At 58.8% G+C, this 57671-nt stretch carries 47 protein-coding genes and 1 pseudogene (2 of these 48 only partly in view); 33 read left to right on the top strand and 15 right to left on the bottom strand.

The window, feature by feature from the left end; translation table 11 throughout:
• From rnc to HBA49_RS04255, 6 genes are all read left to right on the top strand, one after another.
• A protein-coding gene (rnc, locus tag HBA49_RS04230; protein WP_005526586.1) for a ribonuclease III crosses the window boundary here: on the top strand, window positions 1-403 show its 3' portion. 377 nt of this gene lie to the left of the window's left edge; the window shows 403 of its 780 coding nt (coding positions 378-780); its start codon lies off the left edge, out of view; its stop codon occupies window positions 401-403.
• On the top strand, window positions 382-1320 hold the full coding sequence (gene mutM, locus HBA49_RS04235; protein WP_005525676.1) for a bifunctional DNA-formamidopyrimidine glycosylase/DNA-(apurinic or apyrimidinic site) lyase: 939 nt from the start codon (window positions 382-384) through the stop codon (window positions 1318-1320). Before rnc ends, mutM begins: the two co-directional genes overlap by 22 nt.
• Window positions 1321-1480: 160 nt before the next feature.
• A complete protein-coding gene (locus HBA49_RS04240; protein ID WP_040432049.1) occupies window positions 1481-2947 on the top strand; it encodes an alanine/glycine:cation symporter family protein in 1467 nt (488 codons plus the stop codon).
• Window positions 2948-2973: 26 nt separating this feature from the next.
• Window positions 2974-3270: an acylphosphatase gene (locus tag HBA49_RS04245; protein WP_005521904.1), complete on the top strand. Its 297-nt coding sequence runs from the start codon at window positions 2974-2976 to the stop codon at window positions 3268-3270.
• 161 nt (window positions 3271-3431) lie between these two features.
• The gene (locus HBA49_RS04250; protein WP_040431885.1) at window positions 3432-4052 is read left to right on the top strand and encodes a DUF1269 domain-containing protein; all 621 of its coding nucleotides are present in this window, start codon (window positions 3432-3434) and stop codon (window positions 4050-4052) included.
• A 247-nt stretch (window positions 4053-4299) separates the two neighbouring features.
• Window positions 4300-4713 carry a hypothetical protein gene (locus HBA49_RS04255; RefSeq protein ID WP_005526493.1) on the top strand — a complete coding sequence of 138 codons (414 nt, stop codon included), beginning with the start codon at window positions 4300-4302 and terminating at the stop codon, window positions 4711-4713.
• Here the strand turns inward: HBA49_RS04255 and HBA49_RS04260 are convergent.
• Window positions 4710-5093 (bottom strand): winged helix-turn-helix transcriptional regulator, encoded by a 384-nt coding sequence (locus tag HBA49_RS04260; RefSeq protein ID WP_005526369.1) that lies wholly within the window; start codon window positions 5091-5093, stop codon window positions 4710-4712. The two genes, HBA49_RS04255 and HBA49_RS04260, sit on opposite strands and share 4 nt — an antisense overlap.
• Window positions 5094-5233: 140 nt before the next feature.
• Between HBA49_RS04260 and HBA49_RS04265 the strand changes: the two genes are divergently transcribed.
• From HBA49_RS04265 to HBA49_RS04275, 3 genes are read left to right on the top strand one after another with little or no spacing between them, the layout of a single operon-like run.
• A complete protein-coding gene (locus HBA49_RS04265; protein WP_005525871.1) occupies window positions 5234-5995 on the top strand; it encodes a nuclear transport factor 2 family protein in 762 nt (253 codons plus the stop codon).
• A 45-nt stretch (window positions 5996-6040) separates the two neighbouring features.
• Window positions 6041-6865, top strand: coding sequence for a protein-ADP-ribose hydrolase (locus HBA49_RS04270; RefSeq protein WP_005525986.1), 825 nt, complete (start codon window positions 6041-6043; stop codon window positions 6863-6865).
• Window positions 6813-7670, top strand: coding sequence for an SIR2 family NAD-dependent protein deacylase (locus HBA49_RS04275; RefSeq protein ID WP_040431883.1), 858 nt, complete (start codon window positions 6813-6815; stop codon window positions 7668-7670). The genes HBA49_RS04270 and HBA49_RS04275 overlap by 53 nt, the downstream gene beginning before the upstream one ends.
• Here HBA49_RS04275 and HBA49_RS04280 read toward each other — a convergent pair.
• Together HBA49_RS04280 and HBA49_RS04285 are read right to left on the bottom strand one after the other, a co-directional pair.
• Window positions 7653-9143 (bottom strand): N-6 DNA methylase, encoded by a 1491-nt coding sequence (locus HBA49_RS04280; RefSeq protein WP_225866010.1) that lies wholly within the window; start codon window positions 9141-9143, stop codon window positions 7653-7655. The genes HBA49_RS04275 and HBA49_RS04280 overlap by 18 nt on opposite strands.
• Complete coding sequence (locus HBA49_RS04285; protein WP_005526499.1) at window positions 9068-9895, bottom strand: PIN domain-containing protein; 828 nt, start codon at window positions 9893-9895, stop codon at window positions 9068-9070. Before HBA49_RS04285 ends, HBA49_RS04280 begins: the two co-directional genes overlap by 76 nt.
• A gap of 313 nt (window positions 9896-10208) precedes the next feature.
• Between HBA49_RS04285 and smc the strand changes: the two genes are divergently transcribed.
• The 5 genes from smc (at window position 10209) to HBA49_RS04310 (ending at window position 20715) form a co-directional block, all read left to right on the top strand.
• Window positions 10209-13742 carry a chromosome segregation protein SMC gene (gene smc / locus HBA49_RS04290; RefSeq protein ID WP_040431880.1) on the top strand — a complete coding sequence of 1178 codons (3534 nt, stop codon included), beginning with the start codon at window positions 10209-10211 and terminating at the stop codon, window positions 13740-13742.
• A gap of 51 nt (window positions 13743-13793) precedes the next feature.
• The gene (locus tag HBA49_RS04295) at window positions 13794-17264 is read left to right on the top strand and encodes a hypothetical protein (RefSeq protein WP_005525728.1); all 3471 of its coding nucleotides are present in this window, start codon (window positions 13794-13796) and stop codon (window positions 17262-17264) included.
• Between the two features lie 78 nt (window positions 17265-17342).
• Window positions 17343-18329: an acyl-CoA thioester hydrolase/BAAT C-terminal domain-containing protein gene (locus tag HBA49_RS04300; RefSeq protein WP_005525990.1), complete on the top strand. Its 987-nt coding sequence runs from the start codon at window positions 17343-17345 to the stop codon at window positions 18327-18329.
• 350 nt (window positions 18330-18679) lie between these two features.
• Entirely contained in the window at window positions 18680-19507 is an 828-nt protein-coding gene (locus tag HBA49_RS04305; protein ID WP_225866011.1) for an acyl-CoA thioester hydrolase/BAAT C-terminal domain-containing protein, read from the top strand.
• 305 nt (window positions 19508-19812) lie between these two features.
• Window positions 19813-20715 (top strand): alpha/beta fold hydrolase, encoded by a 903-nt coding sequence (locus HBA49_RS04310; protein WP_112767165.1) that lies wholly within the window; start codon window positions 19813-19815, stop codon window positions 20713-20715.
• A 28-nt stretch (window positions 20716-20743) separates the two neighbouring features.
• Here the strand turns inward: HBA49_RS04310 and HBA49_RS04315 are convergent, their stop codons facing one another.
• Complete coding sequence (locus tag HBA49_RS04315) at window positions 20744-20956, bottom strand: hypothetical protein (protein WP_005521925.1); 213 nt, start codon at window positions 20954-20956, stop codon at window positions 20744-20746.
• A gap of 1404 nt (window positions 20957-22360) precedes the next feature.
• Here HBA49_RS04315 and ftsY point away from each other — a divergent pair.
• From ftsY to rpsP, 7 genes are all read left to right on the top strand, one after another.
• Entirely contained in the window at window positions 22361-23911 is a 1551-nt protein-coding gene (gene ftsY, locus HBA49_RS04320; RefSeq protein WP_338080830.1) for a signal recognition particle-docking protein FtsY, read from the top strand.
• Window positions 23912-24074: 163 nt separating this feature from the next.
• A complete protein-coding gene (locus HBA49_RS04325; RefSeq protein WP_034995695.1) occupies window positions 24075-24413 on the top strand; it encodes a P-II family nitrogen regulator in 339 nt (112 codons plus the stop codon).
• Window positions 24414-24488: 75 nt separating this feature from the next.
• On the top strand, window positions 24489-25412 hold the full coding sequence (gene rnz / locus HBA49_RS04330; protein ID WP_005526305.1) for a ribonuclease Z: 924 nt from the start codon (window positions 24489-24491) through the stop codon (window positions 25410-25412).
• A gap of 3 nt (window positions 25413-25415) precedes the next feature.
• Window positions 25416-27557, top strand: a complete 2142-nt coding sequence (locus HBA49_RS04335) for a [protein-PII] uridylyltransferase (RefSeq protein WP_005525957.1) — start codon at window positions 25416-25418, stop codon at window positions 27555-27557.
• Window positions 27558-27603: 46 nt separating this feature from the next.
• A complete protein-coding gene (ffh, locus tag HBA49_RS04340) occupies window positions 27604-29220 on the top strand; it encodes a signal recognition particle protein (RefSeq protein WP_005521934.1) in 1617 nt (538 codons plus the stop codon).
• Window positions 29221-29281: 61 nt separating this feature from the next.
• Window positions 29282-32041: a cation-translocating P-type ATPase gene (locus HBA49_RS04345; protein ID WP_005525587.1), complete on the top strand. Its 2760-nt coding sequence runs from the start codon at window positions 29282-29284 to the stop codon at window positions 32039-32041.
• A 169-nt stretch (window positions 32042-32210) separates the two neighbouring features.
• On the top strand, window positions 32211-32660 hold the full coding sequence (gene rpsP / locus HBA49_RS04350; RefSeq protein WP_005521943.1) for a 30S ribosomal protein S16: 450 nt from the start codon (window positions 32211-32213) through the stop codon (window positions 32658-32660).
• An 87-nt stretch (window positions 32661-32747) separates the two neighbouring features.
• Here the strand turns inward: rpsP and HBA49_RS04355 are convergent, their stop codons facing one another.
• Together HBA49_RS04355 and HBA49_RS04360 are read right to left on the bottom strand one after the other, a co-directional pair.
• The gene (locus tag HBA49_RS04355; RefSeq protein ID WP_040431874.1) at window positions 32748-33161 is read right to left on the bottom strand and encodes a nuclear transport factor 2 family protein; all 414 of its coding nucleotides are present in this window, start codon (window positions 33159-33161) and stop codon (window positions 32748-32750) included.
• 7 nt (window positions 33162-33168) lie between these two features.
• A complete protein-coding gene (locus HBA49_RS04360; RefSeq protein ID WP_005526206.1) occupies window positions 33169-33567 on the bottom strand; it encodes a cupin domain-containing protein in 399 nt (132 codons plus the stop codon).
• Window positions 33568-33631: 64 nt separating this feature from the next.
• On the opposite strand from HBA49_RS04360, the gene rimM reads away from it, so the two are divergent.
• Window positions 33632-34141: a ribosome maturation factor RimM gene (gene rimM, locus HBA49_RS04365; protein WP_005526483.1), complete on the top strand. Its 510-nt coding sequence runs from the start codon at window positions 33632-33634 to the stop codon at window positions 34139-34141.
• A gap of 4 nt (window positions 34142-34145) precedes the next feature.
• Window positions 34146-35309 carry a tRNA (guanosine(37)-N1)-methyltransferase TrmD gene (trmD, locus tag HBA49_RS04370; RefSeq protein WP_005525765.1) on the top strand — a complete coding sequence of 388 codons (1164 nt, stop codon included), beginning with the start codon at window positions 34146-34148 and terminating at the stop codon, window positions 35307-35309.
• Window positions 35310-35368: 59 nt separating this feature from the next.
• Here the strand turns inward: trmD and HBA49_RS04375 are convergent, their stop codons facing one another.
• From HBA49_RS04375 to HBA49_RS04410, 8 genes are all read right to left on the bottom strand, one after another.
• Window positions 35369-35869, bottom strand: a complete 501-nt coding sequence (locus tag HBA49_RS04375; protein ID WP_005525625.1) for a hypothetical protein — start codon at window positions 35867-35869, stop codon at window positions 35369-35371.
• Window positions 35870-36124: 255 nt separating this feature from the next.
• Window positions 36125-36451, bottom strand: a complete 327-nt coding sequence (locus HBA49_RS04380) for a hypothetical protein (protein WP_005526008.1) — start codon at window positions 36449-36451, stop codon at window positions 36125-36127.
• A gap of 202 nt (window positions 36452-36653) precedes the next feature.
• Window positions 36654-37484, bottom strand: a complete 831-nt coding sequence (locus tag HBA49_RS04385) for a hypothetical protein (protein WP_040431873.1) — start codon at window positions 37482-37484, stop codon at window positions 36654-36656.
• A gap of 166 nt (window positions 37485-37650) precedes the next feature.
• Complete coding sequence (locus HBA49_RS12860; protein ID WP_005526249.1) at window positions 37651-38511, bottom strand: hypothetical protein; 861 nt, start codon at window positions 38509-38511, stop codon at window positions 37651-37653.
• Between the two features lie 297 nt (window positions 38512-38808).
• Window positions 38809-39393, bottom strand: coding sequence for a sugar O-acetyltransferase (locus HBA49_RS04395; protein ID WP_005526572.1), 585 nt, complete (start codon window positions 39391-39393; stop codon window positions 38809-38811).
• Window positions 39394-39436: 43 nt separating this feature from the next.
• Window positions 39437-42802, bottom strand: a complete 3366-nt coding sequence (locus HBA49_RS04400; protein ID WP_005526360.1) for an ATP-binding protein — start codon at window positions 42800-42802, stop codon at window positions 39437-39439.
• The gene (locus HBA49_RS04405) at window positions 42799-44952 is read right to left on the bottom strand and encodes a DUF4194 domain-containing protein (RefSeq protein WP_005526580.1); all 2154 of its coding nucleotides are present in this window, start codon (window positions 44950-44952) and stop codon (window positions 42799-42801) included. The genes HBA49_RS04400 and HBA49_RS04405 overlap by 4 nt, the downstream gene beginning before the upstream one ends.
• Window positions 44953-45047: 95 nt before the next feature.
• The gene (locus HBA49_RS04410) at window positions 45048-46505 is read right to left on the bottom strand and encodes a DUF3375 domain-containing protein (RefSeq protein WP_005520677.1); all 1458 of its coding nucleotides are present in this window, start codon (window positions 46503-46505) and stop codon (window positions 45048-45050) included.
• A 221-nt stretch (window positions 46506-46726) separates the two neighbouring features.
• Between HBA49_RS04410 and HBA49_RS04415 the strand changes: the two genes are divergently transcribed.
• The 3 genes from HBA49_RS04415 to rplS all read left to right on the top strand — a co-directional run bounded on the left by HBA49_RS04415 (window position 46727) and on the right by rplS (window position 50435).
• Complete coding sequence (locus HBA49_RS04415; protein ID WP_005525744.1) at window positions 46727-49057, top strand: Tex family protein; 2331 nt, start codon at window positions 46727-46729, stop codon at window positions 49055-49057.
• Window positions 49058-49100: 43 nt separating this feature from the next.
• Entirely contained in the window at window positions 49101-49913 is an 813-nt protein-coding gene (locus HBA49_RS04420) for a YwiC-like family protein (RefSeq protein WP_005526094.1), read from the top strand.
• 180 nt (window positions 49914-50093) lie between these two features.
• Complete coding sequence (gene rplS, locus HBA49_RS04425) at window positions 50094-50435, top strand: 50S ribosomal protein L19 (RefSeq protein ID WP_005520681.1); 342 nt, start codon at window positions 50094-50096, stop codon at window positions 50433-50435.
• Between the two features lie 61 nt (window positions 50436-50496).
• Here the strand turns inward: rplS and HBA49_RS04430 are convergent, their stop codons facing one another.
• Window positions 50497-50979: a GyrI-like domain-containing protein gene (locus HBA49_RS04430; protein ID WP_005520682.1), complete on the bottom strand. Its 483-nt coding sequence runs from the start codon at window positions 50977-50979 to the stop codon at window positions 50497-50499.
• 266 nt (window positions 50980-51245) lie between these two features.
• On the opposite strand from HBA49_RS04430, the pseudogene lepB reads away from it, so the two are divergent.
• The 7 genes and pseudogenes from lepB to HBA49_RS04465 all read left to right on the top strand — a co-directional run.
• A pseudogene (lepB, locus tag HBA49_RS04435) lies at window positions 51246-52039 on the top strand (signal peptidase I).
• A 58-nt stretch (window positions 52040-52097) separates the two neighbouring features.
• Window positions 52098-52808 carry a ribonuclease HII gene (locus HBA49_RS04440; protein WP_005525524.1) on the top strand — a complete coding sequence of 237 codons (711 nt, stop codon included), beginning with the start codon at window positions 52098-52100 and terminating at the stop codon, window positions 52806-52808.
• Between the two features lie 23 nt (window positions 52809-52831).
• Entirely contained in the window at window positions 52832-53137 is a 306-nt protein-coding gene (locus tag HBA49_RS04445) for a DUF2469 domain-containing protein (RefSeq protein WP_005520690.1), read from the top strand.
• 170 nt (window positions 53138-53307) lie between these two features.
• Window positions 53308-53778, top strand: coding sequence for a YraN family protein (locus tag HBA49_RS04450; protein WP_005525699.1), 471 nt, complete (start codon window positions 53308-53310; stop codon window positions 53776-53778).
• Window positions 53765-55288 carry a YifB family Mg chelatase-like AAA ATPase gene (locus HBA49_RS04455; protein ID WP_005525689.1) on the top strand — a complete coding sequence of 508 codons (1524 nt, stop codon included), beginning with the start codon at window positions 53765-53767 and terminating at the stop codon, window positions 55286-55288. Before HBA49_RS04450 ends, HBA49_RS04455 begins: the two co-directional genes overlap by 14 nt.
• On the top strand, window positions 55285-56502 hold the full coding sequence (gene dprA, locus HBA49_RS04460; RefSeq protein ID WP_005526202.1) for a DNA-processing protein DprA: 1218 nt from the start codon (window positions 55285-55287) through the stop codon (window positions 56500-56502). Before HBA49_RS04455 ends, dprA begins: the two co-directional genes overlap by 4 nt.
• Window positions 56503-56821: 319 nt before the next feature.
• Window positions 56822-57671: the 5' portion of a tyrosine recombinase XerC gene (locus HBA49_RS04465; RefSeq protein WP_005526468.1), read on the top strand. It continues 146 nt past the right edge of the window; the window shows 850 of its 996 coding nt (coding positions 1-850); the start codon lies at window positions 56822-56824; its stop codon lies beyond the right edge, outside the window.

Here is a 57671-nt window from a genome sequence, read left to right on the forward strand (position 1 = left end):
GCGCAATAAGGACTCCATCCTGGCCGACACCACCGAAGCCCTCCTCGGCGCCATCTATCGAATTCACGGCTTCGACATTGCCCGCGATGTTGTGCTCCGGCTGTTCGCCCATAAGATCAGCCATGCGCAGGCCACCGCCCTGCATCAGGATTGGAAAACCAGTTTGCAGGAGCGGCTGGCCGAATACAAGCTACCCATGCCCGTCTACGAGGCGACATCGGTTGGTCCCGAACACGAGCAGGTGTTTACCGCATCGGTGAATGTTTTGGGCAGGATCATAGGCGAAGGTACTGGTACTAACAAGAAACTTGCGGAACAGGCCGGGGCCCATCAGGCCCTGGAACTCCTCAACGACCCGAAGGCTCGCGCCGAACTCATCCAATGCCAGAACTCCCAGAAGTAGAAACCATTCGCCGCGGCCTTGCCGAACACGTGTGCGGTCGCACCATCACCGATGTGGCGGTGCACCATCCGCGTGCGATCCGCCATGTTCTGGGTGGGGAGGGGGAATTCCGGTCCGAGATTCTCGGTCGCACCATTATTGGGTTGGGGCGTCGCGGAAAATTCCTCTGGTTAAACCTGGCAGATCCAGCTGCCGCGACGGCTTCCGCATCGTCGGTGCCCACGTCACAACCTACACCCCAGGCCACACCCCAGGCGGGCGATCAGGTCGTGGTGGTACACCTCGGAATGAGCGGCCAAATGCTCATCAAGGATTCGAACGCAAACTCGGATGACCCCAAATTTAAGCACTGCCGCATCCAGGTCCGGTTCGATGACGACACCCAACTATGGTTCGTGGATCAACGCACCTTCGGTTACTGGCTGCCCACCCAGCTCGTCGATGCCGGTCTGGGCCTCGTCCCAGAAACCGCCGACCATATTGCCCGGGATCTCCTCGACCCGGAGCTGAAATTATCGGAGGTGGCGGCGACGATGCATTCGAAAACCCTGGCGGTAAAAAAGCTCTTGCTCAATCAGGAAATCATTGCCGGCATTGGCAATATTTACGCCGACGAAATGCTGTGGTTTGCCGCAATCAACCCGAACCAGCCGGCCAATACCCTTGATCCTGCCGCCTTGAAAAACCTATTGATGGCCGGTCGCACTGTGATGCGGGCTGCCGTGGCCCGGGGCGGCACCAGTTTTGACGACCTCTATGTGAACGTGAACGGGGAATCCGGATATTTCGATGTGGAGCTTCACGCCTATGGTCAGGATGGCCGGCCATGCGATCGGTGCGGCACAATTCTGGTGAAAGAAAAATTTACCAACCGGTCGAGCCACTACTGCCCTCACTGCCAGCCATTGGTTCCGTAATGCCACCAATGGTCAGGGGGAGTTATCAGCCTAAAGGAATATTATTACCAGAACGGGGGTGGTAATAATTGGTTAAATCATGGGTCTATGAGTTTGGTAATAAGTTAGGCGGGGGTGAAGCAGACACGGTAATATGACCCCCATGGAAAATGATTCCCCTATGGCTGTGTTAGAGGATTTTGTCACTAACACGATCAATAATAATATTTGGACGGTTATTCCGTGGCTGCTCATTGCCGCTGGCCTTTATTTTGCGGTCAGAACCATTGTGGTGCAGGTGCGCATGCTGCCGGAAATGTTCCGAGCGGTGATGGAACGCCCGGCAACACAAGAAGAAAACGACGCCGAGGGAATATCTTCCTTCAAAGCATTCACAATTTCCGCAGCCTCCCGGGTGGGGACCGGAAACGTGGCCGGGGTTGCCGTGGCGATTACCACAGGCGGCCCCGGCGCAGTGTTTTGGATGTGGATTGTGGCCATATTGGGTGGCGCCACTGCGTTTGTGGAGGCCACGCTGGCGCAATTGTGGAAGGTGCGGGATGAAGACGCTGATGCCTACCGGGGTGGCCCGGCCTACTACTTGACCAAGGGGCTGAATGCTCCCAAGTTAGCGTCGATCTTTGCAGTGGCCATCACAATCACATTCGGGTTTGTGTATAACGCAATTCAAGCAAACTCCATTGCCGAGTCGTTTGCCACCTCGGTGGGTAATGACACATTCCTGTTCAAGTTTATGGTGGGCGTGGTCTTGGTGATTATTACCGCGCTGATTATTTTCGGCGGCGTACAGCGCATCGCTAATGTTACCCAGTATCTGGTGCCGTTCATGGCGGTGTTGTACCTGGTTGTGGGCCTGTTTGTGGTGCTGATCAACCTCAATAAGGTGCCGGAAATGTTTGAGACGATTATTACCCATGCGCTAGGGGTGAAAGAGGTTGCGGGGGCGACCATGGGTATGGCGTTCATGAATGGTATGCGCCGGGGCCTGTTCTCCAATGAGGCCGGTGAGGGGTCCGCCCCGAATGCGGCGGCGGTCGCTACGGTGTCGCACCCGGTGAAGCAGGGGTTGGTGCAAACCTTGGGCGTGTATTTCGATACGTTGTTGGTGTGCTCGATCACGGCGTTCATTATTCTGTTGGGCGATCCGACCGTCGGCGAGGGGGTGAGCGGGGCGTCGATGACGCAGACCGCGTTGGCCAGCCAGGTGGGCGATTGGGGCATTCACTTCGTTACCATTATTTTGTTCTTCCTGGCGTTTAGTTCGGTGATTGGTAATTATTATCTTGCGCAGGCGAATATTGAGTATTTCAGCCAGAACAAGTTGGTGTTGTTGGGCTTCCGGGTCATCGTGTTGCTCTTCGTTCTCGGCGGTAGCGTCGGTTCGATCGGGTTGGTGTGGTCGCTGGGTGACACGTTCGCGGCGATCATGGTGTTTATTAACCTGATTGGTATTGTGCCGCTGGGTGGGATTGCGGTGAAGTTGCTGGCCAACTATGAGCGGCAAAAGGCGAAGGGCCTTGACCCGATTTTCCACCGCGATATGCTGCCCGAGGCGAAAAACGTTGAGGTGTGGGATGGCTCGGATGCGGTGTGCCGTCGTCACGGCGAGATCGTGCGTGAGGTATAGCAGGCAGGTGTGGCTAGACTGGAGGCATGAGCGGTGACGTGGTGCGGTTGACGGCGTGGGTGCATGGCTATGTGCAGGGGGTCGGGTTTCGGTGGTGGGTGTATGGCCAGGCCAACGAGCTGGGGCTGTCCGGCAGCGCCACGAACCTGAATGACGGTCGGGTGTGCGTCATCGCCGAGGGACCGCGGGATGCCTGCGAAACCCTGCTGCACCGGTTGAAGATTCCCGATGCGGTGCGGTCGTATCGCCGGCCGGGGAGTGTGCGGTCGGTGATTGATCGGTGGTCCGAGCCACGGGGCGTGACGGATTTCCGCATGTGTTAGCTGCATGCTTGTCGACGCCCAATGGTGTGGATAATCCCTGGTGGAGTGGTATATCTCACCCCACCAGGGATATATTTGTTTTTCTTATTTGTTGCCGTGGTGGTAATGCGTCTATACGGTGGGGATTATTCATCAACGACTATTGCGAAAGAGTGGGACATATGGCTGAAGAAAATGTGGTTTCTATTGCTTTTGCTGACTCCAGCAAGGCCTACCAGGCATTCACCGAAATCAAGAATCTTTCCACCGCTGGCGCGCTGCAATTAAAGAGCGGGGCCATTGTGGTGCGGGATACGGAAGGAAAGCTGTCATTCCCGGACGGGGTGGATCAGGTGACCGGCACTGGGTTTGCCGGTGGCGGCCTGATCGGCATGCTCGTCGGTATTTTAGGTGGCCCGCTGGGAATGCTGCTGGGTTGGGGGAGTGGTGCCCTCATTGGTGGAGCATTAGATGTGGGCCGCGCATCGGCCACCAATGAGGTCCTCGGTGAGTTCAGTCGGGCCCTGCCGGTGGATTCCACGGCGGTGATTGCAGAGGTAGTAGAGCCTTCCGAACTGCCGCTTGATGATGTGGTATCCAAGCTGGGTGGCACGATTGTGCGGCGGCCGGTGTCCGAGGTTGTTGCCGAATTGGAGGCCGCCGAGGCCGCCGCGGAGGCAGCCCAGGCTGAGGCTCGGCGCGTCGTGCGGGAACGGAAGAAGGCCGAGTATAAGGAGGCACTTGAAGACCGCAAGGCCGCCGTCGAAAAGCGATGGGAGGAGCTCAAAGGCAAGTTCCGCTAAAACCTTGACTGCGACGTGACGATCGGCCTGGCCGGGTGATGGTTGGGCCGATTTTTTGCGCGTGAACAATATCATCTTTTTATCGGTTGTTCGTATCGTGTTGAATATACCCAGTGGCCAAAGATGCGAGTAGGGTCGTGTTATCAACCATTCTTGTTTCGTTGATAATGGATCTACTATGAATAAGCTAATAGTGCCCTGGGAAAAATCTGTGGTTCTCGGTTGTCTCTTTTTGTTGGTAACGGTTATGGCTGTCGGTGCCTATGTTGGTATCAAGGAGGAAGGACGTGCCTTTAACCCCGTCTACCAGGAGCAGAAGACCGCTGGCCCCATGGTGAACCGTGCGGTGGGCGCCGCGATGGAAAAATATTTAGATTCGGCGGATTCCAGCGTCGGTAGAGTCAGGATTTATAGCACAACGGTCAACGGCGATGGTGCCGTGACCGCAATTGTGTATGTTTCGCGCCTGGGATGTGGTGGGATGCAAGATGATGATTCCAACCCACACGAGATGACGCTTGCCCCCGATGAGACATCCGGGGATGAATATGTGGTGTCGGCGGACGATGTGCTCAATCCCAAGAACCATGACCTGCCGCAATTTCAGCCGTTCGATGCCCTCTACGCCAGCGATGATGGCCGGATTCCGCGATGCGGTTAGCGGCGGCTCGGGGGTATCGTCCCGCGGGCGTCGAGAATCTGCTGCATATGGGTGCGGGCCCATTCCTCTAACCCTGCGAGCGGCGCGATGAGGGTGCGGCCCAGGTCGGTGAGTTCGTAATCGACCCGTGGGGGGATTTGCGGTGTGACGGTGCGGGTGACCAGGCCGTCTTCTTCCAGCCCACGGAGGGTTTGGGTGAGCATTTTTTGCGAAATCCCATCCACCCGGGTTTTAAGCTCGCCGAATCGTTGGGGGCCGTGTTGCAGCGTGCCGATGATGAGCACGGTCCACCGGTCGCCGATGCGGTCGAGGAGTTTCCTGGTGGGGCAATTTCGGTCGTAGGGGTTCCAACGTGTGACGTCTAGTTCGGGTGTATCCATGATAATTTCCTTCCGCAAGTTGGGTTAAGGCCTGGATAGCCGCAGTAACTAAAAAGGTACCAAGTTACCATTAGGTTCCTAATTACTATCACGCTTATAGTATCAATTAGTTACTAACACAGGAAATCGGAAGGATTCTCATGACCGCTTTTGATCTTGTCACCACCGCCATCGGCAAGCTGTTCACCGACCGCAACATTGCGGCGGCCGACGACTACTTCGCCCCCACCTACATCCAACACTCCACCCTGGCCGCCGACGGCATCGACGGGCTGAAGACCCTGGTCGCCAACCTGCCCGATGGGTTCCGCTACGACGGGGCGCGCATCATCGCCGATGACCGGTTCGTGGTTCTGCACGGCACCTACCATGGCTTCGGCGACACCCCGCTTGTTGCCTTCGATATTTTCCGGGTCGCTGACGGCAAAATCGTTGAACACTGGGACGCCTTCACCCCCGAAGTTGCAGAAACCGCCAGCGGCCGCAGCCAGGTCGATGGGGCAGCAACCACCGACGCTGCCGCCAACACCGATGCCAACCGGCAGCTCATCGCCGATTTCGTCGACCAGGTGCTTATCGGCGGTGACTACTCCCAGCTCACCCGGTTCATTTCCACGGACAGTTACGCCCAACACAACCCCGAGGCTGCCGATGGCCTCTCCGGCTTCGGTGCTGCCGCCGAAGCCTGGGCGGCGGACGGCAAAAACCTCGTCTACAAGAAGCTGCACCAGATTATTGCCCAGGACGATTTCGTGTTCACCCGGTCCGAAGGCACCTTCGGGGAGCCCGTGGCCTACAACGATCTGTGGCGCATCGCCGACGGCAAAATCGTGGAACACTGGGATGTGATTGCCCCCATCCCAGCTGACGACGCCATGCCCCACACCAATGGTGTGTTCTAACACCACCTGGTGAGGCGACCCGCAATACACAAGGAGCTCAAGAGCATGACCACCACCCGCACGGAACTCATTTCCTCCCTGATCGCCGACCTCTTGCCGACCTCGCAGCTCACCGTGAGCGAAGCGGAACTGGGCCGACTCGCACCCAATGACCTGCGGGCGCTGCTTCGGGCACTCATGAACCTGTGGCAACCCGGGCCACTTGATGCGGATTTCCTCCGGCGCCAAGACGCGCTTCTGCAAGCCGAGCGTGACGAACGCGGCATCGTCACCATCCCAGACACGCAGGCCGCGGCCGAGGACTCCCGAATCCGCTTGTGGCGGGGTGACATCACCCGCCTTGACGTGGACGGCATCGTCAATGCCGCCAACAATAAGCTGCTTGGCTGCTTTCGGCCCGGGCACACCTGCGTGGATAACGCCATCCACTCCGCCGCCGGCCTGCAACTCCGCCAGGCCTGCGCCGATCTTGTTCCATCCCCCGACTACGAGGAACCCACCGGCAGTGCCCGCATCACCCCCGGCTTCAACCTGCCGGCCCGATATGTGCTGCACACCGTGGGCCCCATCGTCGCAGGGAGGGAGGCGAACCGGCAGCAGGTGGCTGAGCTATCTGCCAGCTATATCTCATGCCTGAACCTCGCCCACAGTTCTGGGCTGGAGTCCCTCGCCTTCTGCTGCATTTCCACCGGGGTGTTCGGTTTCCCACCATCACATGCCGCCCGCATCGCTGTTGCCGCAGCCCGCGCCTTCCTGGCTGGGCTACCGAAAGACTCGGACTTCACCATCATCTTCACAGTATTCACCCAGAACGATTATGATCGCTACGCGCAACTCCTCAACCCGCAACCTTATCGAAACGATCGCTAACGAGCTGGAACAAGCCGACAAGGTGCTCATCGGCGCCGGGGCGGGCCTGTCCGCCGCCGACGGTTTCGAATACGGCGGTGCCTGGTTCCAGGAACACTTCGGGGACTTCGCCGCCGCCTACGGCTTGACCGACGCCTACACCGCCGGCTTTTACCCCTTCCCGGACGAAACCGAAAAATGGGCGTACTGGAGCCGCTACATCAACCACAACCGCTACCTCAAAGAACCCGGGTCGGTATACCAGGACCTATTGACCCTGGTGCGCGACAAAGACTACTTCGTGCTTACCACTAACGTCGACCACTGTTTCCAACGCGCCCACTTCGACAAGCAGCGACTGTTCTACACCCAGGGTGATTATGGACTATGGCAGTGCGCCACCCCCTGCCACCAGGCCACCTACGACAATCACGACCAGGTGGTGGCCATGGTCGCCCAGCAACACGACCGGCACATCCCGGCCGAACTCGTGCCCCGCTGCCCCCGCTGCGGCGGGCGGATGACCACAAACCTGCGGGCCGACGACACCTTTGTGCAGGACCCCGGCTGGTACACGGCCGCGAAACGCTACCAGAATTTTGTCTCCGAGGCAGCCCAATCCCGAATCCTCCTGCTGGAGCTAGGGGTAGGCATGAACACCCCGGCGATCATTAAATACCCGTTTTGGCGGATGACGTATCACAACCCCCGGGCACATTACGCGACGGTCAGCCTGGACGCCGTCGCACCGAAGCAGATAAGCGAGCGCAGCACCGTCGTGCAGGCGGACATCGCCTCGGTGCTGCGGTTACTCGCCGGCGCCTAGCAGCCGCCTGGTCATACTGTGCACCGACCGTATGATCCGCCGCTGCTCCGCAAGGCCGCAAAGCGGCACAGTGGCCTGCCGAAAATCATGCCGGCGCAACTCCCGGGAATTATTGATACACATGGCCAGGAACTGGGGGTTGAACCGGTACGGATCCACGATGCGCAAATACTTCGCCTGACCGAAAACATCCGGCGGGTAGATCGCATGCCTATCGTTGAGAACAGCAAGGTACTCGCCGGTCAGGGGCTTATGGTCGGAATACGTCAACCCGCCCTCGCTGATGAGCCTCCCGATCGTGGTGTGTACCTTTGCCGCGGGAATCGTCAGCTCATGCTCCGCAGCCTGTGGCGTGGTAATCACGCTGTCCGGCTTCATCATCCGCAAGGTCTGCATCACCACGCGAGGCAAGAGCACGTCATGATCCGACAATAACGTGGCGGGCGTGAGCACGGCATGCGGCACCCTCAGCGGTTGGCCGGCGCGAAGCGTGGTCAACCAGTCGGCAACGTGAAGCTTCGACTTCGGTATGTTGCTCGCGTCTATGACCGCTGTCGCAGCGGTGGGGGAGCCGCGCAGCACCCACAGCAACGTGTTCACATGCGAATACGCCAAAAACTTCTCCGGTAACTGTATGATCGCCTCCACCTGGCGTCGGCGCAGCAACAACCGCCGCAATTCCGCCGATTGATGCGACACCCCCGGGCTGAAACTGGTCAACACATACCCATAACCATCAGACGTGAGATGACGCAAGGTACACAATAAAAACGCCTCATGCGCCCGCGCCGGAACCATTATATTCTCATCGAAACTTCGTGCTAAATTCTGGCAGTGTCCGGTGTCGGCCTGCTGATTCAGCGGCGCCTCCACAACCACGGTGCGATACTGCCGCCGTGACGACGATGCCGCATGGGCTAACGAATCTCGGCACCGAAAATCCGCAGTCACACCCAATAATCGCGCCTGAAGCTTTGCGACGTCCACCGCGGTGGGAGCAATGTCTGCACCCACAATCGCCACATCATGCGCCCGCGCCAACGCCAGCAACGTCCCCCCAATGCCACACGCGGGATCGAACACAGTATCGGTAACCGTGGTGCCCGCGGCCTCGGCCAAAAGCCGCGATGAAGCGGACTGCGTCGTCCCAAACTGGCTATAAAACCCCCGGCCCCCAACCCCCAACAACATGTCAACAATGAGCGTTGCCACCCCGGGAGTCGCGGCGGCCGTCACACTATTATCAAGCAGGTCGGCAACCTGGGCGGGTGACGCCCCAGCTTGGCGCACGAGATCCGCACCCTGGTCCGGGTCGGCCAACAGCGTCAGCCCAGCCAGGGTGGCCTGCAACTGGTCGGGAAAAACCTGGATGAGGCCATTGACAAGGGCCGTAGCAACTAATTCGTTGCTTTTGCCATCACGGAGCAGACCTTTTTCACGAAGCCAATGCAGGACTTCAGGAATTCGGAACAACGGTCGGCGAGTTGCTGGCTCGTTGACTGGGCAGGGGAAGTCGGAATGCCGTGCTCGCCAATTGCTGACCGCTGATCGAGAGACGTCAGCGAGATGGGCGATATCTTTGAGCGTGAGATAACCGGTGGGGTAGGGCATGGTGACGGTGGGTCAACCTTTCGAACAACAGGAGCCGACACTGGGGTAGTGGACGGCTTCATTGTACTGGTGTTCGCATGAACGGGGCCCGGTTTGGGGATGGGGTGGGCGGCGGCATGCTTCGGGATGCGCAGCGGCCGCGCCGATGAAACCTTATGGGTGCGGGTGGCCCGCGTGCCAAGTATCAAAATATTATCCGCACAGGCGGCAAGCGTGGCGTTCAAGGCACTCTTATACGAACACACGGTCGTGGGAATTCCCACGCTCATGAGGTACAACACCGAATCAACAAAAATGCCATCACCGGACACAATGATGACTTCCTTGAATCGGCTCGCAAGATTGTGCTCCGCGGCGATGGCGGCGATCAGGCGTTTATCCGCCCCGGATTTTCCTACCGCGTCGAGTATCTGGCAGGTACCCCACGATTCGTGCAGGTGGGGGATACCGGACTTGTCGGCGGCAACCACAATGAGATCCCGGTTGGTGATGTTTAGCCATTGGTTGAGTGCGCAGCGGCACCAATTTGCTTCCTGAACACTGCCGATGCTTCGGCCATTGATGTTCTCGATGTCAACGAAAATAAGGCGGCGGTTGAGCGGGAGGTGCGTCATAATGACTCCTGGGTATGAATTTATGCGACATTAGAACCTATGATACCTATGTTCACATTATGGAGCAATATCTTTGGTAAAAACGGGTGTGAATAATGGAAATGATGGAGATTGCCTGCTAAAATAATGGAAAATTAATATTATTTGTGGCGTGTTCTTATATAACGTGAATGGGGGTGATTGGGGGTAAATTAGGATATAAAACCAGAAAGCAGTAATGCTGATAGTTTGTTATGGGGGTAAGTTGTGAGTGTGGGGGATTTGCCTCGCACCACCAACCCCCACGCCCGCCCTGTCTGCTAAGGTGACTGAAGTGTATTTGAAGTCGTTGACCCTACGAGGATTCAAATCCTTCGCATCCGCCACCACCCTAAAATTCGAACCCGGCATCTGCGTAGTAGTAGGACCCAACGGCTCCGGCAAATCCAACGTCGTCGACGCCCTCGCCTGGGTCATGGGCGAACAAGGCGCCAAAACCCTCCGTGGCGGCAAAATGGAAGACGTCATCTTCGCCGGCGCCGGCGGCCGCAAACCCTTAGGCAGAGCCGAAGTCACCCTCACCATCGACAACTCCGACGGCGCCCTCGACATCGACTACACCGAAGTCTCCGTCACCCGCCGCATGTTCCGCGACGGCGCCTCCGAATACGAAATCAACGGCAGCAAAGCCCGCCTCATGGACATCCAAGAACTCCTCTCCGACTCCGGCATCGGCAGAGAAATGCACGTCATCGTGGGCCAAGGCCGACTCTCCCAAATACTCGAATCCCGACCAGAAGAACGCCGAGCCTTCATCGAAGAAGCCGCGGGCGTGCTCAAACACCGCCGTCGTAAAGAAAAAGCCCAACGCAAACTGGTCAGCATGCAAGCCAACCTCGACCGGCTCACCGACCTCACCGGCGAACTCCGCCGCCAACTCAAACCCCTCGCACGCCAAGCCGAAGCCGCGCGCCGGGCCGCTACCGTCCAGGCCGACCTGCGCGAAGCCCGACTCAGACTTGCTGGGTATGAACTCACCCAACTGCAAGAAAAACTCGGCAGCGCCGAGGAGCAAACGGCCATGCTGCTCGCCCAAGTCGAAGAGGTCACCACCCAACTCGATGTGGCCACCGAAATCCACACCAACCTAGAAGCCGAACTCGCCGTCGCCGCCCCTGCCGCCGACGCCGCGCAACAACTCTGGTTCGACCTTTCTTCCCTGGTCGAACGCATATCCGCCACGAAACGCATTGCCGACGACCGGGTGGGAAGCTTCCAAGAAACCCCCTACGCCGGCCAGGACCCGGACCAATTAGAACGACGTGCCCAGCGGGCCGCCGCCGAATATCAGGAGCTCGCCACCCACGTCGAGATTGCCGCCGAACGCCTCGACAATATGAGGGACGAGGTGGCCATTCGCCAGGAGGCCGCCGACCAAGCCGATCGGGAACACCTGGCCCAGGTGCGGGCATTGGCCGACCGACGCGAGGGAATCGTCCGGCTGCTGGCGCAGGAAGAATCCCAACGCGCCCAGGTCACGGCGCTAGAGGAAGAAATCACCCGCCACGACGAACTCGTGGCCGAAACCCTCACCCGGCTGCAGGAAGCCGAGGCGCAGCACCAAGAACTCGGCGAAACCCTTGCCCGGCTCACCCTCGACACTGAACCATTGCGTGAAACCCATGTGCGGGCCGATGCCGAGGCAAAGGCAGCCGAACAACGCCTAGAACAAGTGCGATCCCAACAACAAAACCTGGAACGGCACGTGTCCCGCCTGGAATCCCGCATCGAAACATTGCGGGCAACCGTGCCGGTGACGCACGGTGCCCTCAGCGACTCCCTCACCAAAGCCAGCGGCGTCACCCACGAATTCACCCCACTCGCCCAGCACATCACGATCCGCCCCACCGCCCCCGCCGGCGTCGACGGTGCCCTGGCCCTGGCACTCGGGGCACTCAGCGAAGCGGTCACCGGCACCACCCGCCTCGACGCGACTACCAGGAATGCGCTGGCTACCATTCCCGAATCCGTGCCCCGCACCGCGGTCATCCTGCCCGGCACCGGCGGCATCTGGCACCTCGACGCCGACCTGCCGGCCGACGCCGCCTGGCTCATCGACCACATCGACGTCGACGCCGACTACGCCGCCACCGTTTCCCGCCTGCTTGCCGACGTCGTGTGGGCCGAAACTCTCGACAGCGCCTGTGCCATCGTCGACGCCGACGCCCGCCTCAAGGCCGTCACCCCCACCGGCGTGCTTGTGGGTGATGGCTGGTTCATTGCCGGTCGGGGCACCCGCGGCGCTGTGGAAATCACCGCCCAAATCGCCACGGCCCAAGCCGAACTCGCCGACGCCCACGCCGATCTGAACCAACTCGCCGGCACCTTCGCCGGCGCGAAACAAGCGGCCGAAGACGCCCGCATCCGGGCCGCCGGCGCTACCAGCGCGTTACAAGAGCAGGAAACCCGGGTCGCCGAACTCACCCGGGACCTCAAACGCCTGGAATCCCAGGTGACAGCCAACCGTAAGGAATACGAACGCACCACCGGGCACGCCATGCAGGCTGCGACCCGACTGGCGGAACTGCAACACAAACTCGCCGACACCACCGACCGGCTCGCCCGGGTGGAAGAAGATACCGACCTGGAGGAACCCACCACCCAGGCCCGCGACGCCGCCGCCCAGGCGCTCGCCCAGGTCAAAGCCATGGAACTGGAGGCTCAATTGGCGCTTCGCACCGCGGAGGAACGCGCCGAATCCGTCCGCGGCAAGAGCACCAACCTGTTTCGGCAGGCGGAACAGGAACGCCAGGCCAAGGCCCGCCACGAGCAGGCCATGGCGCGCCGCCGTGCCCAAGCGGCCCTGGCTCGGGTCGTGGCCGACGCCGCCCGGGACCTCCTGGCTCGCGCCACCGACGCCACCGAACGCGCCACCTCCGACCGGGACGCCGCCATCACCCGCCGCAACCAGGTGCAAACCCGACTGGCCACGGCCAAGGATCAGGTAACCGCGCTGCGAACGCAACAAACCCGGCTCACCGACAACGCCCACAACATGGAAATCGCCCGCAGCCAAGCCCAGGTGCGCATGGAGGAAGCCCAAACCAAACTCGTGGAACAACTCGGGGTGCCCGTCACCGACATCATGCGCGACTACACGCCCGGGCCGGAATTCGACCTCAAACACGAGAAGGCACGCCTGAAGCAGGCGGAGAAAGATTTATCGTCACTGGGTAAGGTCAACCCCCTTGCGCTGGAAGAATACAAAGCATTAGAAGAACGTTATGAGTTTCTTTCCACCCAACTCGACGATGTGGAGCAGGCGCGCAAAGACCTCACCGACGTGATCGAAGACGTCGACGCCAAGATTCTGCAACTCTTCACCGACGCCTGGCTCGATGTCCAAGCCGAATTTCCCAAAGTGTTCGCCACACTCTTCCCGGGCGGCGAAGGCCGACTCGTCCTCACCGAACCCGGCAGCATGCTCACCACCGGCATCGAGGTCGAGGCCCGCCCACCAGGAAAGAAAGTCAAACGCCTCTCGCTCCTCTCCGGCGGCGAAAAATCCCTCACCGCCCTGGCCATGCTCGTGGCCATTTTCCGGGCACGCCCCTCACCCTTCTACGTCATGGACGAAGTAGAGGCTGCGCTTGACGACGTGAACCTCCGGCGACTCATCGCCCTATTCGTGGAATTACGCAAAGACTCCCAGCTCATCGTCATCACCCACCAAAAACCCACCATGGATGTGGCAAACGTGCTGTATGGTGTGACGATGCGGGGCGACGGCATCACTAGGGTAATCTCCCAGCGCATGACGCCCGGCGACCTTGCCAACCCGCCTGCGCCCCAGTCGTCGCAAAGCTAAACACTATAATGCTGATTAATACTTTTTCATATAGGAAGGATTTCGCAGTTCATGAGCGAGTTTGAGCACCCCATCAAGGACGTCACCGATTCCCTCTTGGGGTGGGCGACCCAGGCCGAATTGGAACTCGCCCAACGACTCAACCACCCGAACGTCACAATCATCGGCGACCTGGATCTTGCCAGCGACGAGGTGGAAAGAATTGAAAAACTCTACGGCATCTTCCTCGCCCGCCAACTCGCCGCCGGCGGTAACCTCGCCGAACTCACCGCGCTCAGTCCTGCTCTCTTCCTGGTCACGCTCACTGCCCGCGCCAAAAAACTCGTGGCGGCAGACACTTTCAGCCGGGAATACCTCGGCGGCATTGGCCTCAACGACCTGGTGTCGGAATCACAAATCGACAGCATTCTCGCCGACAAACTCGCCGAATACCTCACCAATATGCAGGTCAGCGCCTTCGATACCGACCCCGTCACCGTCCTCTGCTGGCATGCTGGATTCGTCAACACCGAAATACCGCAACTGCTCGAAACCATCGACACCGTGGCCGCCAAGCACGACAACCCTACCATCGACGACCTGGAGCTCCCACACTATTTTTCGGGATTCCACCAGGTCAGCCCCCATGCCGCGACCCTATACCAAGGCGTCATGGCGTTACGCGACTTCACTATCACCCACCCCCAATCCTGGTTCGACCGCGACCGCAAACACCTAGAACCGCAACTCCCCATCGCCATCGCCGATGCCGTGGCCGCCGAACTCCGCGAACGACCCGTTGGCACCGAAGACCGGGCCGCCGCCGTGGGGGTCGCCAACCGGGAACTCCGGCCCCGGCTCATTCTCGACCCCGTCCGTAAAAAAGTATGCCTCCGCCTGCCGGAACAACGCGTCCCGGCCCGCGGCGAAATCACTTGGCGGGTCAGTCTCGAAGGCTCCACCACCGTCTACCGCACCGGTCGCGCCTGGGGGGACGTCACCGGCTACGCCGAATCCCTCGACATCACCTTGCCCCGCCCCGTGCGGGAAGTCACCGTCGAAGACCTATCCAACCACATCACTTGGAACGTGCCGGTGGTCAATACCAACGACCCCATACTGCTGTTCAACAAACGCGGCGGCTCTGTCACTGACAAGAAATCTCTCCACCACCAGCGGATTCGTGCCCTCATCCCCGCCGAAAACCGACTTGTCGACGTGGTACATGACATGGACATTCAGCCCGTCAGCTCCTTCACCATTGACGGCTGGGACGGTTGGGTCTGTCACAATGTGATCCTCGATGGAGTGGACTCGCTAGCCAGCCTCGATGCTGCGGCTACCGCCACCCAATCCGACCTGAAACTCCTGCGCGTCGTTGACCCACGGCAACGAGTCACTTTCCGCACCCCCGACGAGGCCATCAAACACGTCACCACCCTGGGTGGGCTCAAAGTTCACTCCCAATCCCTCGTCGCCGAATTTCCCCCCACGCCCTCGGGCGACACCGAAATCTGGCACCTCTCCATCTCCGCGTTCGGCGGCGCCGGTCTCGCAGGTGAAGAAATCACCCAACCGGAACCCCTAGAAGTCCCGGCCGAAGGAGGCGTATTCCACGTCCTCGACCCGGACGCCTATGACGCGCCATGGGTGGGGGAATATCTGGTGCGTATGCGTGGTCCTCGCAACGAATCCTTCCGCCACGAATTTGCCATCGTGGAAGGCATGCTGGCCGTCACCACCTACGCCGGCTCCAGCGGATCCTGCCGCATTCCCGCCGGTGGGGGACTCAGCGAAGCCACCCTCATCGTGAAACCCGGCAACAAACCCTTTACCGTCCAACCGGACAAGGTGCATGTCTCCTCCCAGGAAGCTGGCGCCGACTTCGTGGTGAGTACCGAAGAAGGCGACTCCCTGCCGCTACGCTTCAACCCCCCACGCCTAATTTTCGAACTACCGCTGCTCACCGAGCCGCCCATGTGGCGGGCCAGCCGCATGCTGCTGCACCCACGCATGATCGACACGGAGGGCACCATCCGGGTGCGGGGCGCCGGCGAACTGGAAGACCCGAAAATCTCGGTGCGCAACCACCACGGGCAACCCGTGAAAACCACGAAACTCACAAGCCGAGACGGGGGCATAACCTATGTGGTACCCGTATCGAAACTAGTTTCGACAACCACGGTATTGTCGCGGGGACGCATCGACCTGGAATGGACCGACCCCAGCAACAACAAACGCATCTCCGTCACCCTCGCCGATGTGGAAACCACCGAACCTGTGGCCGTGACCCTGGACGGTGGAACCCTCACCGTCACCGGCACCGAACAACAAAACCTAGGCGTGTGGGTATGGCCAGAAACCGCCCCCTGGCATCCGGCCGACACCTTCCCGGTGGTCGATGGCGCCGTAGCATTACCGGAAGAATATGTTGACGCCGGCAACCTCATAGTGCAGGTACACGTGCGTGACCCCTTCACCGTGCTCCACACCCCGGTGAGCCCTGGCCCGGAGGCCACCGTGCTAGAGCAGGAAGGATTCTTCGGAACCGACGACGGCGTGCTCGGCACTCTCTCGGCGTTCATCTCGGGAAGCCACGACACCATCCCCACCGATCCCCAGGTGATGCCGGTGCTGTGGGACATGTTGGCCAGTGGCGGACATCGGCCCGAAACCATCAAAGCGGTACGCACCGTGTTCCAAGCCAACCCGGATGCGTCCTTGCGCGGCCTTTCCCAATCACTGGTCAAATCCGCCCAGCAACCCGGCCGATTTATCGAAACCGGTCTGGTGCGTTGCCGCTTCACCGGGACGCCGGGCAGCGAAGCCATGGACGCGGATCTGCACCTTGCGGCGTGGATAGGCACCCTGGAACTACTCGGGCAACTCGATCACTTGTTCGGCGCTGAAGGCTACCCGGATGCGGCCAAACCCCAGGTGGAAGAAGTGAAGAAACAACTAGCGGCATTAGCGGGTGACAACATTTTAGAAACCCTAAAAACCGCCCGCGACACCACACTGGATTCCGCCTGCATCGACAAAACCACCGTCATGCTGGCCGGCATGGACCCAGCCCAACAACGATTCTTACTGAACCAGGTGTTCGGGGAACACATTGTGCCGGGCGCCGTGCTAGACGATTCCAGCCGACTACTGGCGGTATTTGAAACCTTCAATCAGCGGGACAAACTGCGGGAACTCCTGGGCTCCGAAAACCTGATCGCGTCGGCGGTGACACTCCTGCGCACCCTGCGGAGCAGCAATAAATCCCTGTACGCGCTGGCCCGAATCCGGTTTGACAAGCTTGACGGGGTGGACACGAATGCGAAAGAAAACCTGTGGGCTCTAGCCCCCGTCGTGTCCCTGGTGCTGGCCCTGGCATCTCGTGTGTCTGCCCACGGGCTCATCACCTCCAACAAGACCTTGGACGCCGCCACCGCTGGATGGGCGCGGCTCGCTGAGGTGGTGCCGGACCTGGTGATCTCCGACATTGTTGCCGCCGACGCCATTGCGTTAGCGATCGCCAAACCCGGCATTGCCTAACCAAGCAGCGTCTCACTAGTTTGGCGTGACCTGCCCGATTAGGCCCTGACGTGGCGTCAGCGCCGTAATGTCCATGCCATGCGGAAAATTACTAAGAATCTCCTGCGGGTCCTGGGTGTCATCACAGTGCTGGTCTTCACCGCGGTGGGGGTTTCTGCCTATAACTACCACCACTATAAGCGCCGCGGTCCCGATCCCCGCGATAGTAGTGTCGTCGCGGCCCGGGGTGGCGTGACCCCAGTGTCTGGCACCTATATGCGTGGTTTCTACTACCCGGCCCATGGTGCCGCGCACCCGGGAACGGTTGTGGTGTTCAAGGGATCCGATGGGAGCAATAATGATGAATTAGCCCGACAGGTCAGGGATCAGGGCTATAACGTGCTGGGTTTGTATTTCTTCGGCCAACCAGGTCAGCAACAGTATTTAGCGAATGTGCCGCTGGAATTTTTCGACGAAGTATTGGCGTGGATTAATGACCATGGCGATGTGCAGGAACCTATCACTGTCATGGGAGTGTCTAAAGGGGCGGAACTGGTGGCTAACTTGGCGATTCGCTACCCAGAGATCGACAATATTGTGCTCTACACCCCTACGGCCTATAACTATCAGGGGATAAATTACCAGTGGGAGCCATCGCCCAGTTTCACCTGGCGGGGCGAGCCGGTCGACTATGTGCGGCTACGATTTCTCCCCTCAAGCATGGTGAGGTCAGTGATGAACCTACCAGTGTCGTACCGGAAAACTAGTGAACAGGCGTTAGCCGAGGCCACCAACCTAGAGGCTGCCCGCATCCCGATCGAACAATTCTCCGGGCACGGTCTGTTGTTTGCGGGCGATCAGGATGCTATGTGGCCGGCCGATACGGCAGTGCGGGAACTAAGCAGCCGCAATAAAAACCTGGAAGGCGTGGTGTACCACGGTGCGGGGCATTTGTTTGATGAGGACATCACCCACTATGGGCCAATATGGCCAACGATGTTTGGCGGTTCTATCGAAGGCAACCGAATGGCGAAAACCCAATCGGACGCCTTACTCTTCCAGCGGCTACAAACCTGGCACCGATAAGCGTGTACCCGTCCTACAACCCGAATCCTGATTGCGACGAATTGCCAACGTTATCCATAAAAAAGTTTTTATGTTCACAATTGACCTTGGCGTTATTTTCGCAATTATATAATCGTGACAAATTGCATTTCCTGGTGAGATCCGGGCAGTTATCATGAAAACTGTGGTGAGATAAGTAGGTGCTTATTATGCGAAAACTCCTGAGGATTTTACTGCGTTGCGTCAGCGTTGTCGTGGCGTTGTGCCTGGTACTGGCAGGGGTGATCGCATATAACCACAATCGCTACAAAATGCCGGGGGAGAACCCGCGTGATAGTAGTGTCGTAGCTCAACAAGGTGACGTGGAGTCTGTGACAGGCAACTACTTACGCGGGTTCTACTACCCGGCTCATGGCACAGCCCGCCCAGGAACCATAGTGGTATTCGGCGGTTCGGAGGGCAGCAATAATAATGATGCGGCCCGCGCACTCCAGCACCAAGGATATAACGTCTTGGGGTTGTATTTCTTCGGCCAACCGGGCCAACAGGCAGAATTAGTGAAGGTACCGCTTGACTTTTTCCAGGAGGCATTAGACTGGCTGAAGCAGCATCAACACCAGGGTCCGCTGACGGTATTGGGGGTGTCGAAGGGCGCCGAACTGGTGGCAAACCTGGCGGTTCGCTACCCAGAGATCGACAATATCGTGGTGTTTACCCCTTCGGCCTACACCTATCAGGGGTTGGGCGACTATCGCAATGGGGCGTCATCGAGTTTCACATGGAAGGGCGAGCCGGTACCTTATGTGCCGCTGCGCATGCCGCTTCGCACCACGATCCGTTCCATCCTGGCCCTGCCGGTGTCGTATCGGGAAACCTATGAGCTTTCGCTCGCCGAGGCACCCGATCGGGAGGCTGCTCGGATTAAGATTGAGGAGTTTGCTGGTCGGGGCCTATTGTTTGCGGGTGACCAGGATGCCATGTGGCAGGGGGAAGCGGCGGTGCGGGAGCTGAGCGAGCGCAATAAAAACCTGGAGGCTGTGGTCTACCCAAACGCCGGCCACGTGTTTACCGAGGACGCTACCAAGCTGGGGAATTCGTGGAAAACCATGCTGGGGGGAACAGTGGAAGGCAACCGGGAGGCGACGCTGCAATCCCGAACGCTGCTGAAGGAGCGCTTAGCCGCCTGGCACGCCAAGTAGGTAGTAGGCCGCCGTCCGTGCCCTGGTCGTCGTAACGCGCCCAAACCCATGAGTGGAGTACAAACAGTTCGATAGGCATAATTATATTGGTTATTCCAATTAATGTTGGTTGTTTTCAACTATTTCAATGAACGTTTACTGCTATCACGGCATGTAGAAAGACATAGAATCGCTGAGAGGTGCTGGAGGATCGCGCCGTACCAGTGATTATTTTGTGTCTCGTGATGACTATATCCCGGTTTTATCTCAGTAATTATTTCCATATTATTAATAACCATCACTGGTAACGAGCGTACGATATACGTATGAATACCAGGCGGTTAAGCGCATTATTGATGACATTATCCGCTATGGGAGTAATTCCGATAGTAAGGGGTGTAAAAATAATTAAACAAAGTTATAAACAATTGGAACGTTATCAGGTGAAAACCGCTGATTTGAGTTACGGCAGAATGACGTACGTGGATCAGGGGAGCGGGGAAACCCTCCTGGCGTTGCACGGGATCTTTGGTGGTTACGATCAAGGCTATGAGCTTGGGGTGAACTGCGGTTTTCCCGGTAGGGTCATCGCCCCATCGCGGTTTGGGTATCTGGGCAGCGATGTGTCGGGGCAGGGGACACCTAAGGAACAGGCCCGGGCATTGGTGGAATTATTGGACTATTCCGGTGTGGATAAAACCTTCGTGATAGGCGGCTCCGCAGGTGGCACACACGCTATCCGTTTGGCATTGGACTTTCCTGAGCGGGTGAAAGGCGTGATCCTTTATAGTTCGAGAATGCCGCTGCCGAAACGTCCGACAAAACCAATGCAATATAAATACATGGGTCCCCCAAAATTCATCTGTAACGATATTGCTATGTATTTACTGAGCCCGGTGGTGGCAATGATGACTTCCACACCATTGCACTCGGTTATGTCGATACTTCCCATCGAAAAACGGAAGGCGGGCGCCTATATTGATTCGGTAATTAGTAACCCGGATATGGCCAAAAATTTTGATGATTATCGGATTGAATCCCTCACGGTTCCAGTCCTCATTTTCAGCGCTATGGATGATAGGCTAATTAAATTCACAGATGTGGAAAAGGTGATTCGTAGGTTTCCTAATAAGGTGTTTGTTCCCTTTGAAAATGGGGGGCATTTAATCGTTGGTCATGATGTGGAAATCCATAATACTGTCAATGAATTTATTGCCAGATATCGGTGATTACATATCCATGGCGGGTGGTTGTGGCCTAATAGTCACGGGTGGTTGTGGCGGGAATCATGGCGGTAAAAACCGTTCGTGATATGACCGCAATCACGCCACCAATGACGGTGGCCACCCAACCAACCCCCTGTAGGCTGGGATTATTAAGACACCAGACGGTAAGTTGGCCAACGGCTGCCAGTAAAAGCCCCGCGATGATCCAGACCATATGTGGCGAATAAGTGTGTGAGTTATTCATTAATAAATAATCCTTACTGTTGGCTTGCCAACAATATTAAAATGCTGAGTTTATGTTACCGTGAACCTAGGACTACCTCAAGGATTGAAGCCATATAAGGTGTGCAGAAATTCTTATAAGCGTGCGACTATGAAGCTTACATAACGACACGCCCACTTGGTAGCATTTCTGATTTATTGTGGCGTGGTGTGGCATCGTCGCTGCTTATCTGCTAAAAATGGTCGTTGACTGCTTGTTTCAAGCCGGCTGTTATTAGATTCCCAGGAAGCTACCAGCTCGTTGGGGAATTTGGGTGATAGCATCAGTGGCTATGGCTTCAATACAGACTAAAACTAACGCTCATAAACTTGGAATTGCGCTGGCTGTTCTCATTAGCGCCAGTATAATCATATTGCCGTTTACCATGCATGTGGCGTTTTCGGCGTATACCCCGTTTTGTTTTTTCAGCGGCTCCATAGTGGCGTTGAGTGGGTTAGCGCTTCGGTCGAAGATGGTGGTGAGTTTAGGTTTTAGCATTGCCCTATGGACCATTATTAGTCCGTTCTTTTTTCTCATGTCCACAATGATTTAAATAGCATTATTTCTATATGGGGGTAGTTCCATGTTTACTTTTCGACGTCTATAGTCCGAGGGATTGCCCCCGTGATAATTGCATATCCTGCGTCGTTAGTTAGTGACGTGTGTTGATTGGCGATTTTTGCCAAGATAGAAATCATGGAAGCTGCAATTATCGTTGTGCTGGTTGTCGTCTTTGCCATTTTGGTCGTGATGATGATCATCGCTCTTGGTTCGCGTCGTAAAGACTCGAAAACCATTAGTTTTGAATCAAAGACCACTGATGAGCCAAAGCAATTAACACAACAGGAAAAGTCGGGAAATTATCAAGCCCAAGGCGGGTTCAATTTCGCCCCCGCGAAGAAGGAAGAAGCCGTCCTGCCTGGTCAAGAGTTAAAGACATCGGCTACTGCGGCCATCCCGACGGCGGCCCAGCCGGCATCTCAACCTACGGCTAATATTGATGCCCCGAGCGCTTCCGCCGCGAGCGAGAAACCGCACGAGGATCCGGAACCGGTTGCGGAAGCAGCGGTAGCAGAGCCCGAGACTTTAACGGTTGAGGCCGAGGCAAAGCCCGAGGATCCGGCCGTAGTCACGAAGAAGCCTGAGAGGGAAACGGAAAAAGAAGACGAACCCGTCGCCGCGGTGACGGAGACTGCCGAAGATTCTGAGCAGGACACCAAGCCTGAGGATCCAGAGACTGAGGAACCGGAGACTAAGCCCGAAGAGCCAGAAGACGAGAAGCTGGAAACGGTGGAGAATGAGGAACAGCCGGAGGTTGAGCCGGTCGACGATGAGCCCGTCGAAAACCAATCGGCCGTAGAAGAACCGGAGGCCGACGCCGCCGGAATGAACGCTGAAACCGTTGAGGATCGGTCGGCGAAAAAGCCTGTGGAAACCGACGAGGTTCAGCCAGCGAAGAAGCCTGCGGCAGAGGACGAGCCGGAGAAGGAAGAGGTAGCGAAGGCACCCCAGCCGGAAGAACAGCCGGAGCCGTCGAAACCGGGTCGGCAAAAGCGGAACAAGCCACAGAAACGCCAGAAGCAGCGCGGGAAGAAACAACAATCACGTGCCGCCGCCCAGGAAAAACCGGAAGAGGCTGTGGCCGCCGACGAGGCTTCGGAGAAACCGCAAAAATCCGACAGTGACACCACCAAAGACCATAAGGAAGAACCCGCACCCCAGAACGCCCAAAGCGATCGTGACGAGCAGACCAAAGACGTGGCAGACACGGAGCTTGAGGGCTCGTTTGAAAAACTCGATGAGTTCCACGAGCTTGTCGAGGAATTGCCGGATTCCGAAGAAATCCCGGTGGTGGAACAAGCCGAGCCGGAGGACGTCGACAAGCAGGATGCGCTAGAGGCTGCCGCCGCCGCGTCCGCGGTCGTCGAGGCCGCCGACAAGGCCCGCGCGGAAACCCCCGCACCCACGGAGAAGCCAAAACCCGCCGATGCCGAGCCGAAACCGCAGGACACGATCGAACCCGCGGTGGGGCGCATCGGTAAGTTGCGTGGTCGACTGTCGAAATCGCAAAACGTGTTTGGCCGATCGGTGCTGGGCATGCTGTCTGCCGGCGATCTCGACGACGATGCGTGGGAAGATATCGAAACGCAACTCATCCAAGCCGACCTTGGTGTGAAAATCACCACAAATGTTGTGGATGAGCTGCGGGAAATGATTGCTGAACGCGGCGTGTCGAGCGAGGACGAAGCCCGCGCCATGCTGCGGGAATGCCTGATTGCAGCCTGCAAGCCCGAACTGGATCGCTCGATCAAGGCCATGCCTTACAATGGCAAACCCGCGGTCGTTCTCATCGTGGGAGTCAACGGCACTGGGAAAACCACCACCACTGGTAAGCTCGCCCGCGTCCTGGTGTCCATGGGACATAAGGTGCTGCTCGGGGCGGCCGACACCTTCCGTGCCGCCGCCGCCGATCAGCTGGAGGCTTGGGGGCGTCGCGTTGGCGCCACCACCGTCCGCGGTGCCGAGGCCGCCGACCCCGCATCCGTTGCGTTTGACGCCGTGAGCAAGGGGGTGGAAACCCACGCCGACGTGGTCCTCATCGACACCGCCGGCCGGCTCCACAATTCCACCAACCTCATGGACCAATTACGCAAGGTCAAGCGGGTTGTTGAGAAAAAAGCCGTGGTGGATGAGGTACTTCTCGTCCTCGACGCCACCACCGGCCAAAACGGTTTGGTGCAGGCAAAAACCTTCGGCGACGTGGTCAATATCACCGGTGTGGTGCTCACCAAACTCGACGGCACGGCCAAGGGCGGCATCGTGTTCCAGGTGCAGGAAGACCTCGGAGTACCGGTGAAACTCGTGGGTCTGGGCGAAGGCGCCGACGATCTCGCACCCTTCGAAGTGGAAGGATTCGTGGACGCCCTACTGGGATAGTCCACCACGTGTGTGGGGGTAGGCGCGTCCTCCCCTATAATTACAGAGCAAGTACAAAATTCCACCCCATCATGAGCAGTAATCGCTTGTGGTGGGGTTTGGTGTGACTACACTAAGGCCATACATTAAATACCTGAAACTGTTTCAAGAAACCGAGACCGCCATGAAACTTGTGACCGCAATCGTTAAACCTTTCACACTCAGCGACATCAAGGATGCGTTAGAACAAGTGGGCGTGCACGCCATGACCGTGACCGAGGCCCAAGGTTTCGGGCAGCAAAAGGGGCACAACGAGGTGTACCGTGGGGCGGAATACGCCATTGATTTTGTTCCCAAGCTTAAGATCGAAATCGTTGTGGACGACCCCATTGTGGAGGACACCATCGCAGCCATTGTGGAAGCCGCCTACACCGGAAAAATCGGCGACGGTAAAGTATGGGTGACAGAAATCCAGGAGCTAGTACGGGTTCGTACTGGTGAGCGGGGTGTGGCCGCCATTTAAGGCCACGTCAGATTATTTGGGGGTGGGGGGATAATGGTGACAAAAATCAGCGACACTACCCATAAGGAATGAATTATGTGCTTGACGTTTTTGGGTACCGGCTCCGGCACCCCAACTCGTACCCGCAATACCGCGGCCACGATCTACGCCCGACCTGACCGTAGCGAATTCTGGCTTTTCGACTGCGGCGAGGCTACCCAACACCAAATGCTTCGCCACGGCATCAACATGAATAAAGTCAGCCGGGTCTTTATCACCCATATGCATGGCGACCACACATTCGGGCTGCCGGGTTTCATCTCCAGCCGGGCGTTCCGCACCCCGGGGGATCCGCTCACGATCTACGGGCCGCCCGGCATTGCAGAATTCGTGTCAGTCACCCTGAACACCTCGGCGTCGCATATTCGCTATCCCCTGGAGGTGGTGGAGCTCGACCACGCCGGGGAAGTCCCCCTGGGTCGGGATGATACCGTCACCGTACGCTACACCACGCTTGACCATGGCGTACAGTCGTACGCCTACCGCATCACCGAGGCCGACCAGCCAGGGGAGTTGCAGGTGGATAAGCTCATCGACCATGGGGTTCAGCCCGGGCCCTGCTATGGGCAGCTGAAACGCGGCGAAGACATCACCCTCGACAACGGCACGGTGCTCCGTAGCGCCGACTTTGTGGGCCCACCCCAATCCGGCCCCGATATTGTGCTCTTCGGCGACACTCGGTTCGTGCCCGGCCACGCCGACTTTGCCGCTGGCGCCGACCTCATGGTGCACGAAGCCACCTACGGTCCCGAATATCCCGATAAAGCACAGAAATATTTTCACTCCACCACCACGCAGGCCGCCGAACTTGCCCGCCAGGCTGGGGTGAAAAAACTCGTGCTCACCCATTTCAGCGCCCGCTACGACACCGATGAGAAGCTTGCCGAACTGCTGGCCGGCGCCCAAGCAATCTTCCCCCACACCGTTCTCGCCGCCGACGGCGCAACCATAGGCCTGTAAAGCATGCCGCAACCTGCCGCGGATATTCGTCGCACAGCTTTTCGACGCGCCACCGAACTGGTGGCGGCCCTTCACCTCCCGCATGGCACCGCCCTGGCCGCCACCGGATCCTACGCCCGCCGGGAATTAACCGCCCACTCCGACCTGGACCTGCTCCTCATCTGCCCACCCGATCAAGCCTTGGATAGCGCGGTGAAACACCAGGTGGAGAATCTGTGGTATCCCATTTGGGACGCCAAGATTCGCCTCGACTATGCCGTGCGCACCCCGGAGGAATGCGCCAACATCATTGCCGACAACGCCGTCGCCGGCCTGTCGCTGCTGGACCTCACGCACGTTGCCGGCAACCCCAGCCTCACCGAGCAGACTCGAAAACTCGTGCTACGCACCTGGCGGATAGCCCTGTCCCGCAACTTCGATAACATCATCGACATCGCCATCGCCCGGTGGCGGCGCTCCGGGCCGGTCGTCAGCATGACCCACCCCGACCTGAAACACGGCCGGGGCGGTCTCCGGGATCATGAGCTCCTCACCGCCCTCGCATTCGGAAACCTGTGCGACGCCCCCGACCTCACCGACCAGCGCACCCTCCTGCTTGATACCCGCACCATGCTCCACCAGCATGCCCGCAGATCTCGGGATGTTCTCGACCCGGAATTTGCCGCCGATATCGCCATTGACCTTGGGTTCCGCGATCGATACGCGCTCTCCCGCGCTATCGCCGAAGCCGCCCGTGCCATTGACGACGCCCTCACCAGCGGGCTCACCACCGCCCGAAATCTCCTCCGGCCCACCACCCCAACGAGTCTAAAACCCGAGCGACGCCGCCCCCTCGACATTGATGTTGTCGATGCCGGCGGCAGCGTCTCACTATCCCGCAACCCCAACCTCACCGACCCCGCCCTCCTGCTGCGCGTCGCGGCGGCCAGCGCCCGCACCGGATTGCCCATCCACCCCGCCACCTGGTCCCGCCTGGCCGCCCTACCGCCCATGCCCGACCGCTGGCCTGCGGCCGCGGCCAGCGATTTCCTCGCCCTCCTTTCCTCCCCACACCACACCGCCCGGGTCATTACCGAACTCGACAACCATGGACTATGGTCCCCCCTCGTCCCCGCCTGGGACAACATTCGCGGCCTCATCCCGCGCGAACCTATCCACACCCAAACCATCGACCAGCACTGCCTCCAAGTCACCCAAAACTGTGCTGCCCACCATGTTGCCGCCGCCCGACCCGACCTGCTCTACCTGGCCGCCCTCTTCCACGACATAGGCAAAGGACAAGGCGTCCCCCACGCCGAACTCGGCGCCACCCGCGTTGCCGTCATGGCCGCGACCCTCAGGCTGAACCATCATGACGCATCCGTGGTCACCACCCTGGTCCGCCACCACACCCTCATCCCCAACCTCGTGGCTCACCGGGACGTCGAATCCGACGACGCGGTCACCGAACTGCTCGACGCCGTGGGCTACGACCTGCTCACCGTCGAACTCATGCGAGTCCTCGTCCAGGCCGACGCCCTCGCTACCGGCACCTGGACCCCCACCCTCCGGGCCGGGACCGCCATACTGTGCGACCGGGCCCGCGCCCGACTCACCGGCAGTCAACCCCGACCGCCACGTCTCGACTTTCCCCACGACTTTACTTCCCGCGCCGGGTTGCCCCTCGACCTCATCCCCGGGCCCGAAGCCAATAACGCTACCGTCCGGTGGGTGGGACACTACCTGCGTGAAAGTATTCGCGTCCTGGCCCTCATAGCGGCTAAGGGTTGGAATATTAATTCCGCCGAATTCATTGTTGAACCCGATCACACCCGGGCCCGATTCACGGTGTACAACACGTTGGGAACCGGTTTCGATCAGGCAGAATTCGCCCAAGCGTATAAGTCCGGGGTTTACTCTGCCCTCCCGGACACCACCCCCACCATCGCCGCCACCACCGCCACCTTTTGGTTTGGCAATATCCTGGAAATCCGCACCACCGACCGGCAGGCCGCCTTGGGTACACTCATGGAAGTGTTACCGGAACTCCACTGGCTTACCATGAGCAACCCCGGGGCAACCATGATCGTGCAATGCAGTCTTCGCCCCGGCTTCGACCGGGCGGCCGTGGAACGTGACGTGACCCGAGTGCTGACAACCAGCTAGTATGAATGGGTTAGCTAGCTAAATTTTTTTAAGGAGTGATCCCACCGTGTTCGAATCCCTGTCCGATCGCCTCAGTGCCGCCTTATCTGGACTCCGGTCGAAAGGCAAGGTTACTGAAGCCGATGTGAATACGGTTTCCCGGGAAATCCGGTTAGCGCTGCTCGAAGCCGACGTCTCCCTGCCCGTTGTCCGCGGCTTTATTAAACGCATTAAAGAACGCGCCCTCGGCGTGGAGGTTTCTAAGGCACTCAACCCGGCCGAACAGGTCATCAAAATCGTCAACGAAGAGCTCACCACCATTCTTGGTGGCGAAACCCGGCGCATGAATGTGTCCAAAAAACCGCCGACAGTCATCATGCTTGCCGGCCTGCAAGGCGCGGGTAAAACCACCCTCGCCGGCAAACTGGCCTACTCGCTGAAGGAACAAGGGCACACCCCCATCCTGGTGGCCTGCGACCTGCAGCGCCCTGGCGCGGTCCAACAGTTGCAGATCGTTGGTGAGCGCGCGGGCGTGCCGACCTTCGCCCCGGATCCGGGAACCTCGCTGGACACCCTGGAGCACGAGATGGGCACCTCCCATGGGGATCCGGTCGCGGTTGCTAGGGCAGGCGTTGCGGAGGCCCGCCAGAAAAAACACGACTACGTTATTGTGGACACCGCCGGTCGGTTGGGTATTGATGAAACCCTCATGACCCAGGCCCGGAATATTCGGGATGCCATTCAGCCGGATGAGGTGTTTTTCGTCATTGACGCCATGATCGGCCAGGATGCGGTGACCACCGCCGAGGCGTTCCGTGATGGTGTGGATTTCACCGGTGTGGTATTGACCAAGCTTGACGGTGATGCCCGTGGTGGTGCCGCGTTGTCGATCCGGGAGGTGACCGGTAAGCCCATCATGTTCGCCTCTACCGGCGAAAAGATGACCGATTTTGATGTGTTCCACCCGGATCGGATGGCGAACCGGATTTTAGGTATGGGGGATGTGCTTACCCTGATTGAGCAGGCGGAGAAGTCCCTCGACCAGGAGCAGGCGTTAGAGACCGCGTCGAAGCTGTCCACCGGTGAGCTCACCCTGGAGGATTTCCTGAATCAGATGTTGATGATTCGGAAGATGGGGCCCATCGCTAACCTGCTGAAGATGCTGCCGGGGGGTTCGCAAATGTCTGCGATGGCGGACATGATAGATGAGAAGCAGTTGGATCGGGTGCAGGCGATTATTCGGGGCATGACGCCGCTGGAGCGCAACAATCCGAAGATTTTGAATGCGTCGCGTCGGCGGCGGATCGCTAACGGTTCCGGGGTGACGGTGACGGAGGTCAACCAACTCATCGAACGGTTCTTCGAGGCGAAGAAGATGATGGGGCAGATGGCGAACCAGATGGGTCTCGGCGGTGGCCGGAGCGCCACGAAGAAGAAGCCCAAGGGCCGGAAGGGTAAGAACGGTAAGCGTCGGCCCCCAAAGCAGTCCCGGGGCGGCGGTATGCCGAACATGGGGGGCATGCCGGGCATGGGTGGTGGCATGCCAAGCATGGCGGAGTTGCAGAAAATGCAGGAACAGCTTGGTGGCGGCGGTATGCCCCCGATGCCCAAGGGGCTTGAGGGCGTTGACTTAAATAATCTCGATTTCAGCCAGGTGGATAAGAAGAAGAAACGGCCACGTTAGTGACGCTTTTCGACGCCGGGAGGTGCGGCGTCGAAAAGCTTTTTAGTGTAAAAAGGCCTGTATGAGCACACACCTAACCGGGCTCACCTCCGCCGAGGCTGCCGACCGGCTGGAGCGCTTCGGGCCCAATCAGCTACGCGCGCAAAAAACCGAGCCGCAGTGGCGTAAATTTCTCCGCCAATTCCAAGACCCCCTCGTCTACCTGCTGTTTATCGCCATGGGAATTTCCCTGGGTGCCTGGATCGTGGAGGGGGCCACTGGCGCGCCCATTGATGTTATTGTCATCGCCATCATCGTGATCGCTAACGCTATTTTGGGGTACACCCAGGAGGCGAAAGCCGCCGACGCGGTGGCTGCTTTGGCGAAAATGACCGCCGCGAATTCCACCGTGATGCGTGACGGTAAACAACAAACCATCCCCTCCCATAACCTGGTTCCCGGCGACGTGCTTCTCCTGGCCGAGGGCGACGCCGTGGGCGCGGACGCAACCCTCATTGAGGCCACCGACCTGTATATTCAGGAGGCGGCGCTCACCGGCGAATCCGAGGCCGTCCATAAAACCCCCGAGCCGGTGGCCGACGACGCGCCCCTGGGGGAGCGCACCAACACCGTGTTTAAGGGCACCGCGGTGGTGCGCGGCGTGGGGGTCGCCGAGGTGCAGCACACCGGCATGGACACGCAAATGGGTTCCATCGCCACCATGCTGGCGGATACCGAGCAGGACCAAACCCCGCTCAATAAGGAAATCACCGAAGTGTCGAAAATGCTTGGCCTGCTGGTGGTGGGGATCGCCATTGTGGTCATGGCGGCACTGATCCTCATTAATGGGGCGCGCACCCCGGAGGAAATGGTGCAGATCCTCATCCTGGGTGTATCCCTGGCTGTTGCCGCCGTCCCCGAGGGGCTGCCGGCAATCCTGTCGCTGGTGCTGGCCATTGGGGTGCAGAAGCTTGCCAAACATAATGCGGTGATGAAGAACCTGCCCTCGGTGGAGACCCTGGGGTCGGCCAGCGTGATTTGTTCCGATAAGACCGGTACTCTCACCAAGAACGAAATGACGTTGCAGCGGGTGGTCACGGCCTCCGGCACCACGCTGCTTGGCGGGGCCGGCTATGATCCCACCGGCACGGTCACGGACACCACCAGTGACGTGGCCCGCGACGAGGCCTGCCAGGCGGTGATGGCCGGCGCGGTCGCCAATAACGCCCAGCTCGACCGCGCCGAGGACGGCACCTGGGAGATCGTGGGCGACCCCACCGAGGCGGCCTTCCTCGTGGCCCTCCCCAAGTTTGGTGCGGACGTCGCCGAAAACACCCCCGGAAGGGACGAACGGGTGAGCGAAAACCCGTTCTCCTCGGAGCGGAAAATGATGTCCGTCACCACGACAGACCGCCTGTATGCGAAGGGCGCACCGGACATCCTGCTCGAACTGTGCACCACCGAACTGCGTGGGGGAGCGGCGGAACCACTCACCGACGAGCGGCGCACCAGCATCCAGGAGACCATCACCGGGCTGTCCGCCCAGGGCTTCCGCACCCTCGGGGTAGCCCGCCGCGACGGCAACGATCCGGCGGAAGAAAACCTGACGTTCCTGGGGGTGGCGGGGATCATGGACCCGCCGCGCAGCGAAGCCCGGGACGCCATCGCCGAGGCCCATCGGGCGGGGATCCGCACCATCATGATTACCGGCGACCACCCGGTGACGGCGGCCAGCATCGCCCACAGCCTGGGCATTGATGCCGGACCCGGCGGCAGCATGGCCGCGGGCGACACCGGGGGGACCAGCGTGGGGAAGGCCGTCACCGGCCGGGAGATCGACGCCATGAGCGAGGAAGAATTCCGGGCGGCAGTAGCCACCACCAACGTGTACGCCCGGGTGGCGCCCGCCCACAAACTACGGATCGTGGACGCCCTGCAAGACGAGGGCAATATTGTGTCCATGACCGGCGACGGAGTGAACGACGCCCCCGCGCTGAAAAGCGCCGACATTGGGGTGGCCATGGGCATCACCGGCACGGAGGTGACAAAAGAAGCCGCCACCATGATCCTCACCGACGACAACTACGCCACCATCGTGTCCGCGGTGGAACAGGGCCGCGCCACCTTCGACAACATTCGAAAATTCTTGCGGTACCTATTGAGTTCGAACATGGGTGAAGTCGCCACCGTGTTCGGTGGGGTAGTACTGGCCGCCCTGCTGGGGCTCACCACCGGCGAAGGTGGGGTAGTGCTGCCGCTACTGGCAACCCAAATTTTGTGGATCAACCTCATCACCGACTCCGGCCCGGCCCTCGCAATGGGCGTGGACCCCACCGACGAATCCGTCATGAACCGCCCACCCCGCAACATGGCCGACCGGATCATCAACAAAGCCATGTGGTGGCGAGTCATCTACATCGGGGTCATCATGGGCCTGGTCACCCTGCTCAGCATCGACATGTTCTATCCGGGCGGTCTAATAGCCGGCTCGGACAGCTTGGACACCGCCCGGACCGTGGGATTCACCACGCTCGTGCTGGCCCAACTCTTCAACGCCCTCAACTCCCGCTCCGAAACCCAAAGCGCATTCCACCACATGACCAGCAACCGGTGGCTGTGGTACGCCATCGGGTTGGGTGTGGTGCTGCAAATCATGGTGGTGCACGTGCCATTCCTCCAAACAGCATTCGGTACCACGGCACTCGACCCACTCCACTGGGCGGTTGCCATCGGCATGGCATCCATCGTGCTGTGGGCGGAAGAACTATCGAAGCTGGTGCGCCGCCAACTGGCAAAACCGGTCGCAGACACCGCCCCGGCCGCGGCGTCGCAAAGCGCATAAAAGTTGACGCGGACAGTGAAAATAGCATACAGTGTTCAGGTTCCTGCGATTACACCGCCCCTGACCCCGGTCAGCCGGTCTGTCACATCGCAGATAAAACCCAAAAGGGCTGAACCGGCCGCGCAACCCGTGCGGCGCCTGTACTACCCAGTGACATAAAGGAACCATTATGGCAGTCAAAATTAAACTCCAGCGGCTAGGCAAAATCCGCAACCCCCAATACCGTGTCGTGATCGCCGACGCCCGCACCCGCCGCGACGGCAAGGTCATCGAAAACATCGGCATCTACCAGCCCAAAGAAAACCCCTCGCTGATCCGCATCGACTCCGAGCGGGCCCAATACTGGTTGGGCGTGGGCGCACAGCCGACCGACCCGGTACTGGCACTGCTGAAGATCACCGGCGACTGGCAGAAGTTCAAGGGCCTGCCCGGTGCCGAAGGTAAACTCCGGGTCGCCCCGGAAAAGCCCTCCAAGCAAGAACTCTTCAACAAGGCACTGGCCGAGGCCAACGAAGGCCCCAGCCTCCAAGACGTGGTAGAAAAGGCCCGCAAGTCGAAGGAAGAAAAGGCAGTGAAGGCCGCCGCCGAAATCGCCGCAGCCGAAGAAGCCTCCGAATAACCTTATCGACACGCTTTAGTTTGAGCGCACAAGCCCCCGTCCACTATCAAGCGGGGGCTTTTCGACGTCGGTTCCAACGGGGGCGGCTCAACTATGCCGCTTCCCTTGGGCACACCGCAGCGAAAACATGCTGGAAAACCTGTTATCTATTTCCAAAGAGATCATTAACGCATTGCTATGAAGCACCGCGATGCGGCCATCATCAGCCAACTCGAAACAATACATCACCCTTGTGGCCCGAACCTTCCCGGGCGGGTGAAACTCCAGCCACAGATTCAGGTTATGAGACCCGCAAGCATAAAAATAGTTGCGGATCGTCATCCTCCCATTGACGAGACAATTGGCCCAATACCGAACCGTCGCCAAACCCTCACCATAATACGGGACACTGGTGAGCCGAGCATCAGGATGAAAACACTCAACGATCCCCGCCATGTCCTGCGCATTCACCGCATCAACAAATGCGGCTATCTTGGGAGGAATCCGATCCAGGTCGACCATGGGTGACCTAACGGTCCTCGCCAGTCAACATGGTGAGCAGAAACACGCTGCCCGCCGGGTCCGCATCCTCCGGGCAATCCACCCGATGCCGCACATGCTGATCCACATGCATAATCGTGCCCGGCGTCAACGTGGTCACCTCATCCCCAACCGTAAACGTCACACGCCCCGTGATCGCCTGCACAAAAATCGGGTGGGCCGCCTCATGATCCGGCAACACCTGGCCGGGCAGAAACGTAAAAAGAATCAGATTCGCCCGATTTCCCTGAAGCACCCGCTTCACCGCCGGCCGCTGCTTCCCGGGCTGCGGCTCAGGGGCCTGCGCCACCAGGTCAATCGTTGCGGCGGTGCCCGACTGCTCGGCGTCGCCAAAGGTTTCAGGGGAATTCACTGGAATATTCGTCATGGCACCTAGTGTAAAACAGATTGTCCGATGGTTTCCTCACCATGGCGACCGGTTGCTAAGCTCAATGCTCATGGAGCTAATGATTGGGCGCGTCATCAAGGCGCACGGCATACGGGGGGAAGTCGTGGTCGACCCCACCACCGACGAACCGGACATCCGCTACGCGCCGGGGACGGTCCTGCACGGCAAGCAGGGCAAACGGGAACACACGCTCACCGTGGCCCACGCCCGCCCCCACCAGGGGCGATTATTGGTGACCTTCGACGAGGTGCCGGACCGCACAGCCGCGGAATCATTGCGCGGCACCCAGTTTTGGGCGGAACAGTTAGACATTGATGACGATGAGGAAGGCTTCTACGACCATGACCTGACGGGGCTGCGGGTCATTCACGAAGGTGCGGAGATCGGCACGGTGACCGGGGTGATGTCCGGCCCGGCTGGCACTATTCTGGAGGTGGAGCTTGCCGGCGGCAAGCAGGCATTGGTGCCGTTCGTGTTTGACATTGTTCCCGAAGTCGATCTTGAGGCCGGCACGTGCACGATCACTCCGCCGGACGGATTATTGGACATATAAGAATATGCGCATTGATATCGTTACGATTTTTCCCGAGTATGTAGAGCCCCTGCGGCATGCCCTGTTGGGGAAGGCATTGGAGCAGGGCATCCTGTCCGTTGGCGTTCATGACCTGCGGGATTGGGCGCAGGATGCGCATAAGTCGGTGGACGACACTCCCTGCGGCGGTGGCCCCGGCATGGTGATGAAACCCACGGTGTGGGGTCCCGCGTTGGATGATATTGCCTTGGGTGCTATTGCCGGGAAAGAGTTGGATTCGGCCGCACTGCACCGTGATACCCGTACCTACATCGGCGAGGTGGATGATGCCGCGGACCTGCCGTTGCTGTTGGTGCCCACGCCCGCCGGCACCCCGTTCACCCAGGCGGACGCGCAGGCCTGGGCCAAGGAGCCCCACATTGTGTTTGCTTGCGGCCGTTACGAGGGCATCGACCAGCGGGTCATCGAGGATGCGGCGAAGCGTTACCGGGTGCGGGAGGTGTCCATTGGCGACTATGTGCTCATCGGTGGGGAAGTGGCGGTGCTCGTGATCGCCGAGGCCGTGGTGCGGTTGATTCCCGGGGTGTTGGGTAATAAGCGCAGCCACCAGGAGGATAGTTTTTCCGATGGCCTGTTGGAGGGCCCGTGCTACACGAAGCCGCGGGTGTGGCGGGACCTGGAGGTTCCCGAGGTGCTATTTTCCGGCGACCATAAGCGGATCGACCGGTGGCGCCGCGACCAGTCCTTGCTGCGCACCAAACAGGTTCGCCCCGAGTTGCTGGATCGGGTGGTTTTAGATGAGGATGACACCATGACGCTGCACGGTCGACCCATCAGTACTGATATGAATATCCTGGTCACTAGGTCCGAATGGCAAAAGATTGCCCCCAAGTTGCCGAAGAAGCTTTCGAAGAACGGTTATCGGGTGTCGGCGATCCATGCGGAGGAAATCAATTTAAGCTGCGAGCCGGATAACATGCTGGTTTCCGAGTATGAGCAGGCCGAAGGCCACCCGCCGGTGAGTGAGATTCTGCACCGCGTCATCATCCATGGGGTTACCGCCCTTCCGCTTGTCGACGCCACTAAAGCCGTGACCCAAGCCCTGCCGAAGGGGACCTATTGGTATGGGACCTCCCTGGAGGGAACCTTGGACCCCGAGGTCACAGCCTTTTGCGCCTGGCAGGGGTAGGGGCGGGATTGTGTTTCTCACTAGTTGAATTGGTTTCCTGGATAACCCTCTAGGAAAAGCTACCATGGCATGTAGCTTAACCCGGTGGATCCATTGACTTTATTAATGTATTCCCTATCGAATACTACGATGCGTTCGACTTTGACGTGGGGGAGTTCTTCTGGCCAGGGGTCGTCTAGGTCGGGTTCGAGGAGGAGTCCGGGGAATAAGGGTGAGGAGAAGTCTTCGGTGAGGTCGCTGTATTCGAAGCCAAGGTTCATGTCATGGACTTCGGCCATGGGCATTCCTATGGTGATATTATTGTGGAATTTTCCCGTATAGCCAGGTAGTGCGGATATTCGGTAAATTAATCCTGAGGACATGTTAACACGAAATTCGATGAAGTAGTCCGTGAGTTCGTAGATGACTGTGTGGTAGCCGGCCATTTCGTAGAGTATTTTTTCTCGTGTGGGTTGGCATTGAACTATGGAACTCCAATATTTTGAGACGGGCTCCAGTAGTGTTATCCCGCCCAGCGACTTGCTGGGGATAATATCGGCATTGGAAGTAAAATACATCATGAGTCACCAATCCTAGAACATCATTATTCAAAACAGAATCCTTTGAATCTTTCCATTAATGGGAAAACGTGGTTCTGAGTTCCGAAGGTATGGTGTCTGTTGGTTGTTCTTAGACGACTGGTAAGAGCTAAGATGCAGGCTTGACAGTGTGCGTCTAGTAATTTCGATACGCTTTAAAACGCTCCCACATCAGCTAGCACCTATAACGAACATGGAGCAGTTCATTAACCTTCATACACAGCACTGGGCTGTTCATCATCGGAAATATGGTTTGTCATGGTACACCCGCATTCCTCGTAGCGATTCCAAATCAACCACTGGGTCCATGGCTGCGAATTTGTGGGCGTCTGCATTGGTAAGAATCTCAATGGGGTCATCTACATCAGGATTATCGAAATCCTCATCATTGACCCATAACGCTAAAAACGGCCTTTTGAGTTCCAGGTCAAGCCACGCACCAGATTCTACTAGATCATGCAGAAGCACTTCGGTGAAATAGTCGGGTGGTCCACACCCAGGTCGGCCTAATATTGCAGGAGGGCGGGCTTCGTCAGCAACCCGCTGAAACAAAAGTTTAGTCATTATTACCACTACCTTGAAGATTATTTTGGCTTCAAACTATTCAGTCAACAATGAAGCTTATTCAGTCGTTGGGAAAATCTATCTACGCCAACAGGTGGAAGATCGGAAAGAACATGCTATCTAGCTTGGTCTTCCTTACTTACAAACACTAATCATGTTTGAGGACATTGAATAAGCTTCAATATTTCTATGATTATAGATTTTAGTAGCTTTCTCCTGGATACGGTGGCAACATTTCCAGCATCATACGGGACCACTCATGCCATAAAACCTTATCTTTGCCCGTCATGCTCACTACCCGTACACCGTTTTTCCCGAAATGCGCGAATATATCTGTGTTTTTCAGATCGGTTGTGTATGCCTTGCCATCGGTTTTATCAACAATGCAGTTATAGAATGGTTGATTCGGTACCGTGTATTCCCCTGTTCCTGAATAATCCTGAAAGGGTATTGCTACCACCAAAAACTGTGTAGGCGACTCAAACCCCCACGTATCAAATAATGCTAACGGGCGATCCAAATCCTTCCTGGCGGCCACGGCTTTACGGGCATCATCTAACGACGCAATAGGGGTAGAAAACGTGATTACCGGCGGGTGAAAATCCGGTATCCCCGTTTCATGGTCTAGCTCTGCGAAGCTGTTTTGTATCCGCTCATAATCCCAACAAAACCCTTTCGCAGTGTTGCAAATACCATAAGGCAATTGTGAAATAGGAAACTCTGAGCCATTTACAATACTACTTAATACATCGTTCTTTGCCGTGAACCTGATGTCCTCCTCTACGGTAGCTGCTGACTCTTCGTCCATGATTTCCGCGTACTTCGCATAAAACTGCTCAACCTTACGAATATATGTAGGATCCTCGAAAGAAGATTCCGACAACTCTATTACACACTGCCAAGCGTCACCATAAGTCACACCATTTTTCCGCATATAGTGAAACATAAACCGCTTCGCTAATTCTACTGGGCCATACTTAGCTACCCCAGCATCAATAGCAGCATTCAGCTCGGAAGGAAAACCAACACGCATAATCAACAACTTTCTACCATAAAGGTCATTTAGCCATTGGAAAAATAATGTTTGAGAATAACTGGTCGAACATTATCCTGTGCACTGTAATTAATAGCCTGGATGTTACTACGGCCAGGATCCCTTCTATCTTTTCGATGTGCATCGCATTCCAGTTGCTCGAAACTCATTCCAAACTTTTCACTTTTTCGAGCAGCTTGTCGAAGTCCCAGCGGGAATCCAACATGGCGTAGCAGGCGTGATAAGGGAGTTCCGCTATTGGGCTGCCGAGGTCGCGCAGGATGCCATCTATCATGGACATGCGTGCAACAAGCGTTTTCAGCTGTTCTGGCTCGTAGTCGATGCCCGAGCAATAATCCTCATCATATTTTTCGGACAACCGTTCAAGCCGGCCGATATACGAGGAATCCCTGTAGGAGGATTCGGACAACTCCGCTACACAATCCCATACCTCACCACTGCGTATCCCATGATCCAGCAAATGGCTGAAAAGGAATTTCTTTGTAAACCCCAACGGGCCAAATTTCGCGGTTGCAGCATCAATTTCGGCCACCAACTCCGGTGGGAGACCATGCTGGAACCTGGACGCATAAGCGAGGTTTTCGATAGTTTCCTGGATCTGATCAAATCCCCACTGATAGTCTTTCGCGTTATAGCAAATATGAAACGGGAGATACCTCACAGGATCCCGTAGCCCATAAGACAAGCCGTCAGCAACCGTCACCGCTACGTCTGCTTCGTTCCACCGCTCGGGTTCTTTCCGAAGGTCAATCGCCCTATCTTCCGAATAAAATTCAGGAGCATACTTCTCATATAACTGATCTAACCGATCACTATAGTTGGCATCACTAAACGATGATTCCGATAACTCATGCACGCACTCCCACATTTCGTCATCAAAAATCCCCCGTTGCGACATGTAGAAATACAAAAGCTGCCTTGTTAACTCAAACGGGCCCATCTGGGCTGATGCTGCATGAATCACCGCAATCAGCTCGGAAGAAAACACACGATCATAAAAAGCCACAGCAACCCATCCTCTCAGATATTAGGATTCATTGGTGGGGTTTGGGCTGGCATGTATGGAGATTAGTCCTCCTCGGGGTATGGTGGTCGCGTCTCTACCACCCGCACACCATCACAGCCGAACTTGTCAAACAAACCCCAATTCGGAAACCAGACGAATACGCTTTGCCGTCAATAGTCGCCGCCGACGTGTCCATCCTGGTCCCAGGTGATGGCTATCCGGGCACCTTTGTGGAAACAAAATATCTGACAAGCCGAGCCATGTTCCTTACCGATACCCCGAAAAACGCGGCGGCGGTTATTGCTCCCGAAGCTGGTCCCGCTCTGAACGTTGCGGGTCGACAAACCGGGTCACCCGCGCCGGCACACCCACGGCAATCGCGTTGGCGGGAATGTCTTTCGTTACCACGCTGCCTGCCCCGATTACCGCGTTATCCCCAATGGTCACCCCGGGCAGCACCGTGACGTTAGCCCCAAGCCACACACCATTGCCGATCGTAATCGGGTGGGCAATCTCCCAACCCTCCCGGCGCATCTCGTAATCATCCACCGGGTGGGTGACCGTAATCAGGTTACAGTTCGGCCCAATCTGCACCCACTCACCAATGGTGACTGTGGTGGTGTCCAGGATGGTGACCCCAAAATTAATGAACGTGTTCGGCCCAATGGTGGTGTTCACCCCGTATTCAATCATCATAGGGGGCTGCACTCGGCATGGCCCGCTCGCCGGGTGAATAATCCGCCGCAACAACCGGTCCAGGGCGCCCCGGTCCGAGGGGGTGATCTTATTATATTCGTGCACCAAATCTATGGTGATCTTGGTTTGGCCCGAGCCGGGAATGTGCCACACCCCGGGCTGGGGGAGATCGGTTTTCTCATGCATGACGCCCCAGTGTACCCACCTTGGGGCGTCGTCAAGCGGAAACCTAGCCGGTAGCCTTACCGAAATCAATGCGGGAAATCGACGACCGGCCCCGCACCTGACCCAACTCGTTCGGGGACTCGTCGTAGCTCACCACCACCGTGTTCCCCACATATTGGCTGAGCGTCTGGATCAGCTTCAGGGGGGTTGCCAAAATCATGTGGAACCCGAACGCATCAAACACGTTCATGGCCCGCTGCGTGTAGGTGGGGTCCGCCCGGTCGAACGCCTCATCGAGCACCACCGTGGCGTAGCTGGGGTATTGGGCGTCCGGCTTGGCCAACTGGTAGCGCAGGGCGGCAGCCAGGCAGAAGAACACCAGCTTTTGGGCCTGCCCGCCGGACAGCACCGACGAGTCCACATAGGTGTTGAGCACTGTGCCGTCCTCATCCACCTCGACACCGACGAAACTCACGTGCCGACGCGTATCAAGCACGGCTTTCTGCCAGCGCACATCGCCCGCTTCCTTCGATCCCAGGCGCTTAATTAGCGTGGCAATGTTGTGGTAGCGCTGCTCCGCCTCGGCATCGTTTTGCTCGTTCATGCCGCCGCTGACAGCCTCATCAAGCTGGCGTTGGAATGTGGTCACCACCTCGCCGCGGGCATCCCGCACATCAATGCGCAGGAACCGGCCCTCCGAAAACTCCGAACTGGCGAGCGAATGATTCACCGGGGCGATCCGCTCCCGAATCTCGTTCTGCGCTTGCCGCAGCCGGTGGGAAATGTCCGCCAAATTCCGGGTCGACATGTCATTAATGAGCGCCCGGAACTGGTTCGTGAACTCCGCTAACCGCTCACCCTTGAGCTGCTGCAGTTTCGCTAACGCCTCGGTGATGAAGTCCGGCGTGGCCTCCAGGTCGGCCCGCTCCGCCGGCCACCGCTCAATATACGACGTCAACCGGATAGTGATCTTATTATTCGCCGTGTTTAACGTCTCATTATTCTTCTTGAGGTTCGCCGAAAACTCATTCGTCAAAATGGTCATCAGCTTGTCCACATTCTTCGACGTCACCCGGCGGGTATGCCGTAGGAACAGCTTATGCACCGTGGTGAACGTGGCATCATCCACATCAATCGTGGCCTCGGCGTTCGCCTCCGCCAGGGATGCTTGAATCCCATCCAGGGTGTGCTGCGCCGCACCCACATTACGGTTACACAACTGCATTTGCTCCTGGGCGTCCTGCAGTTTCTGCTCCGCCTGCTGTGCGTTCTCCGTGAGCGTCTTCACATCCGGGTTTTCCGTCAACTGCTCCAACTGCTGGTTGAGGGATTCGATGTGCTCGTCAATGATCGCGGTGTCGAGGTTCTCCCACTCCTCGTCCACAATGCTGAGTGCGAACTGCACCTGGGCGTTCTCCTGGGCGATGCGGGAATGAATCAGCTGATTCTCGTTCTGCCGGGCCTTCAGGGTGGTTTGCGCATCCGACAAATGCTTCCGCAGCAACTCCACTTTCGCTTGATTGTTCGATCCCAGTCGGTAGTAGACTCGGTCTCCTAGGGCGTGCACATCGTTTTTCTGTAGCCGGCTTGTCGGATCCGAACGTCGAAAAGCTTGCCGCACCAAACCACTGCGCGTCACACCCTTTTCGTGTGGGTCGAGCCGATCCAAATCACCCGGATTATTTACGCACACATAGCTGTAGCGGGTGGCAAGCTCGTGGCTCACCCAGGCGCTAAACTCGTGGTCAACCACGTCAACCTTACGAACCAGGCTCTGCGGGTGCACCCGCGGATTCGGATAACTATGGGACGAATCAATGCTGCTAAACCGGAGCCTCACGCCCCAATGGGTGCGGTTAATGTAGTTTTGCACCGCCGGATAATACCGGACCGGCACCAAAAGCTCGTGGGCGAAATCCGCCAACAACCGTTGAATCACCGGCTCCCACTCGCTTTCGGACGGCACAATATCGATCAATTCACCGGCGAACGGGAGTTCGGATTCCTTAATATTGAACTCGTCACAGATCGCCTCCCGGCGGGCCAAAAACCTCGCATCAATATTGCTGTTATTGGCGGCGACAACCTCCAACTCCTGCTGCAACGTGGACACCTCATTGGTGGCCTGGTCCAAACTCACGAACGACTGCGCCAAGTCCCGATTCAGCCGCTCCATATTCGCCGGGTGCTCCGCAATGCTCACCTTCGCCGAATTAATCAGGTCGTTAAACTCCGACACCGTCGTGGGCATCACCCCACCATGCGACTCGATGCGTTTCTGCAGGTTCGCATACGCCTTGCGGCGCTCCGCCAGCTGCTGCTTATGGTGGCCCACCAGCATTTGCAGGTTCTCCACCCGGCCCCCATCGGCACTATTCATCGCCTGGTTGGCCTGGGAAAACTCCTCCAGCGCATACCGGTATTTTTCCGTCGCCTTCGTGTTGGCGACCTGCGCCTGCTCCAGGGTGATCTCCGCAGCAACCTGCGCGTCCTCCAACTCCGCAATCTTCAGCTGATTCGCCACCGACGGCAGCGCCCGCTGCAACGATGTGGTGGAGGCAATCTCCGCTTGCGCCGTCAGCACCTGCTTGTGCAATTGCTCCAGGGGACTCAGCGCCTCAACCTGCGCCTTCACATCCTGCACCCGCTCGTATGCGGACTCCAAGTCGGCGAACTGTTCCACCGCGGTCCGCGCATACGCGAACGTGTCCGGCTCCACCAACATGAACTCCCGGAATAAATGATCCAAGTTATCCAACGATTTCGCTGACTGGGTGCGTTGCAGCAGCAGCTGGGCCTCCATGCTGGAAATCCCCAATAGTGGCCGGAACATTTCCGCAAACGGCGCGTGATCCTCGAAAAAACTTGCGGAAGAAAATTCCTTTTTAATACCCCGCTTATCCAGGCCCTTCGCCAAAAACGGAATAAACGCCTGGGCCTCAACAACCTGCTCAGGGAACACCCCAAACAGCCGCACCACATTCGCCGGATTATTATCACCCGACTTCAAATAAAACAGGCCGGTGAGGCTGCGGCACAAGCCCATCCCATTTGAATAGGTGAGCACAATAATCGAAAACGTCGCCTTGGGTCGCAGGTACTGCGCCACCACCATGCCCAAATCCGGGTCCTCCGTGGTCCGCCACGCGCCCCGAATATACGACACCAGGTCTCTGCCCTTGCCGCGGCGCGCCTCGTGCTGGGCCGCCGCATTAAACCGCAGCCGATCCGACGGCACCAACACCGCCGAAATCGCGTCAATGAGCGTGGACTTACCACTACCAGAACCACCGGTGACGAGGAATCCCCGACGCGACACCGGGATATCCACAATGCCGTCAAACGTGCCCCAGTTCACTAATTGAATCCGGGATAACCGCCATTGATCGGCGTGAACTATTTCTCGATCGTATGTTGGTTGCGTTATCACTTGGATTCCTCCCTGGCTAAGAGCTCTTCGAACTCTGCTTTGATTCCCGCCACTGTCTGGGCGTCGAAAATATGTTTGAGTGCTGGTGACACTTCATAGCGACCCTCGGTTTCGGTGTCCCCCAGCAAACTATAGTCGCGGCGCATCCGGTCTAAAGATGCATCAAACCGCCGATTAAAAGTCGCCTCATCCCGGTCGTCCAATGCGCGGAATTGTGACGCATTTTCCCGCAGTTCTTCCTGGTCAACAATGACCCGTTCGCCCGGTACCGCCAGCCCCAGCCGGGTGCGGAGATCCAGCAGCACAATCGTGTCGATAATGGTGAGGGTTTTCACCCGCAGGACGTGGGGCATGTCCACATAATGCTCCTTGCCCACCCGAATGGGGTTGCCGGAGTTGGCGATGCGGGTAAACGCAATGCCGGCATCCTCGTCAACGACAAGATCGAGGAACATGTCGGCCAGGCGCTGCCGTAGTGCGGTTTCGTCACTCAGGATGGCCTTCCAAATGGGGGGATGCTGTTCGGCCCGCACAAGGGGTCCCTGGAGCAGCTGGACGAGGGCGCGCCGGGAGTCGAAGCTGAGCGTGCCGGCGTCGGAGTCCCACAGGTTGTCGCCGCCAATGCTGGTGTGGACATAATCGTCCTCCATCCAATCGAAAGTATCTTCGGTTTCGACGGGGGCGGCGTTTGTGGTTACTGCGCTTGCGGTGGCGTGGGCTGCGGTCGGGGCAGCGGGCTGGGCCGGGGGAGTCACGAGCGTGGCGGGTTGCTCCGGCGTTGGTTGGCCAGGTTCGGGCTTGTCGTCAACTTCCACAGGCGTTTCCGTCGGCGCCTCAGCTGTCTCCGCCTCTTCCTCCTCGGATTCTTCGGATTCCTCGGCCAGGTTTGTGTGGGTCAGATCCTCGGGCTCGTCGTTGGCTTCCGCTAGCGTTTCCGCCACCGCGGATACCGCTGCCGAAGCTGGCTCGCTGGCCTGTGACTCCTCTGCCTCCGTGACATCTTCGGCAACTTCGGCAGCTTCAGGCTCTGTTGTGGGGGCGGTGGCGTCGGCGCTGGTGAGGACCTCATCGACTATGTCTTCGTCGCTCAGGTCAGCCGCGTCATCATCGAGGAATTCTTCTTGGGGATTGTCACCTTGGGTTGGGTAGGCGTCGAAGTCTTCATACGAGGCGGCGGCATTGATGGAGTTCACCAATTTTCGGGCCTCCTCTTGGATCTCCAGGGGAGTGTGGCGGGCTTCCCGGACTGGAATGGTGGTGTCGACACCCAAATCGCCATGATCTGACTCACCGTGGGGGTCGTCGTTGTCGGTCAATTCGCCGGCATCATCGGTGTCACCATCGACGGCATATTCGTCAGTCGTCCGGTTTTCAAGGCCTGCCCCGGCAAATCCGGCATACCCGGGATTCCGCAACCCGGTGGTGGGTGCGGTATTCTCGCCGGCATCTGTCGTCGGCAGGGTGGCGGGGCTACCCTCCGGGTCGGTCGCAGCAGCCTCCTGATCCAGGTCATCGTCGGTGTCGGTGTGAGCATCAACCTCGGAGGTGGTGCGGTGGGCATCGGGTTGTGCCGCCCGGTCCCACGGCTTATCGGCAGCCGCCGCATCATCCGAGGTTTCCTCAGGCGACACTTCAAGTTGTGGTTCCGATGCCTCGGTAGCTCCGGCCCCGGTGAAACGTCGACCTGCGGGCGATTCCGGCGCCGTAACAGTGCGGCCCGGTTCGGATTCCGCCGTGGTCTCTACCTCGGCATCGTCAACAACGTTACCTGCGGCATCAGCAGTATCGGCGGTGTCGACATCAGCGTCGGCAGGGGAGTGGGCGGAGTAATGCAACGCCCGGCGCGACCCATGGGTGGTTTGGGGTGCGTCGGTGTCGTCGTCGAATTGCACGTCGAGTACCTCGGCGTCGATGATTTCCGCCTCCACTATGTCTGCCTTGACTATGCCCGCATCATTACGGCCGGTGGCGTTTCTTCCCCCGAAATACCGGTCTGTGTACGCCAATTCCGCCCGGTGACGTGTGGGGGCGGGGGATTCGATTTCTCGTGGGGCAATGAACGGGAAGGAGTTGTGTTCCCCAGAGTTGCGGTGTTTGCCTTCGCCTTCCTCGTTCTGGTCGTTGTGGTTTATGGGAGTGTTGTTAGTCATAGTGCCGTGTTTTCTGTGGTCGGGTGCTGGTCTGGGTGAGTGGTGTGCTGCGCATAATAACCGGTTGTAATTATTGCTGGTTTCCTCGATTAAGGTTAGAGATTATTGTCGTGGGTGAACAACCAACCGGTGATGACCGCTTGCATGGGGGTGCCGTTATCATCCCAGGTGACGGTTTCCAACGATTCCAAGGCGATACCATTGGCCATGGCAAAATACAATAGCCCAACAACGCTGGCTAAACCTTGAGTTGCCGGATAATCCTGTAACACATCACCGATGGTAGCCTGGCCGCGTTTATCCACACTGCCGGTGATATGGCTGCGTAGCTCTTCGAAATCAATCTCGCTGGCACGCACCGATTCGAACAAAGCTTCGGTATCAATGTGGGCTTCTTCGAGCGGCACGGGCAGGGTTTCGACCATTTCTTCGCCCAGGTTCTTCATTTCCAGGGAGTCGATGGAATGAATGTTCATGCCGATCTGCGTCAGTGGGGTATGTAGCTGCACCAGGGGACCCAAGTGTTGGTGTTCGATGGTGCGTCCCGCCAGCGCCCGGGTTTCGCGGAGCAGTTCAAGCATGCGGCGGTTTTCAGTGAAGTCTTGGGTGCGCACATAGTCGCGGAGCGATCGGGAGAGTTCCGTCATGAGCATGTTCACCTGGTAGCCCTCCGACTCCAGGTCTTGGAAGAGCCTGCGAAGATGGTCGGCAATGGTGGCGTCGAGGTCTTTGGCGCTTTCCCGGTTGAGGATGTTGGTGATCCACTCGTCGATAGGCGTCGATTTTTTGTGCTCTAACAGTGCGGTATAAAAGTCGCGGAATCTACGGCCCGCATCGGATTCGGCGATGACGTCCACCCCGCGGAAAATATCGTCCAAAATCTGCCCGCGGCTATCTTCCGGCTCTAACAGCTGGCGCCGCAGCGTGCGGTTGATTTCTTCCAGCTCGGTGCGCACCTGGGCGAAATCGGCGGGGATCGTGCCCGCCAACTCCAGCACGTCGAGGACCCGTTCGGAGATTTGGTCCGCCGACAGCACCTCAAAATACCCCCGTTCGGTGTCGGCTATGAGTTGCTCCAACGCCTCTTTTTCCTCCGCCAACTGCGCCAATCGGGTGTTGATGTCCGGGTCGGATTCCCGCGAGAGGTTTTCCAACGAGTCCGCGATCGAATGGATTCGGGCCGCCGACACCGCCGAATGTGGGTGCTGCCAGCTCTCTACCGAGTCTAGGGCGTTGAGCGTGGTCGCGCTGGGCTCGATGGTTTCCCCCGTGACTGCATTGCCGGGGCGGCGTACCAGCCAGCCGGCCTTTACCCAGTCTGTAATGTAGGTTTGGGGGTCGTGCGGTAATTCCAAGCCTTCTGCGCGAAGCATTTTGAGGTCGGCATCGAGGAGGTCATAGATTTCAATGGCCGACCGGGCCTTCGTGCTAGGAGGAAAGTGTTCAGCAACAAACCCCAGTACAACGGGCATAAGTGGGCTACGAAGCAGCTTAAGGATTGCTGATTTTTCTTCTAAACGACGATTGCTGATAGTACGCGCAACAATGCTCATGGTTTACATAGTGCCATGATTTGTGGGATTTCTGTCTTAAAATCCCCCAATTGAATGTGAAAGCACAACGGTGAACAACTGTGACTTAGTGAAATAATACCTAAAGTCTTTTCCGCCACATCTTTCCACCGCTTAAGCTTCACGCCAAGCTTGACGACGTCAACCTCCGGCACGATACCGCCTGCCGCCATGGTGGTCGAACATCTACTAAACTTCGAGCAATGAGTTCAGCGAGTACCGCACCCCACATTGCCGCGCATATTGCCACCGAATTACACGTACCCGAAGCCAATGTTCTTGCGGCCCTTGGGCTTATCGCCGAGGGAAACACCGTCCCCTTCATTGCCAGGTATCGGAAAGAAGCCACCGGTGGTCTTGATGACACCCAACTGCGCACCATTGAGGAGCGTGCCACGTATCTCACTGAGCTGGCGGACCGGAAGCAAACCATTCTGGCCGCCATCGAGGAGCAGGGCAAGCTCACCGACGACCTGAAGGCCCTCATTCTGGCCTGCGACACTAAGGCCCGCCTGGAGGACCTGTATCTTCCCTACAAGAAGCGCCGCAAGACTAAGGCCGATGCGGCCCGGGAGGCCGGCCTGGAGCCGCTGCTCGACAGGCTCATCGCCGAACCCCATGGCGATCCCGTGGCGGCGGCCGAAGCCTATGTGTGTGATGGGTTTGAGGACCCCAAGAAGGCCCTCGACGGTGCCCGCGCTATTCTCATCGACCGGTTTGCCCTCGACGCCAACCTGGTGGGGGAGCTCCGGGAAACCATGTACAGCACCGGCAGCATGGAAAGCCAGGTCGTTCAGGGCAAGGAGCAGGACGGGGCGAAGTTCACCGACTATTTCAGCTTCGTCGAGCCCTTTACCTCTCTGCCGTCTCACCGGATTCTCGCTTTGTTCCGGGGCGAGAAAGAAGGCGTTTTACACCTCAATCTCAATGCTGGTGACGACGACCATTATTGCGGCATAATCGCCAACCAGTTCGAGCTGGATACGTCGTCTTCGTGGCTGGCGGACGCCATCCGGTGGGGGTGGAAAACCAAGCTCTATATTTCCTCCGGCCTGGACATTCGCATGCGGCTGAAGGAAACCGCCGAGGAGGCCGCCCTCGAAGTTTTCGCCCGCAACTTGAAGGATGTGCTGCTCGCCGCCCCCGCCGGCCAACGCGCCACCCTGGGGTTGGATCCCGGCTACCGCAACGGCGTCAAGTGCGCCACGGTCGACGGCACCGGCAAGGTGCTCAGCACCCTTATCGTGTACCCCCACCAGCCCCAAAACCAGTGGTCTCATGCGGTGCAGGCTCTCGCCCACGAATGCGCCACCCACCATGTGGACCTCATCGCCATTGGCAATGGTACCGCCAGTCGGGAAACCGAAAAGCTCGCCGGCGAGGTCGCCAACCTCATTGCCAAGGCCGGCGGCACCCGACCCACGCCCGTCGTGGTCAGCGAATCCGGGGCCTCCGTGTACTCCGCATCCGAGATCGCGGCCGCCGAATTCCCCGACATGGATGTGTCTCTCCGGGGTGCGGTCTCTATCGCCCGCCGCCTCCAAGACCCCCTCGCCGAGCTGGTGAAAATCGACCCCAAGGCCATTGGGGTGGGCCAATACCAGCACGACGTGAACCAAACCGCCCTGGCGAAAACCCTCGATGCCGTGGTCGAAGACGCCGTCAACGCCGTGGGTGTGGACCTCAACACCGCCTCCGTGCCCCTCCTGGCCCGGGTTGCCGGCATCACCAACACCATCGCCCACAACATTGTCACCTACCGGGACACTAATGGGGTGTTCGCCAACCGGGCCGGCCTGAAACATGTGCCCCGCCTGGGACCAAAGGCCTTCGAACAGTGCGCTGGGTTCCTCCGCATCACCGGCGGCAGCGACCCGCTCGACGCTTCCGCGGTCCACCCCGAGGCCTACCCGGTGGTGCGCCGCATCGCCGAATCCACCGGCCTGGGCGTGGCCGACCTGATCGGCAACACCGCGGTCCTGTCCCGGCTCAAGCCCACGGACTTTGCCGACGACACCTTCGGCATCCCCACCGTCACCGACATTCTCGCCGAACTGGACAAACCCGGGCGCGACCCCCGTCCCGAATTCACCACCGCCACCTTCAAGGAAGGCGTCGAAAAGCTCTCCGACCTCACCCCCGGCATGATCCTGGAGGGAACCGTCACCAATGTGGCCGCATTCGGCGCGTTCGTCGACGTGGGGGTGCACCACGACGGCCTGGTGCATGTGTCCGCCCTGGCCAACAAGTACGTGTCCGACCCGCACGACATTGTTCGCTCCGGGCAGGTGGTGAAAGTGAAAGTCATGGATGTTGATGTGGAACGCCACCGCATCGGCCTCTCCATGCGGCTTGACGACGAACCCGGCCAACCCGCCACCCGGAAACGCAGCGGCGACCAGCGGGGGAGTGGGCACGGTCGTCGCCGCACCGATCGTCAGGGTGACCGCCGTGGCGATCGTCGGGGCGGCAATAAAGCTGCCCCGCAAGGCGCCATGGCCGACGCCCTGAAGAAGGCCGGCTTCGGGCGGTAAGCCACTTCATACTTTTGGTGGTGGTTGGCTATAGTTCATAGGTATGACTTCGCGCCGCCGCTCTCACAACATAGTTAAAAACGGGTGGGTCACTGACCAACACGGCTCCTGGGCCATGGGATTCGTCCCACTCATCCTCGGACTCTGGTCCGCCCCCACCCTCACCTGGCTTCATGGCATGCTTGTCATCGCCTGGACCAGCGGATTTTTCTTCTTCGCAGTGGCGGAAAAATGGCTCAAATTCCGGTACAAGCCCCGCTACCGGCCGGCGCTCATCACCTACGGCGCCATCGCCGCGATCTTTAGCCTCATACTCATCATCGGCGCACCCCACCTACTGTGGTGGGGGCTCGTCTACCTTCCCCTCATCGTCGCATCGTTCTACCTGTCCTGGGCCAAAAAAGAGCGCTCGCTCCTCGCCCGACTCGTCGCTATCGCCGCTGCTTGCCTCGTGCTTCCCCTCGCCATCAACGTGGACATGCCTCACCCCTGGTTCGCGGCCGACGCTATCGCACCCAAGGGCTGGTATTTGTGCGCCCTGCTCACCACCTACTTCGCCACCACCGTCCCCTTCGTGAAAACCGTCATCAGAGAACGCAACTCCACCCCCTGGTTCGTCGGCTCCATCACCGTCCACGTGATCGCAACCCTCGCCATGGCGGCACTGGCGGTACAAGGCTACAACTACTGGACCCACGTGCTGGTGTGGGCGCTACTCACCGGCCGGGCCGTCGCCATGCCGCTGCTAGCGAAACATCGCGGCGTCCCCTGGCGGCCCCGCAACATCGGCATGCCGGAAATCGGCTACAGTCTCCTCGTATTCGCCACCCTGCCATACGGATTAGCATTCCCATAACCCCAGGTGCCGCCGACGTGAGGGCGTCGCAAAGCAAGTTTGGCACCAACAGCATGCATATGTCATAATGGGCCAGTTGTCTGGTTTCACCAGCCATCACGCCATGTCGCGGACACGAATCGGCCGAGTGAAAAGCGCCGCTAGAATCCTCTGTCCCAGAAAGAAAAGGTATTTCCAAACATGAACATTCTTGACAAAGTTGATGCAGCCTCATTGCGCGACGATATTCCCACATTCCACCCGGGCGACACCCTCAACGTGCACGTCAAAGTGATCGAAGGCACCAAGTCGCGTATCCAGGTTTTCAAGGGCGTTGTCATTCGCCGTCAGGGCAGTGGTGTTCGGGAAACCTTCACCGTCCGGAAAATCTCCTTCGGCATCGGCGTGGAACGTACCTTCCCGGTACACAGCCCCAATATCGACAAGATCGAGGTCGTGTCTCGCGGTAAAGTCCGGCGCGCCAAGCTGTACTACCTGCGTGACCTGCGCGGCAAGGCAGCCAAGATCAAGGAAAAGCGCTAAGTTTCACGGCGCCACCCCATCACCTTGGGCTCTCAATGGTGGTGGGGTTTTTTGTTTTCCCCTATGGCAATGATCGGTATAACTCCGTCACATAGCCTGCCGACGGGTCATCATCGGAGGGTGCGCTCACATACTCCTCCCACGAAATCGGCGCCAACGCCCCATCCGGGTGCTCGCTCGGCACCTGCGCAACCTCCGCCGTAAACGCCTGCCGCGCATCCGGCAACGACTCATAAGAATCATTATGCACAGCCTTCGCCGCAGCGCTCGGCGGAAACCGGTGAATCGCCAACCCCCGCGCCGTAGCAGCCTCCTGCACCTGCGCCACCTGCTCCACCGGAACCTCAAAACCGGCCAACAGATCCACCTGAGGGGTAGCCGCAAAAAAATAGCAACACGACGTGCCAGGTTGGGCCTGAGCCTGCGCCAACACCTCCGCAGTCTCATTGAACGCATGTTCGTGCAAATCGGATAACTCCTCGGCGGAAACCTGACGCCGCACCCCCACAACATACCGCTGCGGCACCTCAACAAACTCCAGCATACATAGCCCTTCTACGGAAAAAATATCGCTCAGCTGATACCAAATTTACTATCCTCTCAGTGTATGGGCAGCACCCATGATGTGACTGTGTGTTCTATAAAACTTTGGTGATAAACCCCCACCCATACCGCTGCTGACAACCGTGGGTAGGAATACATAACGAACTCGCAGCTTAGCGCTTAACCCTGCTAAGCTCAGTCCTTGTGAATCAGCAGGAAAGCTCCGATAACAACGAAGAAACCACTGACGCTTCCCCGTCACATGCTGTGGAAACCAGTGAAGAAACCGGCGCAAAATCTGGCCGGAAATCAGCGCGAAACCGCGAAAAACCCAGGGATAAAACCGCGGAAAAACCAGAGAAAAAACCCACCCCCTGGTATATCGAAATCCCCGTGGTAATACTCATTACCGTCATCTTCATGTCGCTGCTCCAAACCTTCGTCGGGCGACTCTACTTGATTCCCAGCTCCTCCATGGAACCCACACTGCACGGCTGTACCGGCTGCGTCGGCGACCGAATCGTCGTAGAGAAAATCACCTACCGATTCAGCGACCCCAAACCCGGAGACGTCATTGTGTTCGAAGGCACCCCCTCCTGGAACGCCAGCTTCGTCCCTCACTACGCCACCAACCCCATCATGCGGGGCCTCGAAACCGTGGGCACCTGGCTGGGATTCGCGGCGCCGGGGAGAATAACCTGGTCAAACGGGTGATCGCCACGGGTGGTCAAACCGTTCAATGCTTACAGGGCGACCCCGGAATCATGGTGAACGGTAAGAAGGTAGACGACTCCTACATTCTGAACCCGCCGCAAAACCCCATCGACCATAGGGTGGGCTCCGATGCGTGTGGCGGCAATTATTTCGGGCCCATCACCGTGCCCCAGGGTCGGCTCTTTATGATGGGTGATAACCGCACCAACTCCTCCGACTCCCGCTACCACCTGGGTGACGAATACCAGGGCACCATCCCGCTGGAAAACGTGAAAGGCAAAGTACAGTGGATCATTCTGCCGTTCAACCACATTGGTAGCGTCGCCGACCCGAACATTCAAGGCTGATGTCGTGTCGCTTGTCGATGCCCCAAGGTATGACGGATCAGAGTAACCACGAACCACCATGCGTGTTCTCAAACACCACCGCACCTTCGAAGTAGCGCTGCACCAAGCCGGGCTTGGCCCGGTTGCCGGCGTGGACGAGGCCGGCCGCGGGGCCTGCGCCGGACCCATCACCATCGCCGCCTGCATTTTGCCGCCGCAACCATTGGCCGCGCTTTCCCGGCTCACGGATTCGAAAAAACTATCGGCGGCCACCCGGGCCGCGCTTTTCCCGCTTATTCAACACCACGCGGTGGCCTGGTCCATTCTTCACATTTCCGCGGCCGACATTGACCAATATGGCATCCAACACGCCAATGTGTTCGGCATGCGGCGGGTGGTGGCATTATTGGATGTACAACCCGGGTATGTGCTCACCGACGCCCTCAAAGTCGACGGTTTCGCCTGCAGCTACCTGCCCATCATCGGCGGCGACGCCGCAGCCCGCTGTATTTCCGCCGCCTCCGTGTTGGCCAAACACGCCCGCGATCTGGTCATGGCGGAACTCGCCGAAACCTACCCCCGCTACGAATTCGCTAGCCACAAGGGGTACGGCACGAAGGTGCACATGACTGCGGTGCGCCGTTACGGGGCAAGCCCGGTTCATCGTTATAGTTATGCAAATGTAGCCGCCGCACATTCGGAGTGGTTAGGGCAGACACCAACACACACCCAAAAACCAACCCCAGGTGAGGCACACACCACCGCGGGTGGCGAACAGTTTTTATTCTAAAAAACAAGGTGGGATAACCAGCAATGAGCGCCGAGGAACTCGAAAACTACGAAGCAGAAGTAGAACTCTCCCTCTACCGGGAATATCGGGATGTGGTAAGCCAATTCTCGTATGTGGTAGAAACCGAACGTCGCTTCTACCTGGCAAACGCCGTAGAGCTCATACCCCACACCCAAGGAAACGACGTCTACTATGAAGTGCGCATGTCCGATGCATGGGTGTGGGACATGTATCGTTCGGTCCGGTTTGTCCGCTATGTGCGAGTCATCACCTACAAGGATGTGAATATCGAAGAACTCGACAAGCCGGACCTCATCATACCGGAGTAAAATAGATGCCCCTGGTTTCCGCAATCGCCATGAAAACCCCAGCTCGGCACACCTGCTGAAAAAAGTTATCCACAGGGGCACGATTTTTTCGCCAATTCCTCGACACACCGCTACAGGGCGAGCAGGGTGGGGATTAGCCATCCCCACCCCCAAGAAAGCAGCGGTGCCCCATGAACCAGCCCCTCCAACAAACCCCGGAACCATCCGCCACGCCACCGAAACCCCGACCCCGGCGGCAACCCAGAAGCACCAATCGGGCATATCGCAGCCATCTTGCCCACCGGGTTGGCGAACTCGGCGAAGCCACCGCCGCCCAGTTTTACCGTGACGAAGGCTACCGGATTCTCGCCCGCAATGTGCGCTATCCCGTGGGTGAACTCGACGTCATCGCCCGCGCCCCCGACCCCAACAGCACCATCGTTTTCATCGAAGTGAAAACCCGAACCACCCTAGACTTCGGCATTGCCGAGGCCGTGACCCCACGCAAACTCCACCGCATGCACCGGGCCGCCTACCGGTGGCTTACCGAACGCCACGTCCCATGGTCCGAGGTGCGGTTCGACGTGGTGGCCATATACTTAGACCCCACCGGCCTGGCCAGCGTGCAACGCTACATCGGGGTTGACGATGGCGCTCGCTAAAACCCTCAGCGTGACCCTCAACGGTGTGGCCGCCCAACTCGTTGAAGTAGAAGCCAACATCGGTGCCGGCCTCCCCGGAACCCACATTGTGGGCCTCGCCTCCGCGGCGGTCAACCAGGCCCGGGATCGCATTAAAATCGCCGCCCAAAATTCAAAACTCACCTGGCCCAAAACCAAGATCATGGTGAGCCTCCTCCCCAGCGATGTTCCCAAAACCGGCTCCCACTTCGACGCCGCCATCGCCGTCGCCATTCTCTCCGCAACCCACCCCGATGCCCGGGTGCGCGCCAGCCTCGCCAACACCATGGTGCTTGGCGAAATCGGATTCGACGGTCGCCTCCGGGCCGTGCCCGGCATCCTGCCCGCCGTCCTGGCGGCCAGCGCCGCCGGGGTAGAAACCGTCATCATCCCGGAAGGAAACGCCCACGAAGCCCTCCTCTGCCCCGGAATTGATGTGTTCACCGCCACCTCCATCACCCACATCATCGACTGGACCTATGGGCGGGCGGAACTCGCCCACATCACCCCAGGCAAGCCGTCCGATCCGCCCCACACCAACAGGCATCTCGACATGAACCAGGTGGCCGGCCAACACGAGGCAAAATTCGCCGCGGAAGTAGCCGCCGCCGGTGGCCACAACCTCCTACTCATCGGCCCCCGCGGCTCCGGCAAATCCATGATCGCCGAACGCATCCCCACCCTGCTCCCGCCACTGACCCAGGCGGAACAGGTGGAATCCACCGTCGTGCACTCCATAGCCGGAACCACCACCGACCACGTCGTCACCACCGCCCCCTACATAGCGCCCCACCACTCCATTAGCGCGGCCGCCCTCCTCGGCGGCGGGTCCGGAACCCCCAAACCAGGCGCCGTCAGCCTGGCACACAACGGCGTGCTCTTCCTCGACGAAGTATCGGAAATACCGGCAAAAATCCTAGACTCACTGCGCATACCCATGGAAAACGGCCAAGTGCGAATCCACCGGGCCCACCGCACCTTCACGTTTCCGGCCAGGTTCCAACTGGTGATGGCCGCCAACCCCTGCCGGTGCGCCGCCGAAACCCCAGAAGCCTGCACCTGCCCCGCAACCGTGCGGGCCAAATACCTCACCAACCTTTCCGGCCCACTCCGGGACCGCATCGATATTTTCAGCCACACCCACACCAAAGGGCCATTAGTCACCGGCGGCGCCACCTGCGAACCCTCCCGCCGCATAGCCGAACGAGTCGCCCAAGCCCGGGCCCGCGCCCGATGGCGCTGGCAGCAGGCCGGATACGGCGAAATCACCACCGCCGCCCTGGACCCCTGCGTCCTGCGCCGAGAATTCCCCGCCGACGAGGCCGGCATGGCCATGCTCGCCAGCTACCTGATGATGGGAAACATCACCCAACGTGGGGTTGACCGGGTGCTGAAACTCGCCTGGACCCTGGCCGACCTGGCCGGCGATCCCACCCCCACTCTGGACCACATAGCACAGGCACTAGACCTGAGAGGAGAAGACCTACTATGACCAACCCGCAACCGCCTATAGATGAGCGTCGACAAGCGTGGGCGTACCTATCGCGCGTATTCGAAGGCCCCAGCCGGGAACTCACCAACCTGCTTAACAACCGACGCGACCCCGAGGCCATCGCCCAGGGCATTCGCCGCCGCGAATCCTGGCTCGGCGACATTCTCGCCCGCACCCACACCCGCTACCAGGACGATCGGGCCAAAGCCGACCTCACAACCATGGCCGCCATCGGCGGCAGACTCGTCACCCCTGACGACCCCGAATGGCCCGCCGAACCCCTCGACGCCGCCTTCAGATTCGCCGCCAGCGGCAAAAGCGACACCCTACGCAGCTACCAGGAAGACGCCGTACCACCCCACGCCCTATGGGTACGCGGCAGCAACCTGCGGCAACTCTGCGCCCAGGCCGTATCCATCGTGGGATCCCGCGCCGCCAGCAACTATGGTTCCCACGCGGCCCGACTCATCAGCGCCGGCCTCATCGACCACCACTGGACCATCATTTCCGGGGGCGCCTTCGGCATCGACAGCGCCGCCCACACCGAGGTGCTGGCCCGCGGCGGAACAACCATCGCCGTGCAAGCCTGCGGACTCGACCGGCCATACCCCCGCCGCAACCACGACATGCTCACCACCATTGCCCAACATAATGGGGCCCTGGTCAGCGAATACCCGCCCGGCGCCACCCCGCAACGGCACCGGTTCCTCACCCGAAACCGACTCATTGCCGCCCTCAGCTCCGGCACCGTCATCATCGAAGCCGCCTGGCGTTCCGGCGCGCTCAACACCCTAAGCTGGGCCGCCGCCTTCGGAAAAATCACCATGGCCGTGCCCGGCCCCATCACCACTGCCCAGTCCCTGGGCTGCCACGAGCGCATCCGAAACGGCGACGCGGCCATGGTGTGCTCCGCCGACGAGGTCCGCCAACTCCTCGCCAAAATCGGCGACATTGACGTGGGCGAACAGTACGAAATGCAATTCGCCGCCACCCCCGTGCAGAAATTATCGCGGAATGAGATGCGCATTTACGACGCCACCGGTCCCCGGCCCATCCCCACCGACCAGCTTGCGCACGACGCCGGCCTGACCATTGGGCTCACCGTGCACCTGCTCCTGTCACTGGCGCAGCAAGGACTGGTGGAGCGAAACGGAAACGCCTGGCAGCGTGCGGTTTCTCCCGATCCCCGCGAGGTACATGCGGGGGTCGGGTAACCAAAACAGCAGCCGGCCTGGTCCGGCGGGGAGACACCGCAATACCTTGGTTGTGTCATAAGTCATATATTGGCGTGGTGATTGTTGTGCTGCTGGTCATCGCCGGTTTTCCTTAATGCTTGCGGTTTCGGGCGCATCCCACGGCACCCAAATCCATAAAAAGTTTGAAGTAAGGGTTGCATAAACGAACGACGCACTTTAAAGTGGGATAGGCAAGCCTAAGTAAATCTCTTCTTGAAGTTCAGGGCTGGTTCTTTAAGACGAGAAAAGCCGCGGTGATCCCCTCAACGAGGCATCCCAGGCACTAGGGTTATGCACTATGGGTGAGTCAGATACGAAAACGGAGCAACCACACACGGGTGCTCCGTTTTCGTCGTTTCCAACACAAAGCCAAGCAACATCGGCCGCCGCGTCGGAACCGGTAGCATCGACGCAGTTACAGGAGGCCATCGCCGATTTCGCCGAACACCTTCACCTTGTTGTGGGACGTTCCCCGGCCACCGTCGCCGGTTACCGCAGCGACCTTATCGACTTCTGCCGACACGCACACACATTCGAAGACTTCACTCTGGTGAATCTTCGGGCCTGGCTCGGTGCCGCTGTCGATGCCGGTAAATCCCGTGCTACCATCGCGCGCCGGGCGGCCGCGGCCCGGAGCTTCAGCAGCTGGTGTGAGCGCCAAGGCTACCTCGACACCAATGTGGCGGCGCGCCTGGCGGTGCCCAAGTCGGGGCGGTCGCTGCCCACGGTGGTCACGCCCACCGCAGCCGAAACCCTGATGGTGTCGTCACAAGCGACCACGGAACCGGAATATTTACGAGACACCGCCATGCTGGAACTTCTGTATGCGACCGGCATCCGGGTGTCCGAACTCTGCGGCATTGATCTTGCGGACGTGAACTATTCCCGAAACACCGTCAAAGTCACCGGGAAGGGGAATAAACAACGTGTCGTCCCCTTTGGGGACCCTGCCGCTTCCGCGCTCAAGGCGTGGCGCGACCATGGCCGCCCCCACCTGCTTAATCCGAAAAAACCGGCTCACAACGCCCTGTTTCTCGGGGCCCGGGGTGGGCGGATTGATCCTCGGATGGTGCGCACCGTGGTGGCGCGGGCCGGTGAACAACTCGGCGTTGACGGTCTGGGCCCGCACTCCCTGCGGCACAGCGCGG

It is taken from the genome of Corynebacterium matruchotii, assembly GCF_011612265.2.
In the GTDB taxonomy this organism is placed as follows: Bacteria; Actinomycetota; Actinomycetes; order Mycobacteriales; family Mycobacteriaceae; genus Corynebacterium; species Corynebacterium matruchotii.

What these genes read in the sequence shown, in the direction of transcription:
- mutM (WP_005525676.1), top strand. Translation starts at nt 382, where the DNA reads ATGCCAGAACTCCCAGAAGTAGAAACCATTCGCCGCGGCCTTGCCGAA.
- HBA49_RS04240 (WP_040432049.1), top strand. Translation starts at nt 1,481, where the DNA reads ATGGCTGTGTTAGAGGATTTTGTCACTAACACGATCAATAATAATATT.
- HBA49_RS04245 (WP_005521904.1), top strand. Translation starts at nt 2,974, where the DNA reads ATGAGCGGTGACGTGGTGCGGTTGACGGCGTGGGTGCATGGCTATGTG.
- HBA49_RS04250 (WP_040431885.1), top strand. Translation starts at nt 3,432, where the DNA reads ATGGCTGAAGAAAATGTGGTTTCTATTGCTTTTGCTGACTCCAGCAAG.
- HBA49_RS04255 (WP_005526493.1), top strand. Translation starts at nt 4,300, where the DNA reads ATGGCTGTCGGTGCCTATGTTGGTATCAAGGAGGAAGGACGTGCCTTT.
- HBA49_RS04260 (WP_005526369.1), bottom strand. Translation starts at nt 5,093, where the DNA reads ATGGATACACCCGAACTAGACGTCACACGTTGGAACCCCTACGACCGA.
- HBA49_RS04265 (WP_005525871.1), top strand. Translation starts at nt 5,234, where the DNA reads ATGACCGCTTTTGATCTTGTCACCACCGCCATCGGCAAGCTGTTCACC.
- HBA49_RS04270 (WP_005525986.1), top strand. Translation starts at nt 6,041, where the DNA reads ATGACCACCACCCGCACGGAACTCATTTCCTCCCTGATCGCCGACCTC.
- HBA49_RS04275 (WP_040431883.1), top strand. Translation starts at nt 6,813, where the DNA reads ATGATCGCTACGCGCAACTCCTCAACCCGCAACCTTATCGAAACGATC.
- HBA49_RS04285 (WP_005526499.1), bottom strand. Translation starts at nt 9,895, where the DNA reads ATGACGCACCTCCCGCTCAACCGCCGCCTTATTTTCGTTGACATCGAG.
- HBA49_RS04295 (WP_005525728.1), top strand. Translation starts at nt 13,794, where the DNA reads ATGAGCGAGTTTGAGCACCCCATCAAGGACGTCACCGATTCCCTCTTG.
- HBA49_RS04300 (WP_005525990.1), top strand. Translation starts at nt 17,343, where the DNA reads ATGCGGAAAATTACTAAGAATCTCCTGCGGGTCCTGGGTGTCATCACA.
- HBA49_RS04310 (WP_112767165.1), top strand. Translation starts at nt 19,813, where the DNA reads ATGAATACCAGGCGGTTAAGCGCATTATTGATGACATTATCCGCTATG.
- HBA49_RS04315 (WP_005521925.1), bottom strand. Translation starts at nt 20,956, where the DNA reads ATGAATAACTCACACACTTATTCGCCACATATGGTCTGGATCATCGCG.
- ftsY (WP_338080830.1), top strand. Translation starts at nt 22,361, where the DNA reads ATGAACGCTGAAACCGTTGAGGATCGGTCGGCGAAAAAGCCTGTGGAA.
- HBA49_RS04325 (WP_034995695.1), top strand. Translation starts at nt 24,075, where the DNA reads ATGAAACTTGTGACCGCAATCGTTAAACCTTTCACACTCAGCGACATC.
- rnz (WP_005526305.1), top strand. Translation starts at nt 24,489, where the DNA reads ATGTGCTTGACGTTTTTGGGTACCGGCTCCGGCACCCCAACTCGTACC.
- HBA49_RS04335 (WP_005525957.1), top strand. Translation starts at nt 25,416, where the DNA reads ATGCCGCAACCTGCCGCGGATATTCGTCGCACAGCTTTTCGACGCGCC.
- HBA49_RS04345 (WP_005525587.1), top strand. Translation starts at nt 29,282, where the DNA reads ATGAGCACACACCTAACCGGGCTCACCTCCGCCGAGGCTGCCGACCGG.
- rpsP (WP_005521943.1), top strand. Translation starts at nt 32,211, where the DNA reads ATGGCAGTCAAAATTAAACTCCAGCGGCTAGGCAAAATCCGCAACCCC.
- HBA49_RS04355 (WP_040431874.1), bottom strand. Translation starts at nt 33,161, where the DNA reads ATGGTCGACCTGGATCGGATTCCTCCCAAGATAGCCGCATTTGTTGAT.
- HBA49_RS04360 (WP_005526206.1), bottom strand. Translation starts at nt 33,567, where the DNA reads ATGACGAATATTCCAGTGAATTCCCCTGAAACCTTTGGCGACGCCGAG.
- rimM (WP_005526483.1), top strand. Translation starts at nt 33,632, where the DNA reads ATGCTCATGGAGCTAATGATTGGGCGCGTCATCAAGGCGCACGGCATA.
- trmD (WP_005525765.1), top strand. Translation starts at nt 34,146, where the DNA reads ATGCGCATTGATATCGTTACGATTTTTCCCGAGTATGTAGAGCCCCTG.
- HBA49_RS04375 (WP_005525625.1), bottom strand. Translation starts at nt 35,869, where the DNA reads ATGATGTATTTTACTTCCAATGCCGATATTATCCCCAGCAAGTCGCTG.
- HBA49_RS04380 (WP_005526008.1), bottom strand. Translation starts at nt 36,451, where the DNA reads ATGACTAAACTTTTGTTTCAGCGGGTTGCTGACGAAGCCCGCCCTCCT.
- HBA49_RS04385 (WP_040431873.1), bottom strand. Translation starts at nt 37,484, where the DNA reads ATGCGTGTTGGTTTTCCTTCCGAGCTGAATGCTGCTATTGATGCTGGG.
- HBA49_RS04395 (WP_005526572.1), bottom strand. Translation starts at nt 39,393, where the DNA reads ATGCATGAGAAAACCGATCTCCCCCAGCCCGGGGTGTGGCACATTCCC.
- HBA49_RS04405 (WP_005526580.1), bottom strand. Translation starts at nt 44,952, where the DNA reads ATGACTAACAACACTCCCATAAACCACAACGACCAGAACGAGGAAGGC.
- HBA49_RS04410 (WP_005520677.1), bottom strand. Translation starts at nt 46,505, where the DNA reads ATGAGCATTGTTGCGCGTACTATCAGCAATCGTCGTTTAGAAGAAAAA.
- HBA49_RS04415 (WP_005525744.1), top strand. Translation starts at nt 46,727, where the DNA reads ATGAGTTCAGCGAGTACCGCACCCCACATTGCCGCGCATATTGCCACC.
- HBA49_RS04420 (WP_005526094.1), top strand. Translation starts at nt 49,101, where the DNA reads ATGACTTCGCGCCGCCGCTCTCACAACATAGTTAAAAACGGGTGGGTC.
- rplS (WP_005520681.1), top strand. Translation starts at nt 50,094, where the DNA reads ATGAACATTCTTGACAAAGTTGATGCAGCCTCATTGCGCGACGATATT.
- HBA49_RS04430 (WP_005520682.1), bottom strand. Translation starts at nt 50,979, where the DNA reads ATGCTGGAGTTTGTTGAGGTGCCGCAGCGGTATGTTGTGGGGGTGCGG.
- HBA49_RS04440 (WP_005525524.1), top strand. Translation starts at nt 52,098, where the DNA reads ATGCGTGTTCTCAAACACCACCGCACCTTCGAAGTAGCGCTGCACCAA.
- HBA49_RS04445 (WP_005520690.1), top strand. Translation starts at nt 52,832, where the DNA reads ATGAGCGCCGAGGAACTCGAAAACTACGAAGCAGAAGTAGAACTCTCC.
- HBA49_RS04450 (WP_005525699.1), top strand. Translation starts at nt 53,308, where the DNA reads ATGAACCAGCCCCTCCAACAAACCCCGGAACCATCCGCCACGCCACCG.
- HBA49_RS04455 (WP_005525689.1), top strand. Translation starts at nt 53,765, where the DNA reads ATGGCGCTCGCTAAAACCCTCAGCGTGACCCTCAACGGTGTGGCCGCC.
- dprA (WP_005526202.1), top strand. Translation starts at nt 55,285, where the DNA reads ATGACCAACCCGCAACCGCCTATAGATGAGCGTCGACAAGCGTGGGCG.